Below are 56398 nucleotides of genomic sequence, written 5' to 3'. Positions count from 1 at the left end.
GAACCCGGTAGTTAAGCCTTCCAGCGCCGATGGTACTGCACTCGTGAGGGTGTGGGAGAGTAGGACGCCGCCGAACTTTCTTTCCCTCAGGGGCACCCGACTGGTCGGGTGCCCCTGAGGGCTTTTTGCGTTACGGTCCGGCCATGGCGGATGTCCACCGGCACCACGACCTGGACGAGTTCTGGGCCCTGACCAGGGATTTCTACACCGCGGACCCGGTGCTGCACACGGTCCCGATCACCGCGGTCGGGCTCCGGATCCGCAACCCGATCCCGGACGACGAACCGCCGCTGCTGGTGACGGTGATCGACAAGGGACGGGTGGTCGCGGCGGCTCTGCGCACTCCGCCGTTCCCGCTGGAGGTCACCGGGCTCGCGCCGGAGTGGGCGCCGACGGTCGCGGAAGCGTTGGCGGAGGACGAGGAACTCGAACTGCCCGGTGTGAGCGGGCGGCGGGAGGCGGTCGAGGCGTTCGTCCTGGCCTGGACCGAACGGACCCGCTGGAACGCCGAGGAACGGCAGGCGCTGCGGCTGTTCCAGCTCGGCGAGCTTGAGCCGCCGCGAAACGTCCCCGGCACGGCGCGGCTCGCCACGGAGGACGACGTCGACCTCCTCACCCGCTGGCACTACGAGTTCGTCGACGAGTCGGTCCCGCACGAGCCGGACCGGGACCGGTCGCGGCGGTACGTCGAGCGCGCCCTGGAGGTCGGCGCCGGCCAGGTGCTGTGGTTCGACGGCGACGAGCCGGTGTCCCTGGCCGCCGCCAGCGTCCCGCTGGAAGGCATGTCGAGGGTCGCGCCGGTCTACACGCCACCGGAACGGCGCGGGTGCGGCTACGGCTCGGCGGTGACGGCGGCGGTGTCCACCTGGGCGTTGGAGGCGGGCGCGGAGCACGTGGTGCTGTTCACCGACCTGGCGAACCCGATCTCGAACTCGATCTACCAGCGCATCGGCTACCGCCCGGTGACCGACGCGGCGGAGTTCGCCTTCACCGAGCCCGCTCCGGGACGTGGCTGAGCAGGTCGCCCGGCTGGCACTGCAGCACCTCGCACAGCGCGGTGAGCGTGCTGAACCGGATGGCCCGCGCCCGCCCGTTCTTGAGGATCGACAGGTTCACGACCGTGACGCCGACCCGTTCGGACAGCTCGATCAACGTCATGCCGCGCTCGGCCAGCAGCCGGTCGAGGTGCACCTGGACGCTCACACCGTTCCCTCAAGCTCCTCGCGCATCGCAGCGCCGGTCCGGATGATCTTCGCCACGCTCAACAGGCCCAGCCCGGTGAACAGCGCCCACCACGGTACGTCCCAGTCGCCGACGAACGACCAAGTGTCGTAGGGCGCGAGGAGCCACCGGGTCAGCGCCTCCACGAACGTCGACACCGGCAGGGCGATGAGCAGGAACACCCCGTACCCGCGGACATCGTCGGCGGTGTGGACGTTGTGCGCGCCCAGGCGTTGCGCCCGGACGAGCAGGACGAGCAACAGCAGCAACGCGCCCACGTAGACGAACGAGGTGGGCGCGTGGAGCAGGAGGCTGAGCGCGCGTTCCCCGCCGGTCGGCGCCTCGATGCACGTCTCGCGCCACGAGTCCCGCACGCACACAGGCTTGCGCAGGGCGTCGAGCACGGTCACGAAGAGCCCGCCGACCAGCAGGAAGAGGCTGAGCCCGGTGATGGCCGTGACGACCCCGAGCAGTGGCTGTAACTGGTTCCCCCGAGCAGACGACATGTTCCCCCCATATCGTTTTTCGATGTTATCGAGAAACGATACCCCCGAAGACCTCACGCGTCACCGGCCGCCCGCGCGCCGCCGACGAGAACACCAGGGACGTCGTCGTGTCGCCGTACCGCTGGGCCTGCTCGACCAGCTCCTCCAGCTCCACCATCGACCGGCACACCACCCGCAGCAGCCAGCAGTCGTCGCCGGTCACGTGGTCGGCGTCGAGCACCTGCGCCATGGTCACGATCCGCTCGCGGAACCGGGGCGTGTCCAGGCTGCGCACCCGCACCCGCACGATGGCCTCGATCGGCAGCCCCAGCCGCTGCGGCGACACCACCGCCCGGTACCCGGTGATCACCCCGGCCTGCTCCAGCCGCCGCACGCGCTCGGTCGTCGCGGGCGCGGACAGGGACACCCGCTTGGCCAGTTCGGTGAACGTCATCCGCCCGTCCCGCTGGAGCAGGTCCAGCAGCTTCCAGTCCAGGTCGTCCAGTTCCACCGTGGAATCGTAGGCACAAGGCCGCGAACACCTGGACTTCCGAATGTGATCGACAGCAGCGACGAACCAGGATTGCAGCCATGACGAACACGCTGCGCTTCAGCCCCGCCGACCCCGCCGCCGCCGCCGCGTTCTTCGCCGCCGAACTGTCCTTCGAAGCCGACCCGGACGACGTGGTCCGCGACATGAAGGAAGGCACGACCGCCGGCTTCCAGCTCGTGGAGGCGCGCAGCCGGGAGGCGTTCGCCAAGGCCCGCATCCCCGGCGCGATCAACCTGCCGCACTGGGAGATGGACGAGCACACCACGCGGGACTGGGACCGCGACCTGGTCTACGTCGTCTACTGCGAGAGCTTCGAGTGCAACGCCGCCACCAAGGGCGCGTTGAAGCTGTCCACGCTGGGCTTCCGGGTGAAGCGGCTGGCCGGTGGCATCCGGGCGTGGCTGGGCGCGGGCTACCCCGCCGAGGGCAGTGAGGTCGAGCGCCCCGGCAACCTCCACGGCATCACGTGCGACTGCTGATCTAGTCTCGTCCGGGTGACGCGCCTGCTCGTGCTGCAACCCGATGACAGTGACCCGATCGCCCGCCTCGGCGACTGGCTGACGGCCGCCGGGGCGGTGCTCGACGTCGTCAAGCCGTACGAGCAGCCGGTGCCGGAGACGCTCGACGGGTACGCGGGCGTGGTGTGCCTGGGCGGCGCGATGGGCGCGTTGGACGACGTCGAGCACCCGTGGCTCGCGGACGTGCGGAAACTGCTGTCGCACGCGGTCTCGAAGCGGGTGCCGACGCTGGCGATCTGCCTGGGTGCGCAGCTGCTCGCGGTGGCCACCGGTGGCCAGGTCCGGCGCAACCCGCAGGGGTACGAGGTCGGCGTGCTGCTGGTGGCCAAGCGGGACGTCGCCGGTGCCGACCCGCTGTTCGCGGACCTGCCGTGGACGCCGGACGTCCTCCAGTTCCACCAGGACGAGGTCGGGCTGCTGCCGCCGACCGCCGAGCTGCTGGCGTCCTCGCCGAAGTGCGCGAACCAGGCGTTCCGGGTCGGCGAGAACGCCTACGGCATCCAGTTCCACATCGAGACCACGCCGGAGATCGTGCAGCGGTGGGCGGCGGGCGCACCGGAGGCCGCCGCGTCCGCAAGGCTCGACGCCGACCGGCTCGCGCAGGGCCACGACGACATCGCCGAGGTGTGGCAGCCGTTCGCCGTGCGGTTCGTCCGCTTGGCCGCGGGTGAGCTGAGCAGGCAGAGGAACCTGCCGCTGGTGTGACGAACCTCCGCTGATGTGAGTGTTCATCGGCCGTCAAGGTAGCGTTCATCCACGACTGTGTCGGTTCAGCCGGAGGAATCAGCGTGGATGCCTCGCTCCTCGTCATCATCGTCGTCATAACAGCGTTGGCATTCGACTTCACCAACGGTTTCCACGACACCGCGAACTCGATGGCGACGTCCATCGCGACGGGCGCGCTCAAGCCCAGGACGGCCGTGGCGTTCTCCGCCGTGCTGAACCTGGTCGGCGCGCTGCTGTCGGTCGAGGTCGCCAAGACCATCTCCGGCGGCATCGTGGACGACGCCCTGATCACGCCGGCGGTAGTGTTCGGCGGCCTGGTCGGGGCGATCATGTGGAACCTGGTCACCTGGTACGTGGGGCTGCCGTCGAGTTCGTCGCACGCCCTGTTCGGCGGGCTGATCGGGGCGACCTGGATCGCCTCGGGCACGGACGCCGTGCACTTCGCGAAGGTCGTCGACAAGGTCGTGGTGCCGTCGATCGCCGCACCGCTGGTGGCCGGGATCGTGGCGCTGCTGGCCACCTACCTGACCTACCGGCTGACCAAGCGGGCCAAGGCGTCCGTGGCGGCCAAGGGGTTCCGGGCCGGGCAGGTGGCGTCGGCGGCGTTGATGTCGCTGGCCCACGGCACGAACGACGCCCAGAAGACGATGGGCATCATCACGCTGACCCTGATCACCGCGGGCACGCTCGCGCCGGGCGCCGAGCCGCCGCTGTGGGTGATCCTGAGCGCGGCCATCGCCATCGCCCTGGGCACCTACCTGGGCGGGTGGCGCATCACGCACACCATGGGCAAGGGCCTGACCACGATCGAGGCCCCGCAGGGCTTCGCGGCGCAGACCAGCGCGGCGACCGTGATCATGGCGTCCTCGCACCTGGGTTTCGCGCTGTCCACGACGCACGTGGCGTCCGGCGGCATCATGGGCTCCGGCCTGGGGCGCAGGCTGGACGGCGTGCGGTGGGGTGTGGCCGGGCGGATGGCGCTGGCGTGGATGCTCACCCTGCCCGCCGCGGGCATCGTCGGCGCCCTGGCCGGGAAGGTCGCGTCCACGGGCACCACCGGCGTCGTCGTCGTGGCCGTGGTGGGCGGGGTCGTGTCGCTGGGGATCTGGCTGCTGTCGCGGCGTGAGCCGGTGCGGCCGGAGCACATCGTGGACGAGATCGCGGCGCAGGCCGAGACGCACAAGGTGGCGGCATGAAGGTCGACTGGGCGGCCCTGGGCACGGTGTTCGGCGTGAGCCTCGGCGTGGTGCTGGGGCTGGTGGTGCTGTTCGCGATGGCGCTGCGGGCGCTGTCGGTGCGGGAGGACGTGCGGGAGCGCGGCGGGTCCGCGGCGGTGGCCACCGGGGTGGCCGGCGCGTGCCTCGTGGCGTGCGTGACCGTCGTGTTGTTCGGTATCTACTTGATCGTGGCACGCTGACGCTTCACCGCCGCGCATCCGGGACTACGGTGTTCGTCGATGACCGATCCAGCGCGCACCCCGACGTCCCCCGCTCGGTTCGGCCTGACCGAGGCTCGCGGCGGTGAGCACCTGCGGGCGGCCGGGTGGTGGGCCGACCGCAGACCCACCGAGGGGGCCGAGCCGGTCCTGTGGGCGTTGTCCCGCAGCCCCGACCCCGACCTGGCGCTGCTCGGCGTCGACCGGCTTCGCGTCGCGCTGGGCCCCGCGTGGCCCGAGCTGGACGACGCGTTGCGGACCAACGAGGTGCTGCGCGGCCGGTTGCTGGCGGTGCTCGGGTCGTCCACCGCGCTGTCGGACTTCCTGGTCGCCAACCCGGCGCGGTGGCGGTTGCTGGCCGACGCGGAACCGGTGGCCGCGGAGTCGTTCGCGCCGGTGCTGGTCGCCGCCGTCGACGGGCTGACCGGCGCGGACGCGGTGCGGGCGCTGCGGCTGGAGTACCGGGCGCTGCTGTGCCGGGTCGCGGCCGAGGACCTGGCGCACGTCGTCGAGCCCGACCTGCCGTACGTGAGCTACGACGACGTCGCCGGGCTGCTGTCCGACCTGGCCGTGGCGGCTCTGCGGGCGGCTCTGGACGTGGCGCACCGGCAGGTGCCGCGGTCGGACGAGTGCCGCCTGGCGGTGATCGCGATGGGCAAGTGCGGCGCGCGGGAGCTGAACTACGTCAGCGACGTGGACGTGGTGTTCGTCGGCGAGGGCGACGTGGCCGTGGCGACCCGGCTGGCCAGCACGATGATGCAGGTCGCGGGCCAGTCGTGCTTCGAGGTGGACGCGGCGCTGCGGCCCGAGGGCAAGGCGGGCGCGCTGGTGCGGACCCTGGACGGGCACGCGTCCTACTACCAGCGGTGGGCGCGGACGTGGGAGTTCCAGGCGCTGCTCAAGGCCCGGCCGGTGGCGGGTGACGGGGAGCTGGGGCAGCGGTACCTGGAGGTCGTGCGGCCCCTGGTGTGGACGGCGGCCGAGCGCGAGGACTTCGTGCCGGACGTGCAGGCCATGCGCCGCCGCGTGGAGGACCACGTGCCGCCGGGGTTGGCCGACCGGGAGCTGAAGCTGGGGCGCGGCGGCCTGCGGGACGTCGAGTTCGCCGTGCAGCTGTTGCAGCTCGTCCACGGGCGCGGTGACGAGGCCTTGCGGATCCCGACGACCACGGCGGCGTTGGCGGCGTTGGGGCGCGGCGGGTACGTGGGGCGCACGGACGCCTCCGACTTCGGCCGCGCCTACCGGTTCCTGCGCACGCTTGAACACCGGTTGCAGCTCCAGCGGCTGCGGCGCACCCACCTGTTCCCGGCCGACGACGACACCTCCGCGCTGCGCTGGCTGGCGCGCGCGTCCGGGTTGCAGGGCGAGGGCGGGCTGAGCGAGGGGCAGGTGCTGCTCGCCGAATTCCGCAAGCGCGCGAACCAGGTGCGGCGGCTGCACGAGAAGCTGTTCTACCGGCCGCTGCTGCAAGCCGTGGCGAACGTGCCGACCGAGGCGTTGCGGCTGACCACCGGCGAGGCCGCGGCCCGGCTGGCCGCCCTCGGGTACGCGGCGCCGGACGGGGCCTTGAAGCACATCGAGGCGTTGACGCGCGGGGTGTCGCGGCGGGCGCGCATCCAGACGGCGCTGCTGCCGGTGCTGCTGGACCTGCTCGCGACGACCCCCGACCCGGACGGCGGGCTGCTGTCCTACCGGCGGGTGTCCGAGGCGTTGGCCGAAACCCCCTGGTACCTGCGGCTGTTGCGGGACGAGGGCACCGTCGTGGACCGGCTCGCGGCGCTGCTGGGCACGTCGAAGCTGGTGCCGGACCTGCTGGTGCGGGCGCCGGAGGTGCTGCGGCTCTACGCCGACACCACCGCGCTGGTCGGCCGGGACCCGATGGCGATCGGCAACCCGTTGCGCAGCACCGTGTCACGGTACAGCGACCTGGAGCGCGCGGTCGCCGCCGCCCGGTCCCTGCGCCGGCACGAGCTGCTGCGCGTGGCGTCGGCGGACCTGCTGGGGCTGGTGCCGCTGCGGACGGTGTGCATCTCGCTGTCCGAGGTGTGGGTGGCGGTGTTGCAGGCCGCATTGGACGCCGTGCTGCGGTCGTCGGGGGAACCGTTGGCGTCCCTGGCGGTGATCGGCATGGGCCGGCTGGGTGGGCGTGAGCTGGGGTACGGGTCGGACGCGGACGTGATGTTCGTGTGCGAGGCGATGTCCGGTGTGTCCGACTCGAACGCGGTGCGGTGGGCGAGTTCGGTGGTGGAGAAGGTCCGGCGGCTGCTGTCCGCGCCGTCCCAGGACCCGCCGTTGCAGGTGGACGCCGACCTGCGGCCGGAGGGGCGGCAGGGGCCTTTGGTGCGGACGTTCGAGTCCTACCGGGCGTACTACGCGCAGTGGTCCGAGCTGTGGGAGGCGCAGGCGTTGCTGCGGGCCCGGTTCATCGCCGGCGACGCGGAGCTGGGCGCTCGGTTCGTGGAGATGGTCGAGCCCGTCCGGTACCGGCGGGAGGGCCTGGACGCGGGGGCCGTGCGGGAGATCCGGCGCATCAAGGCCCGGGTCGAGGCGGAACGGCTGCCGCGCGGCGCGGACCCGTCCCTGCACACCAAACTGGGGCGAGGCGGGCTCGCGGACGTCGAGTGGACCGTGCAGCTCTTGCAGTTGCAGCACTCGTTCTCGGTGCCCGCGCTGCGCACCCCGTCCACCGTGCGCGGGCTCCAGGCCGCCGAGGAGGCGGAGCTGGTGTCGGCGGACGACGCGACCGCGTTGCGCGAGGCGTGGGTGATGGCGACCCGGGCGCGCAACGCGATCGTCCTGGTCCGCGGCAAGGCCGGCGACCAGCTGCCGACCGCCGGGCGCGACCTGGCCGCGGTGGCCGGGGTGATGGGCCACCCGGGCGGCCCAGGCGAGTTTCTCGACGCCTACCGCCGCACCACGCGGCGGGCACGTGCCGTGGTCGAGCGTGTCTTCTACGGTTCGTGAAGACTGGGGTGCGTGAAGGCGATTGCACAGAACTCGTTCGGAGACGTCGACGTCCTCTCGCTCCGGGAACTGCCCGACCCGACGATCAACTTCGACGAAGTCCTCGTGGAGGTCCGCGCGGCGGGCGTGAACCCGGTCGACCGGCTCATCCGCCTCGGCTACGCCAAAGACGTCCTGCCGCACCACTTCCCGCTCGTCCCGGGCTGGGACCTGGCGGGCGTCGTGCGCGCCGTCGGACCCGCCGTGGAGGGGTTCAAGCCGGGTGACGAGGTGTTCGGGTACCAGCGCAAGGACCACGTGCAGCACGGGACGTACGCGGAGCTGATCGCCGCCACCGAACGCGGCCTGTGGCACAAGCCCGCCGCGCTGTCGTTCGAGGAGGCCGGCGGGCTGGCGCTGACCGGTCTCACCGCCGTGCAGGCGCTGCGCAAGGTCGGCGTGTCGCCGGGGGACACCGTGCTCGTGCACGCCGCCGCGGGCGGGGTGGGGCACTTGGCCGTGCAGGTCGCGCGCCTGCTGGGCGCGTCCCGCGTCATCGGCACCGCGTCCCCGCGCAACCACGACTACCTGCGCTCACTGGGCGTCGAACCGGTGTCCTACGGGGACGCGCTGGTCGACAACGTGGCCGAACTCGTCGGCGGCGACGGGAAGGTGGACGTCGCACTGGACTGCGTGGGCGGCGCCGCGTTGAACGACTCGCCCGCGTTGGTGCGGGACGCGGCGCGGATCGTGTCCATCGTGGACACCAACGTGCTGGAGATCGGCGGCACGTACGCCTACGCCAAGCCCGTGCAGGCGGACCTGGAGTGGCTGGCGAGGCACGCCGAGAGCGGCGACCTCCGCGTCACCGTGCAGCAGACGTTCCCGTTGGCCCAGGCGGCGGAGGCGCACAAGCTGCTCGAAGGCAGGCGCGTGCGCGGCAAGATCGTGCTGACCGTCTGAGGGTTGGTCGGCCGGTGTGTGGGTTGGTCGGGGCCTCCTTCCCGGTCCGGCGGGAGGCCCCGGGTCCCGTTCTCAGTCCTCGTCGACCGTGGGAACGGAGGTGAGCAGTTCGACCACCCACTCCTCCACGAACGAGTCGTCTCCGTCCTCGTCCGGCACCAGCCGGTTGGAGACCTTGACGCCCAGGCCGAGCACGTCGGCGGCGCCGATCGCCTCGATCGCCTCGGCGGCGGAGTCGAAGATGTTGGTGGACAGCACCTGTGCGGTTGCGACGTCATCAGACACGGCGCGACCCTAACCGCCCACCACGAACGTGCGACGACCTACCCCTGGTCTACGCGCTGTCCCCGAGCGGCCACGGAGCGTGGGACAGGGGTTGCTATCCGGTCCCGCGCATTGACGCGAGGGGCCGGTTCTGCGGAGACTGTCTTGGCTCTGGGGGAGATGAACGTTCGCACGCGTGCGCCCGGACGAAGGACGTCATGGACGACGAGATCCACCATCACCACCGCAAGAAGAACAACGCCGCGCTCAAGGTCGGCCTGGTCGTGCTGGGCGTGCTCGTCCTGCTGGGCGTGATCCAGGCGGCGACCGCGGGCACGGTGGGCATCGGCGCGGTCAGCGTGACCCTCCGCTCCAGCGCGCCCACCACCACGTCGTCGACGTCCTCCGCAACGGACCTCGACGGCGCCCTGGGCGGCACGACCACCACCACGGAGGAAACCCCGACCACGACGGTGGAGACGAAGGTCGCCACCGGCTCGTGGAAGATCGCCCGGGGACTGCTGACGGTGGAGGTGACGCGCGTGGAGAACGCAGGCGGGCGCCTGCGGCTGCACGTGACGGCCATAAACGCCAGCACGGCGAAGATGGACCTGCCCCTGGCGTCCGTTTCGGCCGTTGACGACACCAAGCGCAACTACAGCGCGTCGTTGTCCACCAGCAAGTGGCCCGCTTCGATCGCGAGGAACTCGAGCATCACCGGGTACGTCGAGCTGGACCAGCGGGCGCCGGCCCAGGCGGGGGCTTTGACGCTCACGTTCTCCGGCATCATCGGCCAACTCGCCCCCACGGGCGGCGAGGTGTCGGTGACCGGCGTCCCGGTGCCCCGGTAGCCCAGCTCTTCCGACAACGTCGAAAGCCTCCCGCGACTCCTCGAACAGGAGCGAGTCGCGGGAGGCTTTTCTTGTGTTTCCCCTGTCGCGGATGCGGAAAGGCCCGGTGTCCCACGAGGGGCACCGGGCCTTCCGACCGGTCAGAACCGGATCACACGTCGTAGTACAGCGCGAACTCGTACGGGTTCGGGCGCAGGCGCAGCGGGTCGATCTCCTGCTCGCGCTTGAACGCGATCCAGGTGTCGATCACGTCCGGCGTGAAGACGCCGCCCTCGAGCAGGAACTCGTGGTCGCTCTCCAGGTTGTCCAGCACGGCGTCCAGCGAGGCCGGGACCTGCTTGACGTCGCGGGCCTCCTCCGGGGGCAGCTCGTAGAGGTCCTTGTCGATCGGGGCCGGCGGCTCGATCTTGTTCTTCACGCCGTCCAGGCCCGCCATCACCATGGCCGAGAAGGCCAGGTACGGGTTGCCCGACGAGTCGGGGCAGCGGAACTCGATGCGCTTGGCCTTCGGGTTGTTGCCGGTGATCGGGATGCGGACGCACGCCGAGCGGTTGCGCTGGGAGTAGACCAGCGACACCGGGGCCTCGTAGCCCGGCACCAGGCGGTGGTAGGAGTTCACCGTCGGGTTGGTGAACGCCAGCAGCGACGGCGCGTGGTGCAGGATGCCGCCGATGTAGTGGCGCGCGGTGTCGGACAGGCCCGCGTAGCCGGACTCGTCGTGGAACAGCGGCGCGCCGTCCTTCCACAGCGACTGGTGGGTGTGCATGCCCGAGCCGTTGTCGCCGAACAGCGGCTTCGGCATAAAGGTGACGGTCTTGCCCGCCTGCCACGCCGTGTTCTTGATGATGTACTTGAACAGCATCAGGTCGTCGGCCGCGTGCAGCAGCGTGTTGAACCGGTAGTTGATCTCGGCCTGGCCGGCGGTGCCCACCTCGTGGTGCGCGCGCTCGACGGAGAAGCCGTTGCTCTCCAGGTTCAGGACCATCTTGTCGCGCAGGTCGGCGTAGTGGTCGGTCGGGGTGACCGGGAAGTAGCCGCCCTTGTACTTGACCTTGTAGCCGCGGTTGCCGCCCTCTTCCTCACGGCCGGTGTTCCACCAGCCGGAGATCGAGTCGATCTCGTGGAAGGACGCGTTGGCGGTGGTGTCGAAGCGGATCGAGTCGAAGATGTAGAACTCCGCCTCGGCGCCGAAGTACGCGGTGTCGGCGATGCCCGACTCGGTGATGTACTGCTCGGCCTTGCGCGCGATGTTGCGCGGGTCGCGGCTGTAGGGCTCGCGGGTGAACGGGTCGTGCACGAAGAAGTTGACGATCAGCGTCTTCTCGATCCGGAACGGGTCGATGCGCGCGGTGTACAGGTCGGGCAGCAGCAGCATGTCCGACTCGTGGATCGACTGGAAGCCGCGCACGGAGGAGCCGTCGAACGCCAGGCCCTCGGCGATGGCGTCGGCGTCGAAGGCGGACGCGGGGAGCGTGAAGTGCTGCATCACGCCGGGCAGGTCGCTGAAGCGGACGTCGACGAACTTCACGCCCTCGTCGGAGATGAACTTCAGGACCTCGTCGGGATTCTTGAACACCCTCGTCGACTCCTCTACTGCGGTGGGGGGCGTGGTTGTTCGCCGCGGTGTCTGGCGGCCTGCCATCGGGGCCGACGCTAAGACCGCGGTGTTGCCCAGCAATCACCCTGATGTTTCGCCAGTGTTAACGGGCCGCCCGGGACGGGCAACCCGACCTGCCCATCCTCACCCGCTGAGCACGGCCTTACTCTGGTGGGGTGAGCAAGTGGACCGGTTCGTGGCTGTCAGGACCCCGCTCGGCACTCGAGCCGGGGGCCGACTCCGACGACGGCACCGCCCAGCGGTGGCGCGGCGAACGCCTGGGCCTGCCCCAGTCGGGCCCAGGCTCGATCGCCGGCACCGGCCGCCGTGCCTTCGCGATCCTCCTCGACTTCGCCCTCGCGATGGGCGTGGCCAGCGTCTTCACCTATCCGGAGCTGCCCCGCAACTGGAGCCTGCTCGCCTGGTTCGCCATCACGGTCATCGCCGTCGGCTTCTTCGGCTTCACCCCCGGCCACGCCGTCTTCGGCCTCCGCGTGGCCCGCCTGGACGGCTCCCCGACGGTGGGCCTGCCCCGAGCCGCCCTCCGCACGCTGCTGATCTTCCCCATCATCCCGGCCGTGGTCTGGGACGCCGACGGCCGCTGCCTCCACGACAAAGCCTCGGGCACAGTGGTCATCCGCATGCGCTGAGGCCTCGGGCACGGTAGTCATCCGCATGCGCTGCGGACTTGGGCACGGTAGTCATCCGCCTCGCCGGTTCGGCTTTCGGGTTCGGCTCGTGGGTCCAGGCAGCCGCCCCGCGCACGCTTCGCTCGACTCCCTCGACCTCGCGCTGCGCCCTCTCGACCTGCCGCGCCCTCGACCTCGCGTTACGCACCCGACCGACCTCGCGTTACGCACCCGACTCGCGTCGTGCGTGCCGCGGCGTCGTGCGTGCCGCGGCGTCGTGCGTGCCGCGGTGGGGCTGGCGGACGTGCTCATCGCGGTGGGTGTGGCCGGCTGGTGTACCCGGTTGTTTTGCGGTGCGGGTGGGCGTGGTGTGCGTGGCTTTCGCCGTGCCGCGCTCCATGTTCATTACGGCAACGATCTTCAGGGCGGAATCGTGCCCGTATTGCGGAGAGTTCGCAGCATCGGGTGAATCTTGGCGTAGGTGACAACCGGAAGCGGGGCTGGGCTTCCGGGGAGGTGGGAGAGGCTGGGTGGGGTTAGCGGCGGCGCATGGCGCGTTGGATGTTGCGCATCTTGGCGCCCTGGGGGAGGGGGCCCTTGGGGAGGGCGGCGCCTCGGCTGGCTAGGGCCTGGAGGCGGTTCTCCAACGTGTCCACCTGGGCGGCGGTGATGTTGCGGGGGAGCTTCATCAGGTGGCTTTGGAGCTTGCGGAGGGGGACCTGGCCCTCTTCGCTGCCCACGATGACGTCGTAGATCGGGGTTTCGCCGATGACGCGAGCCACTCGCTTCTTTTCCTGCGCGAGGAGGCCCTTTACGCGGTGCGGGGCGCCTTCGGCTACCAGGACCACGCCGGGGCGGCCGATGACCCGGTGGACCATGTCGGCGCTGGTGGTGCCGGCCACGCCCTGCGTCACGCGCCAGCGGCCGCGGAGGTTGTCCAGGGCCCAGCCTGCGGCGCCGGGCTGGCCGTCGGCCTTGGCGTACACGGTGCGCTGCACCCGACGACCGAAGACGATCACCGCCAGGAGCGCGCCGACCGCGATGCCCAGGGGCAGCAGGACCCACTGCATGTCCCAGATCAGGCCGATGAGGAACGCCGCCGCCGTCGCGCCCAGCAGGCACAGCAGCATGAGCGGCACGAGCGCCTTGTCCTCGCGGCGCTGCATCTTGAACGCCTCGAAGATCTGGCCCCGTCGGGCCTTCGCCGCCGCGCGGCGCTCCTTGGCCGCTGCCTTCGCCGCCGCCTTGTCCTTACCAGCCATACCCACCAGGATACGGCGCGCCGTGTCGCCCCATCACCGCGCGGTGGGTGTCCAATGCGAGGATGCGGGGCATGGAGCGGCTGCTGGCGGGACTCGATCCGGAACAGCGGGCCGCGGTCGAGGCGCCGCGTGGCCCGGTGTGCGTGCTCGCGGGGGCGGGTACGGGCAAGACCCGGACGATCACCCACCGCATCGCCTACCTGGTGCAACGCGGTCACGTCGCCCCGGGCCAGGTGCTCGCCGTCACGTTCACGGCGCGTGCCGCGGGCGAGATGCGGACCCGGCTGCGGGCGCTCGGCGTGCACGGTGCGCAGGCCCGGACGTTCCACGCGGCGGCACTTCGGCAGTTGCGCTACTTCTGGCCGCGCGTGGTCGGCGGGCCGCAGTGGGAACTGATTGACCGCAACAAGCTGCGGCTGGTCGCGCAGGCGGCCAACCGGGCGGGGCTCTCGACCGAGTCGGACTCGTTGCGCGACCTCGCCGGTGAGATCGAGTGGGCCAAGGCCTCGCTGGTCACGCCCGACGACTACCCGGTCGCGGCGGGCAAGGCGCACCGCGACACCCCCGCGCCCGCCGAACAGGTCGTGCAGGTCTACCGCACCTACGAACAGCTCAAGAACGACGCCCAGCTGCTCGACTTCGACGACCTGCTCCTCCACACGGCCGCCGCGCTGGAGGAGCACGGCGACGTCGCCGAGGAGTTCCGCGACCGCTACCGCTGCTTCGTGGTCGACGAGTACCAGGACGTCACCCCGCTCCAGCAGCGCGTGCTGGACGCGTGGCTGGGCGCGCGCGACGACCTGACCGTGGTCGGCGACGCCAACCAGACCATCTACTCCTTCGCCGGCGCCTCGCCGATGCCGCTGCTGAACTTCAACCGCCGCTTCCCCGACGCGACCGTGGTCCGGCTGGAGCGCGACTACCGGTCGACGCCGCAGGTCGTGGCCCTGGCCAACGAGGTCATCAAGTGGGCGCGCGGACGTCCCGCGGGCGCTCGGCTGCGGCTGATCGGGCAGCGCCCGGACGGTCCCGCGCCGAAGTTCACCGAGTTCGACGACGAGCCCGCCGAGGCCGCGGCCGTCGCGCGGCGGGTGAAGGCGCTGCTGGACGAGGGGGTCGCGGCCAGCGAGATCGCGGTGCTGTACCGGGTCAACGCGCAGTCGGAGGTCTTCGAGCAGGCGCTGGCCGAGCTGGGCATCCCGTACCAGGTGCGCGGCGGGGAGCGGTTCTTCCAGCGGGCCGAGGTGCGGCAGGCGATGGTGGCGCTGCGGCAGGCGTCGGCGCAGGAGCCGTCGGGCGAGCTGCCCAAGGTGGTGCGCGAGGTGCTGGCCCCGATCGGCCTGACCGACGACCCGCCCGCCGGTGGCGCGGCGCGCGAGAAGTGGGAGTCGCTGCTCGCGCTGGTGGAGCTGGCCGAGGAACTGGTGGCCACCGTCGACGGGGCGGACCTGCCGAAGTTCGTCACCGAGCTGGAGATGCGCGCCGAGGCGCAGCACCCGCCGACCGTCGAGGGCGTGACGCTGGCGTCGCTGCACGCGGCGAAGGGCCTGGAGTGGGACGCGGTGTTCCTGGTCGGCCTGGTCGAGGGGACGCTGCCGATCCTGCACGCCGACGGCGACGAGGCCGCGGTCGAGGAGGAGCGCCGGCTGCTGTACGTGGGGGTGACCCGGGCGCGCGAGCACCTGTGGCTGTCGTGGGCGCTGGCCCGCGCGGCGGGTGGGCGGCGGTTCCGGCGGCGCAGCCGGTTCCTGTACGGGCTCATCCCCGAGGACCACCCCGCGTCGCGCACGGTCGCCAAGCGGGAGCCGTTGCAGAAGCGGCCCAAGCCGCAGTGCCGGGTGTGCGGCGCGCAGCTGGTGGACGCGCAGGCGGTGAAGTTGAGCCGGTGCGGCACGTGCCCCTCGGATCTGGACGAAGAGCTGCTGGGCCGTTTGCGGGCGTGGCGCGCGGGCCGGGCGAAGGAGTTGAAGGTGCCCGCGTACGTCGTCTTCACCGACTCGACGCTCGTGGCGATCGCCGAACAGCGCCCCGAGGACATCGCCGGGCTCGTCGCGATCGCGGGCATCGGCGCGGCCAAGCTCGATCGCTACGGCGCCGACGTCCTAGCCCTTGTGCAGGGAAAACGCTGAAACTTCACACGATCGACAGGTATTTGGAAAAACCGGTTGCACCGGTCCGGGGCGGGGTCATAACCTGCTGAAGCCGGGCGCGGAGTGCGCCCGCTGGGGATGAAGAGCGTTGCTTCGAGACTAGCCGCCCGAGGAGGTGACCGGTTGTGAACACTCCGATGACTGTCGGGCTGCCCGGTCTCCTCGTTACCGGTGTGTGCGCCGTGTCCGGCAACGCTCGCGTCGCGGGGGAGAAGTCTGCCCGCGATCGCCGCGCCTTCGAGCGGGGCGGCGAGCGAGTTCACATGATCCAGGTGCCGGCGCAGTACACGCCGACCGTTGTCCCGACTCAGAACGTTGCGCCGTCCGCGCACAGGCGAAGGACCTGAGCCCACCAGCATCAGGCCACCTGAAGCCCACGAAGGCCGCGGACCCGTAACCGGATCCGCGGCCTTCGTGTTTGTTCGACCCGTTTCAGCAGGACAAACCCCATCGCAAGACCTGTGACAGGAGTCCACCTGATGTTGACCGCGACCGTCCCGATAACCGGGACGCTGTCCGCCGAGGACCTGACCACGACCGGTGTCGCCAACTTGATCGACACCGCGCCGGACGCCGGCCTCGAGCTTCCGTGCCGCACCAACAACCCGGACCTGTGGTTCGCCGACGCTCCCGCGGAGCTGGAGCAGGCGAAGGCGTTCTGCGCCACGTGCCCGGTGATCGCCGAGTGCCTGGCGGGCGCGCTCGCCAGGCACGAGCCCTGGGGGGTCTGGGGCGGCGAGATCTTCGAGCGCGGCGCCGTCATCGCGCGGAAGCGGCCCCGTGGCCGTCCGCGCAAGGACGCCGCTCCCGTAGTGCCCGCGGCACCCGCCGCAACCACCACCGTCCGGGGGGCTACCGACCAGGAGGCCGCCGCGTGAACGGCTACCGCACCACCGCAGACGAAGCAGTGATCATCGAACTCAACCCGCGAGGTAACCCCATGTTGCTCGAAGAAAACCTGGCCAGATCCCGAATGCATGACGCCGAGGTGTTCGCCCAACGGCAACGCGTGGCCCACCGCCTCGTCGTCGCCCGCCGGTGGCGGCGACTGGCCGGATGGGCCCAGCGCAGGGCTCTGCAGAAGGCCCGCGCGATCTGATGCCGCGAGGTCCGGCGCCGGTTCTCCGAACAACCGGCGCCGGACCCGGTGATCGCGGACGCGTGGGACCGACGCCGGGGCGGACCCGATGTCCGGACCGGCCGCCAGTCCGGACATCGGGTCTGGCTGCCGGCCGGCCATTCGCGTGCGTGCCGGATGCGCTGCGCATGCCTGATGCCGTTCGACTTGGCCCGCCCTCCCCCGTTTCGAGGGGAGGGCGGGCCGTGTCGTGGGTACGGTCTGGGGTGTGGCCGCTCACACTCACGACGGAATCGACTGGGCATCCCGCCTGACCACGTTGCGGCGGGCGAACGAACTCGACGCCGAGGCCGAGCGCGTGGTCGCGCGCAGACTCGTCCGGTCGCTGCCCGACGACCCGACCGTGGTCGACGTCGGGAGCGGCGCGGGTGGCATGAGCGTCGCCCTCGTCGAGGCCCTGAACGCGCGCGGCGGCGGCACCGTGGTGCTCGTCGACGCCGTGCCGGAACTCCTCGACGCCGCGACGACCGCCGCCCGCGCGGCCGCGAACTACGGGCACGACAACACCAAGCCCACGGTCAAGGTCCGCCCGGTGCTGGCCGACGTCGCGACCGAACGCCCGGCCGACCTCACCGGACCGGCGCACCTCGTGTGGGCCTCGCGCGTCGTCCACCACCTGCCCGACGAGCGGCGGGGCGTGGCGAACCTGGTCGACGCGCTCGCGCCCGGCGGCCTGCTCGCCCTCGGCGAGGGTGGCCTGGAGGGCCGGTTCCTGCCGTGGGACATCGGTGTCGGCGAACCCGGCTTGCAGGAACGCCTGTCCGCCGCGCGCGCCGAGTGGTTCGTGCGCATGCGGGAGTCGATGACCGACAGGGTCCGGCTGACCGTCGGCTGGAACATCGTGCTGGCCGAGGCCGGCCTGCTCGACGTGACCGCGTTCAGCTACCTCGTCGACCACCCGGCACCCGCGAAGCAGGCGGTGCGGGAGTGGGCCGTCGAGCGGCTCCGGTGGTTGGTCGACGTCGGCGGCGACTGCCTGCACCCCGCGGACCGGCGCACGGTCGAACGGCTCCTCGACCCGCAGGACCCCGCGTACGTCGGGCTGCGCGATGACGTGTTCATGCTCATCGCCAACACCGTGCACCTGGGTCGCAAGCCGTGAGCACCGCGGCCGGGGAAGGGACGTGCGCGCGCTGCGGGCGGACCCGCGAGTCCGTCACGAACCCGGCCGAACTGCTGGCGTGGGTCCGCGAACGGGACCGCGGGCGCGACCAGTGGTTGTGCCACGTGTGCGCGCGGAACCACGTCCGCGACATCGAGGGCAAGCTGCCCGCCGACTACTGGCGATAGAGACCTCCTTCAGTCCGAGACGGGGGTGTGCCTTCCTGGCAGCCCGAGATGAAGGGGCGCCTTCGGCGCGAGATGAGGGTGTGCCTTCAGCGGGGGATGAGGGTGTGGAGGAGTGTGCGGGGTGTGGCGGTGCCGCGGGTGCTGCCCGCGTCCAGTTCGGCGAGCAACGTGTGCGGTGTGCACGCGCCCGAGCTGAGCACGGCCGTGAGCAGGGTGCGTGTTCGGGCGGGGTGTGGTTCGGCGCGTGCTGCGTCGAGGACGGCTCGGGCTGGTGGCGCCAGGGGCAAGCCGTCCTTGAGCACCGGGCTGGGTAGGCGGGTGGTGCGTTCCAGCAGCACGTGGTGGTCGCCGGATCTGCGGCGACCCGCCGGTTGGAGCACGTGCACGCGCGGCGGCAGCGGCAGGTCGGGGAAGCCCTGGGCGTGCAGGGCGTCCACGCCGGTCAGGACCGCCTCCGGGCCGGCGTAGGCGAGCGCCGCCCGGACCCGGTCTGCCCGGGTGGGCGGTGCCGCGCCGAGCAGCAGGACGCCGGGCAGGATGCGCTGCCACGGGCCGCCTGGTCGGCAGCGCAGGTCGATCTTGTAGCGGGGCACGCCCGCGGCTTTCAGGTCCGAAGTCTTGATCACGTCCACGGGTCGAGGATCGACCCGCGAAACGACGGCCGCCAGGACGAGATCGGGAACTGTGGACAACTTCGGGCCTGTGGACAACTGGCCGGCGGACGACGTCCGATCTGGTGGGGGAGGGGAGTCCGCCGGCGGTGGAGTGCGCGGTGCGGGTGGGTCAGTCGGCGAAGCCGGGTTGCCAGCGTTCGACGATCTCGCGAGCCGGCACGTGGGCGTCGAGCTGGCAGAGGATGCCGGTCGCGCCCAGGGTCACGCGGTGGATCAGCAGGTATTGCGGCGGCAGGTTCAGCGAGCGGCCGGTTTGGGAGTCCGGGCTGCGGAGGTCGCCCACGCGTTCGGCCTGCTTCTGGAGCCACTTCCGGGTGAAGTGGAAGGTCTCCGTGCGCAGCGGCTCGACGAAGGGGCCCAGGTAGTTGAGGACGTCGTCCTCCCGGAGCTCCGTCCCCGGACGGATGAAGCGCTCCGCCTTCAGCAGGTCCAGCAGGTCCGTCGAACGGCCGTCGAGGGCGAGCCTCGTCATCAGGCCCAGGGTCTTGGGCAGGCCGTCGGGCAGGCGGGCGACCGCGCCGAAGTCCAGGACCCGCAGCCGGCCGTCCTCACCCAGCATGAAGTTGCCGGGGTGCGGGTCGGCGTGCAGCAGGCCCGACCGGCTCGGTGCGGAGAAGTGAAACTCCGACAGCAGCTGGCCGGCCAGGTCCCGCTCCTCCGGCTCACCCGACCGGATGATCTTCGACAGCGGCACGCCATCGGTCCACTCGGTGACCATCACCTTGGGCGAGCTGGCGACGACCCTGGGCACCAGGACCCGGTCGTCGCCGTCGAACGCCTTCGCGAACACCCGCTGGCTCGCGGCCTCGGTCCGGTAGTCCAACTCCTCCAGGTACCGGTCCCGCAGCTCCTCCAGCAGCGGTTTCACCTCGGTGCCGGGCATGATCGCCTGCAACAGCCGGGAGAACCGGAGCAACTGCTTCAGGTCCGCCTGCAACGCCTCGTCCGCGCCCGGGTACTGCACCTTCACCGCCACGTCCCGGCCGTCGTGCCACACCGCGCGGTGCACCTGGCCGATCGACGCGGACGCCGCAGGCTCGTCGTCGAACGACGCGAACCGCTTCACCCAGCCCGACCCGAGCTGCTCGGCCAGCACCCGGTGCGTGGTGCGCGCGGGCATCGGCGGCGCGGCGGTCTGGAGCTTGGTCAGCGCCTCCCGGTACGGCTCGGCCAGCTCGTCGGGCACCGCGGCCTCGAACACGCTCAAGGCCTGCCCGAACTTCATGGCACCGCCCTTGAGCTGGCCCAACACCGCGAAGACCTGTTCCGCGGTCTTCGCCGACACCTCGGCGCTGACCTCCTCGGAACTGCGGCCGGCCAGCCGCTTGCCCCAGCCGCCCACGACCCGGCCGGCCACCCCGATGGGCAGGCTGGCCAGCTTCGCGGTGCGCTGCACGGCCTTGCGCGGGATCTCGCTCACCCGAAGATTCTCCCCCCGCCCCGACGAACGGCGACGATCGACTTGGTCCACACCTGAACCTACACAGCGCCGCCTGAGGATCGACTCATACAAGTGAGCGGCACTCACAGCGAGGGTGCACGGGCGCGATCCGGTGCTCCACGAGCCCGGCGAACGCGTCCACCTCCAGCGTCGCGTCCCACACCGGCGGACGGGTGCGCTTGGTCGTCTCGTGGTCCAGCGCGAGCAGCGCCTGGGCCGCCGCGAGACCCGCCGTGGCGGTGACCGTGGCCAGGTCGCCGTGCTGCGGCCGGTCGACCAGCTGGGCGGCGAGCACCGGCCAGTCCCGGTCGGCGTCGGTCCGGTGCAAATCGGCGCACCGCAGGCAGCTGCTCCGACCCGGCACGACGAGCGGTCCGACCACGCCCAGGCCCTCGCGGACCCGGACCGCCAGGTGCGGCGTGCCGTCCAGCAGCAGGCCGCGCAGCAGTTCCGGGCGGGGGACCAGGGCGTCCGCGAGGACCACCAGATCGGGTGCTTTCGCGCGCGGACCCGTGCGGACCGAGCCGCAGGCCCGTTGCAGGACGTCCAGGGCGGCGTCGGAGCGGAACCGGCCCACGTCGTCCTCGGTGTACCCGGCTCCGGTGTCCTCCGGACCCACCCGGCCCTGAGTGGTCATCCGGACGTGGCCGATTCCCGCGGCGGCGAGCAAACCGGCGATCGCGCTGGTCAGGCGGCCGTCGCCGTGCACGACCACGGACCGGGCGGCCCGCGCGGCGGCGAGTCCCGGGGCGGGTCGGCCGGTGCGCAGCGCCCACGCGGTGGCCTCGGCGGCCAGGCGCGGGTGCGGCACGGGGGTGGTGTCCTCGACCAGCCCCGTCCCGACCAGGGCGGCCAGCAGCCGCGTCCAGTCGTCGACCTGGTCGGCGGGCAGCTGGTCGCGCAGCTCGGAGTCGGTGTGGCGGCCGGAGAGGCCGAGCAGGGCCGTCGCCATCTGCGCCGTCAGGTCTTCGACCAGGACGGCGTGGCGGTCGTCGACGCCCAGCTGCACCGCGTCGTCGCGGCGGCGCAGCACGGGCAGACCGGGCAGGACCCGGGGGCGGTGGGGTGCGGTCACGGCGAGCAGCCTGCCGCGACCCCGTGACCTGCGGCGAATCGGTTGTCCACAGGCCTGGCGACTGTCCACAGGCCGGGTGGGCGGCCTTGACGGGTGGCCGGGCGCGTGGCCCGGCCACCACGCCGGTCAGACCTTCGCCTTGCCCAGGATCCGGGTCACCGTGGTGCCGCAGACGGGGCACTTGCCCTTGGCCATCCTGCGGTTGTTGCTCTCGTGCACCTCGCCCGTGAAGTCACGCTTCTCACGGCACTTGACGCAGTAGCCGTTGTAGGTCTCGGCCACGGCTTCCTCCTCGCTTCGTGAGTGCGGAGCGATCTGCGCCACACTCGGGGGCTGCGCAGCACGCTACCTGTGCTGACGCGCCACCGCTGCACGCCGCCTCCCGCGTGTCCAGCCGTCGTTCGGGCGAATCTGTTCCGCCGACCATCCACAGACCGCCGCTTGGCCGCCGCGGATTGTCGGTGCCGGGCCTTACCGTGATGCCCATGCCCGAACCGCAGGTGGAGGTACGGCGCAGCGCTCGGCGCCGTCGGATGGTGAGCGCGTACCGCGAGGGGGACACCGTGGTCGTCCTGCTGCCGGCGCGCATGAGCAAGAGCGAGGAGAAGCACTGGGTGGCGGAGATGCTCAGCCGCCTCCAGCGCAGCGAGACCCGCAGGCGTTCGCCCACGCGCACGTCCGACGCGGCCCTGTTCGCGCGCTGCGAGGAGCTGGCCGACCGCTACCTGGACGGGGTGGAGCCGAGCAGCGTGCGGTGGGTGCCGCCGATGCGCACCAGGTGGGCGTCCTGCACACCGAGCGAGGGCACGATCCGGATCAGCGAGCGGCTGCGCGACGTGCCCGCGTGGGTGCTCGACTACGTCCTGGTCCACGAGCTGGCGCACCTGCGGGTGCCGGGGCACGGGAAGGACTTCTGGGACCTGGTCCACCGCTACCCGAAGTCCGAGCGGGCCATCGGCTACCTGGAGGGGCTGTCGGCCGCCGCGGGCCTGGGCATCATCGAGGAGGACTGAGACGGCGAACGCCGACCCCGCCCGGGGTCGGCGTTCTTCACACGATCGGGGGAGGTCAGTCCTCGCTCTTGCCGGACTCCGGACCGTCGGCTTCCGGACCGTCGGCTTCCCGGGCGTCGGAGGAGGGGGCGTCGGAGGAGGGGGCGTCCTTGTCGCGCAGGGTGCGCTCCAGCTCCGCGATCGGGTCCTCCAGCGCCTTGCGGGTCTGGCCGAACCGCTCCACGAACTCCATCGGGTCGTCCAGGTCCTCGGCGGTGGGCACCAGGTCCGGGTGCTCCCACACGCTGTCCCGCTGCTCGACCCCCTGCTGGTCGCCCAGCAGCTTCCACAGCGCCGCCGCCGACCGGTGCCGCCGGGGCCGCAGCTCCAGCCCGACCAGGGTGGCGAACGTCTGCTCCGCCGGACCGCCCGAGGCGCGCCGCCGCCGCAGCGTCTCCCGCAGCGCCTCCGCGCCCGGCAGCCGCTCGGTGACCGCTTCCGCCACCACCACGTCCACCCAGCCCTCCACCAGCGCCAGCAGCGTCTCCAGGCGGGTCAGCGCGGCCTTCTGCTCGGGGGTGGTCTGCGGTTCGAGGACGCCGGACTTCATGGCCTCCTCGATCGAGGCCGGGTTCGCCGGGTCCACCTGGCCCGCGAGCTGCTCCAGCGCCGACGTGTCGACCGTGATGCCCTGCGCGAACTCCTCCACCGTGTCCAGCAGCCGCTGCCGCAGCCACGGCACGTGGCTGAACAGCCGCTGGTGGGCGGCCTCGCGCGCGGCCAGGAACACCAGCACCTCGCTGGCCGGCCGCTCCAGGCCCTCGGTGAACCTCTCGATGTTCGCGGGCAGCAGCGCCGCGGTCCCCTCCGGACCCAGCGGCAGGCCCACCTCGGTGGAGGTCAGCACCTCCGACCCCAGCTGCGCCAGCGCGCCGCCCAACTGCGACCCGAACGCCATGCCGCCCATCTGCCCCAGCATCGACAGCAGCGGACCGGCGGCTTCCTTGGCCTCCGCGGGCATGGCCTCGACCCACGCGCCGGACATCCGCCGCGCCACCGGGTCGCACAGCCGCTGCCACGTCGGCAGGGTGCGCTCCACCCAGTCGCGGGCGCTCCAGCCCTCGGCTCTGGTGGTGCCCGCGGGCAGCGCCGTGACCGGGTCGAGCCACATCTCCGCGAGGTGGACCGCGTCGGCCACCGCGCCGCTCTGGTCCGGGGCGAACCCCATGCCGCCCTTGCCCGCCAACTGCTGCAAGGCGATCTGCTTCGCCAGGTCGTAGTTGACCGGACCGGACGACGTGCCCGCATTGCTGAACATCGCGCCGAGCTGGCTCAGCATCGCGCCGAGCTGGGAGAAGTCGAACGGGTCGCCGCCCGGCTCCTCGGGCTTCCGGCCGCGGTCGTCGGGGTCCTGCGGGCTGAACCCGAAGGGCACGTCACTCATGCCACCACGGTACGCGGGATCGCAGGGGGTGCGCGGGACCGGTTCGCCCGCGGCGTGAGGGGGTGGTGCGTACCCTGTCGGGCGTGAGCGAAGGCACCGACACCGTCGTGGAACAGCCGACCCCTCCGCCCGCCCCGCCCCGGCGCGGCCTGACCAGGCGGACGTGGACGCTGGTGATCAGCCTGGCGGTGGTGCTCGGCCTGGGCCTGCTCGGCGGGTTCGCGCGGGTGCCGTACGTGGCGCTCGGGCCCGGCCCGACCTACGACACGCTCAGCCAGGTCAACGGCGCGGACGTGGTGCACATCGAGCGCCAGCAGACCTTCCCGACCAACGGCACGCTCACCATGACCACGGTGTCGCTCACCGACGACGTGTCGCTGTTCGGCGCGCTGGGCCTGTGGGTCAGCGGCCGGTACGCGCTCGCGCCGCGCGAGGAGTTCTTCCGGCCCGGCGAGTCCGAGCAGGAGGTCCGCGACCAGAACGTGAAGGCGTTCCAGGACTCGCAGACCAGCGCCGAGGTCGCCGCGCTGCGCTACCTCCAGTACCCGATGAAGGTCGTCGCCGCCGAGGTCACCAAGGGCAGCGCCGCGGACAACGTGATCCAGCCGAACGACCGCCTGCTCGTGGTCAACGGCAAGGAGGTCACCCAGTACGAGGACGTGCGGACCGCCCTGGAGAGCACCAAGCCCGGCGACCAGGTCGACATCACGTTCCAGCGCGAGTCCGCCCGCCAGACCGCCCGGGTCACGCTCGGCAAGCAGGAGGACCGGCAGAACGGGTTCCTCGGCGTGCTCCCGGTGGACCGCGCGGACGTGGACTTCGACATCAAGATCAGCCTGTCCGACGTGGGCGGCCCGTCCGCGGGCCTGCTGTTCGCGCTGTCCATCGTCGACAAGCTCACCCCGGGCGAGCTGAACGGCGGCCAGTCCGTCGCGGGCACCGGCGAGATCGACGACAAGGGCAACGTCGGCCGGATCGGCGGCATCGGCTTCAAGATGGTCGCCGCGCACGAGGCCGGCGCGAAGACCTTCCTGGTGCCGGCCGGCAACTGCGACGAGGCCAAGCAGCACGCGCCCGAGGGCATGAAGCTGGTCAAGGTGGAGAAGCTCGCCGACGCCGTCTCCTCGCTGGAGGCGATCAACGCCGGCCGCGACTTCCCCACCTGCTAGCTCACGGCTTCAGCGTCTCCAGCAGGGCGTGGGTGAGGTTGGGCGCCAGCTCCGGGTGCTCCACGACCTCCTCGGGGACCTCCACGCTGCCGCGCAGCCGCAGCACGCACGCCGCCGACCCGTCCCGCAGCACGGCCGCCACCAGGCGCGCCTCCCGCCGCTGGGGGTGCTCGGCCGCGAACCGGCGGGCCGCCGCGTCGTCCAGGTCCTCCTCCGACAGCGCCGCCTCGGCCTCCGGCGGCAGCACGACGATCTCCTGGGCCAGCGCGCAGCCGCGCACGACGTCCGGCCACACGATGCCCGCCAGCGCCCGGTCCAGCTCGTCGGAGGGCAGCGCGTCCTGCGCGATCGGGGTCAGCGGCGAGGTCAGCGGGTCGAGCTGACCGGCCAGCTCCGGCTGCTGCGCGAGCAGCTCGGCGGTCGGGACCAGGGCGAACAGCTGCGGCGCCTGGTTCCACCCGGCGGCGGACACGAACTCCTCGACCTCGCGGGCCACGGCGGGCAGCGCGACGGTCGGCTTCTCACTGGCTGGCACGCCCGCCATGGTCGCATCCACCCGAATCGACCGACCGAACGGGGAACCCTGGGCGGCCTCCGTACAGTTGGACAGAACGTACGAAAGCCATTACCGCGATCCAGGAGCGTGCCCAGTGGCCACTCGGCCCCCGGTCGGACTGCCCAGGCTGTCCCGTCGAAGCCGGATTCTGCTCATCGTCGGTGCGGTGGTCCTGGTCGGTCTGATCACCGGCTCCAGGTTGCTCGGCACCTACGTCAACTGGCTGTGGTTCGGCGAGGTCGGCTTCCGCAGCGTCTACGGAACCGTGCTGGCGACCCGCTTCGGGTTGTTCTTCGCGGTCGGGGCGCTGGTCGGCGGGCTCGTCGCGCTCAACCTGATCCTCGCCTACCGGACCCGCCCGGTGTTCGTGCCGGTGTCCGGGCCCGACGACCCGGTGGCCCGCTACCGCGCGGTCGTGACGCGGCGGATGCGGCTGTTCGCCATCGGCCTGCCGGTGCTGGTGGGCCTGATCGCGGGCGCCTCGGCGCAGGGCGACTGGCAGCACTTCCAGCTGTTCCTCAACTCGGTGCCGTTCGGCGCGGAGGACCCCGAGTTCCAGCACGACATCAGCTTCTACGCCTTCCAGCTGCCGTTCTACACGTGGCTGCTGTCGTGGCTGTTCATCGCCACGGCGGTGTCGTTCGTGGGCGCGGTGGTGGCGCACTACCTGTTCGGCGGCATCCGGCTCGCGGGCCGCGGCGGCCAGCTCTCCGGCCCGGCGCGCACCCACCTGTCCATCGTGGCCGGCGTGTTCGTGCTGCTCAAGGCGGTGGCGTACTTCTTCGACCGGTACCAGCTGCTGTTCAGCGACCGCAACGACAAGTTCATCGGCGCCACCTACACCGACCTGAACGCGGTGCTGCCGGCCAAGCTGATCCTGCTGTGCATCGCCGTGTTCTGCGCCCTGGCGTTCTTCGCCGGCGCGGTCCTGCGCAACCTCCAGCTCCCGGCGATCGCGACGGTGCTGCTGGTGCTGTCGAGCATCCTGGTCGGCGCGGCGTGGCCCGCGGTGCTGGAGCAGTTCTCGGTGCGGCCCAACGCCATCGAGAAGGAAGCCGAATCGATCAGCCGGAACATCACGGCGACCAAGGAGGCGTTCGGGCTCACCGACGACAAGGTGGAGACCAAGCCCTACGAGGGTAAGCAGAACGTCTCGCTGGACGAGCTGAAGAACGACCAGGCGACGCTGGGCAACATCCGCCTGCTCGACCCGGCCGTGATCTCCAAGACCTTCACCCAGTTCCAGCAGCTGCGCCCGTTCTACGCGTTCCCGGAGAAGCTCGACGTCGACCGGTACAAAGTGGACGGCCAGCTCCAGGACTACATCGTGGCCGTGCGCGAACTCCAGACCTCCGGCATCCCCGAGGGCCAGCGCGACTGGATCAACCAGCACCTGATCTACACGCACGGCAACGGCATGGTGTTCGCCGAGGCCAGCAAGATCAACTCGCCGGCCGACCAGGGCGGCAACGGCGGCTACCCGGTGTTCGAGGTGGCCGAGGTGGACCCGGACGGCAAGGTCAAGCCGGGCCCGTTCGGCGTGCAGCAGCCGCGCACGTACTTCGGTGAGCTGGGCAGCGCGGCCGACTACGCCATCGTCGGCGGCCGCGGCGAGGGCTCGCCGGGCGAGTACGACACCGACCGCGCCTCGTACACCTACGACGGCAAGGGCGGCGTCCGGATCGGCGGCATCTTCAACAAGCTGGTCTTCGCCGCCGCCTACGGCGAGCGCAACATCCTGTTCAACTCGGCCATCGGCGACGACTCGCGGATCATCTTCAACCGCCACCCGCGCGACCGCGTCGAGGCCGTGGCGCCGTGGCTGACCGTGGACGCCGACCCGTACCCGGCGGTGGTGGACGGCCGCATCACGTGGATCGTCGACGGCTACACCACGCTGGAGAACTACCCGTACGCGCGCCGCACGTCCCTGGCGGCGGCCACGAACGACTCGCTGCCCGGCAGCATCCAGCAGCCGAACAAGCAGGTCAGCTACATCCGCAACTCGGTCAAGGCCACCGTCGACGCCTACGACGGCACGGTGACCCTGTACCAGATGGACGACAAGGACCCGGTGCTCAAGGCGTGGATGGGCGTCTTCCCGGGCACGGTGAAGCCGGGCAGCGAGATGTCCCAGTCGCTGCGCGAGCACCTGCGCTACCCCGAGGACCTGTTCAAGGTGCAGCGCGACACGCTGGCCCGCTACCACGTCGACGCGCCGCGCGACTTCTACTCGGGCGTGTCGTTCTGGGGCGTGCCGTCCGACCCGACCGTGGACAACGCGACGACGGTCGAGCAGCAGCAGCAGGGCAGCCAGCAGCAGCGCGACCAGCAGCCGCCGTTCTACGTGTTGGCCGGGGACCCGACCGGTGACCCGAACAAGGTGAGCTTCCAGCTCACCAGCGCCCTGGTCAGGCAGAACCGCGAGTTCATGGCCTCGTACGTCAGCGTCCGGTCCGACCCGGAGAACTACGGGAAGATGAGCGTGCTGACGCTCAACAACGAGGCCAAGGGTCCCCAGCAGATCCAGACCCAGTTCCTCACCTCGGGCGAGGTGTCCGGTGAGCTGAACCTGCTGACCCAGCGCCAGACGAAGGTGGTCTACGGCAACCTGCTGACCCTGCCGGTCGGCGGCGGCCTGCTCTACGTGGAGCCCATCTACATCGAGCGGGCCAGCCAGAACACCCAGTACCCGCAGTTGTTCAAGGTGCTGGTGAGCTTCGGCGACAAGGTGGGCTACGCGCCGACGCTGAAGGAGGCGCTGGAGAAGGTCCTGACGGGCTCGGCGGCGCAGCTGCCCGACCAGCCGGGCACCCAGCCGCCGGGCACGACCCCGCCGACGACCACCACCACGCCGCCCACCAACGGCAACGGGCAGTCGTCGGAGCTCCAGCAGGCGGTGCGCGACATCCAGAGCGCCCTGGCGGCCATCAAGGCCGCGCAGAGCAGCGGCGACTTCGCCGCCCTGGGCAACGCGTACAAGGCCCTGGACGACGCGACCAAGCGGTTCGAGGCGGCCAGCGCGGCGGCCGGCCAGCCGCCGGCGTCGTCCGTCCAGCCCTCGCCGACGCCGACCGGCTGAGCGGATCGGGTGGCCTCGGACACTTCCGGGGCCACCCGATTTGCATCCCGGGTAAACCCCGCGTAGAGTTCGTATTACCGACGCGGGGTGGAGCAGCTCGGTAGCTCGCTGGGCTCATAACCCAGAGGTCGCAGGTTCAAATCCTGTCCCCGCTACCAAAGCGCAGGCCCCCTCTTCCGGCGAAAGCCGAAGGAGGGGGCCTTTCGCATCGGTGCGAGGTTCGCCACCAGCGTGGACGGCGAAAAGCGACCCCCGGAAAAACGGGTTCGCGCGGTGGTGTAGAGTGGGTTTTACCCAACGCGGGGTGGAGCAGCTCGGTAGCTCGCTGGGCTCATAACCCAGAGGTCGCAGGTTCAAATCCTGTCCCCGCTACTAAAACGCAGGCCCCCTCTTCCGGCGAAAGCCGGGGGAGGGGGCCTGCGCCTTGCGTGCGGTCAGCTCATGTTCTCCGCCCAGTACTGCGCGCAGACCAGCGAGCAGACGCGGCCCTCGCCGCTCACCGTCCGGTGCCGCCGGATCTGCTTGCCGCAGACCATGCACTCGTCCTTGCCCGCCTGCTCCGGGATCGATCCGCTGGCCCAGGCGCGGGCGCTCTTGACGACCTTCGCTTCCATCCACTTGATGCCCACCGATACCTCCCAGGGACGATGCCTACGTGGAGTGATGATCCCAGCACTGGACGTATCCGCCAGGGCAGAGGCGCGACATCACCGGGTCGTGCTAAGCCCCCGGGGTCGAACCAAGACCAACTTCAGCGCCCAGTCACGTTCGCGTTGCCGTTCGGGTGAACGCAATAGTGCGGTTTCCCTTGCCGCACAACCACTTTCCACGCCGGCTGGACACGGTCGGTCAAGCGGCCGAAAGCGTGGCGCTTGATCAGGGCGCCGTCACGCACCGGAGCTTCTCGTTGCTCCGCATGGCCCAACCCCACTAGCCCGTGATCAGCCACTGTGGACAGAACGGCTGACCATTGTGGACAGCCGCACTCGAAAGTGGCACCGTTGACGATGTGTCGGACCTGAACGCGACTGCCGCCGCCCTGCTGGGGCTGCTGCACGACGGACCCAAGACCGGTGGCCAGCTCGTGGCTGAGGCCGGAGAGCGCTTCGGCGCGTTCTTCAGCGTCACCCGGAGCCAGGTCTACCGCGAGCTGCCCGCACTTGCCGACGCCGGTCTGCTGCGCCTCGGCAAGCAGGGCCCGCGCTCCAGTCAGCAGTACGTGCTGACCGCAGCGGGCAAGAAGGCCTTCAAGAACTGGCTGCTGTCCGAGCCCGGCCCGGACCACCTGCGCAGCCCGCTCATCCTGCGGCTGGTGCACGCGGGCTCGCTGACCGCCAAGCAGCGCCAGGCGCTGGTCGACGCGGCCCGCGCGAGCTACGGCGCCGCCCAGGAGGCCGCCAAGACCGCGGTGAAGACCGCCGAGGACGCCTACGCGAAGGCGGTCGCCGAATTCGGCCTCGCCCACGCCAAGGCCGTCCTCAAGCTGCTCGACGCCATCCCGACGGGCTGAACCCCGTCAGTCCCGGCGGGCCGACCGGTCGCACTCCGCGACCGGTCCTGGCGTAATCTTCTGCCGTGAACCCGGACGTCGAAGCAGACATCAAGGACCTCTCCGCCACGCTCGCGAGCATCGAGGCGGTGATGGACCTCGACTCGCTGCGCGCCCAGGTCGCGGAGCTGGAGCAGCAGGCGGCCCGCCCGGACCTGTGGGACGACCAGGAGAAGGCGCAGCGCGTCACCAGCCAGCTGTCCCACAAGCAGGGCGAGCTGCGCCGGGTCACCGGCCTGCGGGACCGCCTCGACGACCTCGGCGTGCTCTACGAGCTGGCCGAGGACGAGGGCGACGCGGGCAGCCTGGCCGAGGCCGACACCGAGCGCGCCAAGCTGCGCGAGGAGATCTCCTCCCTGGAGGTCCGGACCCTGCTGTCCGGCGAGTACGACGAGCGCAACGCCCTGGTCACGATCCGTGCCGAGGCGGGCGGCGTGGACGCGGCGGACTTCGCCGAGATGCTGCTGCGCATGTACTCCCGGTGGGCGGAGCGCCACGGCTACGCGGTCGACGTGTTCGACACCTCCTACGCCGAGGAGGCGGGCATCAAGTCCGCCACCTTCCGCGTCACCGCGCCCTACGCCTACGGCACGCTCAGTGTCGAGCAGGGCACGCACCGTCTCGTGCGCATCTCGCCGTTCGACAACCAGGGCCGCCGGCAGACGTCGTTCGCGGGCGTCGAGGTGGTGCCCGTGGTCGAGCAGTCCGACCACGTCGACATCGACGAGAAGGATTTGCGGGTCGACGTCTACCGCTCGTCCGGCCCCGGCGGCCAGGGCGTCAACACCACCGACTCGGCGGTGCGCATCACGCACATCCCGACCGGCATCGTCGTGTCCTGCCAGAACGAGCGCAGCCAGCTGCAGAACAAGGCCACCGCGATGGCCGTCCTGCAGGCCAAGCTGCTCGAGCGCCAGCGGCAGGAGGAGCAGGCCAAGATGGACGCCCTCAAGGACACCGGGTCGAGCTGGGGCAACCAGATGCGCTCCTACGTGCTGCACCCGTACCAGATGGTCAAGGACCTGCGCACCGAGCACGAGGTGGGCAACCCGTCGGCCGTGCTCGACGGCGAGATCGACGACTTCCTGGAGGCGGGTATCCGCTGGCGCAAGCAGCAGCAGACGGCCTGAGGGGAACTCGTTCGTGATCGGTTCGTGATCGGTCAAGTCCTCCGCCTCGCCCTGCTACGAAGGGCGAGACGGAGGCTTTACCCAGGCCACGGGTAGACTCCCCCGTCGTGATTCGCCTCGAACACGTGTCCAAGGTCTACAAGACCTCCACGCGCCCCGCGCTCGACAACGTCTCCGTCGAGGTCGACAAGGGTGAGTTCGTGTTCCTGATCGGACCTTCGGGGTCCGGCAAATCCACGTTCCTGCGCCTGCTGCTCCGCGAGGAAGTGCCGAGCAAGGGCCGCGTGTACGTGTCGAACTTCGACGTGGCCAAGATGTCCCGGCGCAGGGTCCCCCGCCTGCGCCAGTCGATCGGCTGCGTGTTCCAGGACTTCCGGCTGTTGACCAACAAGACCGTGGCGGAGAACGTCGCGTTCGCGCTGGAGGTCATCGGCAAGCCGCGCAACACCATCGTCAAGGTGGTGCCCGAGGTGCTCCAGCTGGTCGGCCTGGACGGCAAGGCCGACCGGATGCCGCACGAGCTGTCCGGCGGTGAGCAGCAGCGGGTCGCGATCGCGCGGGCGTTCGTCAACCGGCCGCTGGTGCTGCTGGCCGACGAGCCCACCGGGAACCTGGACCCGGACACGAGCCAGGACATCATGCTGCTGCTGGAGCGGATCAACCGCACCGGCACGACGGTGCTGATGGCCACCCACGACCACTCCATCGTCGACTCCATGCGCCGCCGCGTGGTCGAGCTGGACCACGGCCGCATCATCCGCGACGACGCGCGGGGTGTTTACGGCGTGGGCCGCTAACCCCTACCCCCCGACCCCGAGGATCGTAACCCCCCGATGCGTACCAGCTTCGTTTTCAGCGAGGTCGTCACCGGTCTGCGCCGGAACGTCACGATGACCATCGCGATGATCCTGACGACCGCGATCTCGCTGTCCATGCTCGGCCTCGGGCTGCTCATCGTCCGCATGGTCGACAAGATCCAGGACAACTACCAGAGCAAACTCGAAGTCTCGGTGCTGCTCACCAACGACATCAGCGCGAACGACAAGGACTGCGCGCAACAGCCGTGCGCGGGCCTGCGCAGCGCGTTGGAGACCACGTCCGGGGTGGAGACGGTCGTCTACGAGAACCGCGAGAAGGGCTACGAGCGGTTCAAGCAGATCTTCGAGGCGCAGCCGGAGCTGGTGAAGCTCGCCCGGCCGGAGGCGATCCCGGCCACGTTCCGGGTCAAGCTGGAGGACCCGGAACGGGCGGACGTCATCGTGCAGGCGTTCACCGGGAAGGCGGGCGTGAAGTCGGTCAACGACCAGGGCGAGTTCCTGGGCCGGCTGGTCGACCTGTTCAACGGCATCCGCAACTTCGTGCTCAGCTTCGCGCTGGTCCAAGCCCTGGCGGCGCTGTTGCTGATCTCCAACACGATCCAGGTGTCGGCGTTCACCAGACGCACGGAGGTCGGCATCATGCGCCTGGTCGGCGCGACCCGGTGGTACACGCAGCTGCCGTTCCTCATCGAGGCGGTCGTGGCGGGCATCATCGGCGCGATCGTCGGCCTGGGCCTGCTCGCCGGCCTGGTGGTGGGGGTGACGAGGATGTCCGGCGACCTGTTCACCTCGCAGATCTTCCCGCCGCTGGGGTTGCTCGACGTGGTGATCGTGTCACCGGTCCTGCTCGGCGTCGCGATCCTCATCTCGGCGCTGACCGGCTACGTCACCCTGCGGTTGTACGTGCGCATTTAATGCCTGGCGCGGTCACGTAGAGTTTCCGGCATGGTCAAGGAACGCGGTCAGAAGGTGATCGCGTCGAACCGCAAGGCTCGGCACGACTACACCATCCTCGACACCTACGAAGCCGGTGTCGTGCTCGTCGGCACCGAGGTGAAGAGCCTGCGCATGGGCCGGGCGTCCCTTGTGGACGCCTTCGCCCAGGTCGACGACGGCGAGATCTGGCTGCACGCGCTGCACATCCCGGAGTACGTCGCCGGCACCTGGACCAACCACGAGGTCCGCCGCAAGCGCAAGCTCCTGCTGCACCGCAAGGAGATCGAGCGGCTGATCGGCAAGACCAAGGAGAGCGGCCTGTCGCTCATCCCGCTGCAGATGTACTTCAAGGACGGCTACGTCAAGGTCGAACTGGCGCTCGCGCGCGGCAAGAAGGCCTACGACAAGCGCCAGGACGTGGCCAAGCGCGACGCGCAGCGCGAGATCCAGAAGGCGCACGGCCGGGCCCTGAAGGGCCGCTATTGAGCCTCGCCGACGTGGATCTGGTCGACGTGCACGTGCATTTCATGCCCGCGCGCGTGCTCGACAAGGTCTGGGCGTACTTCGACGCGGCGGCCGAGCACTACGGCGTGGCGTGGCCGATCCACTACCGGCGGCCCGAGCCGGAGCGCCTGGCCGCTCTGCGTTCGTTCGGCGTGGTCGGTTTCGCGCCGTTGGTGTACGCGCACAAGCCGGGCATGGCGGAGTGGCTGACGGAGTGGGCGCTGGACTTCGGCGCTTCGGTGCCGGAGGCGGTGCCCACCGCGACGCTGTTCCCCGAGCCCGGGGTGGAGCGGTACCTGGGGCAGGCCGTCTCGCGCGGGGCGCGGATCGTGAAGGCGCACGTGCAGGTCGGCGCGTACGACCCGCGTGACGAGTTGTTGGACAAGGCTTGGGGGCTGCTGGCCGAGGCCGGGGTTCCGGTGGTGGTGCACTGTGGACACGGGCCGATCCCCGGCTCGCACACCGGGCTGGACGTGTTCGAAGAGGTCCTGAAGCGACACCCGGCGCTGGTGGCCGTGCTGGCGCACGCCGGGATGCCGGACTACCTGGGTGCGCTGGACCTCGTGCAGCGGTACGAGGGCGTGCACCTGGACACCACGATGGTGGGCGTGCCGTTCACGGAGGCGCAGGCGGCGCTGCCCCGGGACTGGGCGTCGCGGCTGGTGGACGTGTCGGACCGGGTGGTGCTGGGGTCGGACTTCCCGAACATCCCCTACGAGTACGGGGTGCAGCTCGCGGCCATCGAGTCGTGGGCGGCGGCGGACGACCGGCTCGGTGAGCCCTTCCTGCGGGCCGTGCTGCACGACAACCCGGCCCGCCTGCTGGGGCTCTAACCGGTGATGTCCAGGTAGGCCAGGACCGCTCGCACGCGCCGGTGCTCCGAGGTGCCGGGCTCCAGGCCGAGCTTGGCGAAGATGTTGCCCACGTGCTTCTCCACCGCGCCGTCCGACACGACCAGCGACTTCGCGATGGCCGTGTTCGACAGGCCCTGGGCCATCAAGCCCAGTACTTCGCGTTCGCGCTGGGTGAGGGAATCCACCGGCTTGCGGCGGCTGCGGACCATGAGCTGGGTGATGACCTCGTGGTCGATGCTGGTGCCGCCCTCGGCGACCCGGCGCACCGCCGCCACGAACTCCGAGACGTCGGACACCCGCTCCTTGAGCAGGTACCCGACGCCGCTCGCGCCCCCGGCCAGCAGTTCGACCGCGTAGCGCTCCTCCACGTACTGCGACAGCACGAGCACCGGCAGGTTCGGCACCCGCCTGCGGGCCTCGATCGCGGCGCGCAGGCCCTCGTCGGTGAACGTCGGCGGCATCCGCACGTCGACCAGCGCCAGGTCCGGCCGGTGCTGCTCGACGGCGGCCAGCAGGGCCTCGCCGTCCTCCACCGCCGCCACGGTCTCGATGCCCTCGTCCGCCAGCAGGCGCTCCACGCCCGACCTGAGCAGCACCGAGTCCTCGGCGATCACCACGCGCACGGCAGCTCCGTCCGTATCACGGTCGGCCCCCCGACGGGGCTGACCACCACGATCACGCCGTCAATGGTCGCAGCACGGTCCGCCAGGCCCGCGAGCCCACCGCCGGGGCGGACCTCCGCGCCGCCGTGGCCGTTGTCGGTGATCTCCACCACCACGGAGTTGTCGGTGCGGGTGACCCGCACGCGGGCCTGCGTGGCGCCGGAGTGCTTGGCGATGTTGGTCAGGGCTTCGGCGACGGTGAAGTACGCCGTGCTCTCCACCGCCGTCGGCGGGCGCGGGTCGACGTCCACGGAGACCTCGACCGGGATCGGGCACTTGGCGGCCAGCGACGACAGGGCCGCGTCCAGGCCCCGGTCGCCCAGGACCGACGGGTAGATGCCGCGGGCCAGGTCGCGCAGTTCGGAGATGGCGAGCTTGGCGTCCGCGTGCGCCTCGGCGATCAGCTCGGCCGCGGCCCGCGGGTCGGTCTCGATCTTGTTGCGCGCCCGGCCCAGGCCCATGGCCACCGCCACCAGCCGCTGCTGCGCGCCGTCGTGCAGGTCGCGTTCGATGCGCCGGCGCTCGGCCTCGGCCGCCTCGACACCGCGGGCCCGGCTGGCCGACAGGTGGTCCGCCTTGGCCTCCAGCACGCGGGTGCGCGACGGTCCGAGCAGGCCCTGCGCCATCGCCGCGTGCGCCCGGCCCAGGCCCTTGACCAGCGGCATCACGATGATGGCCAGGCCGATGCCGATCGCGGTGACCACGACCGCCTCCGGCACGGAGTCGAGCAGCCACACCGAGTCACCGATGGTGACCTCGAAGGTCGCGGGCAGGAAGTTGAAGTAGACCGGGAAGAACACCAGGCTCAGCACGGCCGGCCACAGCGCCACGACCAGCGCGAACTCGATGATCCCCAGCGGCAGCATGACCAGCCAGTAGGCGAAGTCGCGCCAGGTCGCCGGGTCGGTGATGATGCCCTTCGCCCGCTGGTAGGCGTTGCCCTCCGGCAGCGGGCGGTACGGCTGGGGGATGTCGACGCCCAGCACGACCCGCAGCCAGGCCCGTTCGGCGGTCGCCGCGGCCCGCGCCAGCACCAGCGTCAGCGCCAGCAGCGGGAACCCGACCCACACCACCAGCGTGCCGACGCTCACCGCGAGCAGCGGCACCAGCAGGCAGAACCAGAAGAGCCCCGTGACCAGGTTCAGCAGGAAGTACCCGCTGATCCGTGCGATGTCGGGGTTGGCCCGCTCCGTCATGTCCCTCGTCCCCACCTTCACGCCCCTGATGTGCCCGACCAGCATCACCCGTGCGTGTGGCGCGGACCATCGGGTCGGCCGGCGTTCGGGGGGTGGGGACAGCCCTACCCGGGGTATTGGAATGAACCGGTGGGTCGCGGGCGTTATGATGAGCGACGACCTTACGACCAGGGGGTGAACGGTTTCGACTTTGTGCGTTGATCCAAGGGAAGCGTGCCGGTGCAGGCGAGAGACCACCGCAAGCGTCATCGCAAACCAATAAGCGCCGAGTCTAACGACCAGCGCGCGTTCGCCCTCGCCGCCTGAGGCCAGGAGCGACGCTGTCGGCCCGGAGGTGCCTCCGCTCCGGTCGCCGGCATCAGCTAGGAGGCTTCACCTCCACTCCCGGTCACGGGGAGCGGTAGGGACACCAAACAGTGACTGGGCCCGTCACGACGACTTGTCCGCGTGATCGTCGGGGTCGAGCAGAGGCGTAGCGGACTGCGCACGGAGAAGCCTTGTTGAGACGGCAGAGGACCCGGGTTCGATTCCCGGCACCTCCACTGGAACCGACGGCGGACGTCCCACCCGGGGCGTCCGCCGTTTTTCGTGTGACCGCACCAAGTCTCCACCGGACCTCCACCAGGTCCGATGTGGTCGTGCCTACCGTCGCCGCGGTGAAGAACGTTCGGGGCCGGCTGCGCCCGGTTCACGTCGCACTGGCCGGGACCGCGGTCGCCGTGGCGTTGCTGCTGTTCCCGATCTCGTTCCTCGGGCCGGGCAGCCATGAGATGACCCACTGCGGCAACCCCCTCTGGTTCGACGCGCGGGGCCACGACTCGATGCTGGGCGAGCGCCACTACTGGCAGGTCTTCCGCGACCGCTGCACGACCGGTCGGGTCGACCGCCTTGGCCAGGTGGCGGGCGTGCTGGTGCTGACGGGGGTGTTCGTCACCATCGCGGCGACGGCCGCAAAACCGGTCGCGACAACTTCGTGCAGCCCGCGCAGTTCCTCGACCACCGGGTCCCATCGGACGGCGACCCTCCGGCCCCGTGCAACGCCAGCACCTTCATGCGTTCAACCTCGCTCTCACCGATTCCGTGGTGACGCCGCCGTCGGCGTCCCGCGTCAACTTCCCGCGCCGGACGAGGTCGTGGACGCGCTGCTTGGTGACGCCCGACATCGCGCCCGCGACGGAGTAGGAGACCGCCGCGCGGCCGGGTGGCCGATCCGCTTGGCGACGGCCCGGCCCAGCGGGGTGCGCCACCACTCGGCGGGCGGGTCGAACGGGCCGTCGTTCGGGTGGAGCGCGCCGACCAGGCGGGCGGGCGCGTGCACCGCCGCCTGGTGGTCGTCGCCTTCGATGATCTCGGCCATCCGCCGGGCCAGGGCGTCGACCCGGTCGGGCAGGTCGGCGGCGTCGCCGAAGAGGATTTCGACGGGGTCGAGCAGACGGGTGCGGATGACCGTGGCGATCTGGTCCGCGAGCACGGCACACCTCCTTGACGGACGTCGTCAATTACTTGACGGATCGCGTCAAGTGGACAGGCGGGCGTCGACCGGTCAGCGGTGGGCGTCAAGTGGTCAGCGGCGGGCTGGGATGGCGGTGAAGGGGTCCTCCGGCCAGCGGTGCTTGGGGTAGCGGCCGCGCAGTTCCGCGCGGACCTGCGGGTATCCGGTGCGCCAGAACGACGCCAGGTCGCCGGTCACCGCCGTGGGGCGGCCCGCCGGGGACAGCAGGTGCAGCACGACCGGCGCCCGGCCGTCCGCGAGGCGCGGGGTGTCGGTCCAGCCGAACACCTCCTGCACCTTCACCGGCAGCACCGGCTCCGGGCCCGAGTAGTCCACGCGGATCTTGGACCCGGACGGGACCTCCAGCCGGTCCGGCGCCAACTCGTCGAACCTCGCCGCCGCAGGCCACGGCAGCAGCGCCCGCACCGCGTGCTCGGCGTCGACCTTCGCCAGGTCCGCGCGGCGGCGGGCGGTGCCCGGGTCCAGCACGGCGAGCACGGCCTCGTCGGTCGGGTCGGGCCACGGGTCACCCAGGACGCGGTGCAGGAAGGCGATCCGCTCACGGGTCCGGGTCGCGTCGGCGGACCAGCGCAGCAGGCCCAGTCCCTCGGTCCGCAAGCCTTCGAGGAGTGCCGCCCGGGTCGCTTCCGGGTCGTTCAAAGGCTTGCCGGACAACGTGATCGCGCCCAACTTGAGCACGCGGTTGGCGACGACGTCACCGTCCCAGCGGACGTCGTCCTCTTCGGTCAGCAGGGTCGGCGCGGCTCGGCGGGCCAGTTCCTCGGTGGCCCGTGCGGCGAGCCGGATGCGGCCGTGGCTGCGCCCCGGTTCCCGGTCCGCGACCGCGACCGCTAGCCACTCGGCACCGCTGAGTGGGCCTTCGGGCAGCTCCGCCGCGGTTCCGCCCGCCATCAGGTAGACCGGCGAACCGGGAGAACGCCTGCGTGCCAACCGCTCCGGGTACGCGAGCGCGACCACGAGGGCGATCGCCTCCTGCCGATCGTGTGCCGGTCGGTGGTCGGGCTGCGCACCGTCGACCTGGGCGGCCAGGCGGCGGGCTTCGCGCGGGTCGGCGTCGCGGGTGGACAGTTCGACGCCCGCGGCGGTGCGGTCGTTGTCGAGGACGGCCACCACCTCGGCTGCGGTGCGGGAGCCGACCAGGGCCGCACCGTCGAGCAGGGCGCGGGCCAGGCGGGGGTGCAGGCCCAGGTCCGCCATCCGCCGACCCCGCTCGGTGATCCGGTCGTGGTCGAGGGCTCCCAGCGCGCGCAGGACCGCGCGGCCGGCGTCCAAGGCGCCCGGCGGCGGTGCGTCCCACCAGGCCAGGCCCTCGCCGGTGGGCACGCCCCAGCACGCCAGTTCCAGCGCCAACCGGGTCAGGTCGGCGGTGCGGATCTCCGGCTCCGGGTAGCGGGGCAGCGTGCTGTGCTCGTGCTCCGGCCAGCACCGGTACACCCGGCCCGGCGCTTCCCGACCCGCCCGACCCGCGCGCTGGTCGGCCACGGCGGCGCTCACCCGCACGGTCGCCAGACCCGACAAGCCCCGCCGGTGGTCCACCCGAGGAACCCGGGAGAGTCCCGAGTCGACCACCGCCCGCACGCCGGGCACGGTCAGGCTCGACTCCGCGATCGCCGTCGCCAGCACCACCCGCCGCCGGTCACCGCGCCGCAGCGCCGCGTCCTGCACGGCCGACCCGAGCCGGCCGTGCAGCGGCACCACGTCCACACCGTCCAACAACGCCGTGCAGCGCCGGATCTCCGCCACCCCGGGCAGGAACGCCAGCACATCACCATCTACTTCGGACAGTGCTCGGCGGACCGCCCGCGCCACGCACGCCTCGACCCGCTCACCCCGCAGCGGCGGCACGTGCGCCGTCTCCACCGGGTGCGTCGCGGCCGTCACGCGGATCACGGGCGCGTCCCCGAGCAGCCCGGCCAACCGGTCCGCCGCCACCGTCGCCGACGTCGCGAGCAGCTTCAGGTCCGGCCGCAGCCCGGCCCGCGCGTCCAGCAGCAGCGCCAGCAGCAGGTCCGCGTCCAGGTGCCGCTCGTGGCACTCGTCCAGCAGCACGGTGTCCACGCCCGCCAGCTCCGGGTCGTGCTGCAACCGCCGCACCAGCAACCCGGAGGTCACCACCTCGATCCGGGTGTCCCGGGACGTCTTCCGATCGCCGCGCACCGAGTACCCCACGGTCCGGCCGACGGGTTCGCCCAGCAGGCTCGCCATCCGCGCGGCGGCGGCGCGGGCGGCGATGCGGCGGGGTTCGGCGACGACCACCCGTCCTCCGAGAGCCAATGGCACCAGGGTGGTCTTGCCGGTGCCCGGTGGCGCGACCAGCACCGTGGTGCCGTGCGCGTCCAGGGTGCGCACCAGCTCGTCCAAAACCCCGGCGATCGGCAGCTCCACGGTGAGCCAGTGTGCCAATGTGGACCCATGGGGAAATGGGGTGTCCTCGGCGCGGCGGTGACCCTGGCCCGCGCGGCGTGGACGATCAGGACGTGGCGGCTGGTGCGCGAGTTGCCCCGCGAGGCCGTCGACGGCGGTTCGGTCACCGTGGTCGTGCCCGCGCGCGACGAGGCGGCGACCATCGACCGGTGCGTCACCGGCCTGCGCAAGCAGGACTACGGCGACCTGCGGATCGTGGTCGTGGACGACGCCTCGACCGACGGCACCGCGGACATCGTGGCCCGTCACGCGGAGGACGACCCCCGCGTCGAGCTGGTGCGCAGCGACGGTCCGCCGTCGGGGTGGGCGGGCAAGGTGCACGCGCTGCACGTGGGCACCGCCGACGTCCGCTCCGACTGGCTGCTGTTCGTCGACGCCGACACCGAGGCCACGCCGGACCTCGTCGGCCGGCTGATCGCGGCGGCGCGGGAGCACGACGTGGACCTGGTGTCCACCGCCGGCCGGTCCACGACCTCGAACGCGGGCTGGTGGCTGCTGCTCCCACCGGTCAACACGGTGCTGTTCGAAGGCACGTCGGTGGACGGCAGCCGCGGCAAGGCGCTGGCCATCGGGCACTGCATCCTGGTCCGGCGCGAGGCGTGCGAGCGGGCCGGCGGGTGGCGGGCGATCGCCGGGTCGCGCAGCGACGACATCGACTTCGCCACGCTCGTGCGAGACACGGGCGGGCGGACCCGGTACGTGGACGGCGCGGGCGCGCTGCACACGTCCGGCCTGGCCACGTTCGGCACCACCTACCGGTCGATGCGCAAGAGCCTCGCCGCGGGCATGTCCGAGCAGGGGCCGGCGACCGCGTTCCTGGCGTTGGGCGCGATCGGTCTGGCGCACATCGCGTACGGGGCGGTGCCGATCGTGACGACCTTGCGCGGGTCGAAGCCGGGCGCCGTGGCGTGGCTGGCGCAGGCGCTGGCGCACTGGACGTACTTCCGGCGGGTCGACCAGCCCCGGGCGGCGGCGGCGATCGCGCCGGTGGCGTCGATCGCGTTCGGGGTGTTGGCGCTGGACACGGCCTGGCGGTCGCTGCGCGGCGGCGCGACGTGGAAGGGCCGTGACATACGGGACTGAGCCGCGCGTGCCAGGCTGGAGACCGTGGTCGACCCGCTGAGAGATCCCGACGACCCCGAACTGCTCGACCCGTACCGCGCCCGCGAGCTGGCCGGTCTGGTGGAGGCGGCGCGGCTGGCGTCCGGCGCGGTCCGGTACGGCCGGATCGGTCGGGTGGGCTGCGCGCAGGTCGTGGTCAACCCGGACAACCCGCTGCCGCTGGGCAACCACGCGTGCGCGCTGGACGGGTCGTCCGCCGAGGTCGCCGGGACGTTGATGCGCTTGGAGCAAACGTTTGCGGACGTGGGTCGGGCGGAGGCGGTGGTGTACGCGTCGCCGACCACGGTCGCCGAGATCGAGGGCATCGCGGACGACGCCGGCTGGTACGCGGTCGAGGAGGCGCTGGCGGTCGTGCACCGCGGGCCGGCGGAGTTCGCGCCTCCCGTGCGGCGGGCGGTCGACGCCGACCTCGACGGCATGGCCGCGTTGCTCGCCGATGACCTGGGCGCGGAACCCGTGCGGCTGGCCCGGCACCTTGCCCAGCGGCAGGACGACCCGCGGTGCGTGTTCCTCGCGGTGGACGACGGCGACCGGCTGGCCGGGTTCGCGAGCGGGTTCGCCGACCGCGGGGTGGGGCTGGTGGAGCACGTCGTGGTGCGGCCCGCGCGGCGGCGGCGCGGGGTCGGGTCGGCGCTGGTCAGCGCTTGTGTGGCGGTTTTGCGCGATCTAGGGGCGTTGCTGGTCGCCGCGCACGTGGCGGAGGGCGGTGCGGGGGAGCGGTTCGCGGAGGCGTGCGGGTTCGGAAGTGGTTATCCCGTAACCGCTTATGCACGCAGGGTCGACGAGTTGTTGGATTGAGTATTTGTTTGACCCTTCGCATATCCTTAGCACAGCTAACGGAGATCGGGAGGGTGCCCAGTGCCGGGGATCGAGATCAAGTCCAAGCCCCGGCTGCCGAGCGAGGTGTGGGTGCTCGTCGCGGCGAGCTTCATCATCGCGATCGGCTTCGGCATCGTCGCGCCCGTCCTGCCCGCCTACGCCAAGGGCTTCGACGTCGGCACCACCGCGGTCTCCGCGATCGTCAGCGCGTTCGCCCTGGTCAGGCTGCTCTTCGCGCCGTTGAGCGGGCGGCTGGTGACCCGGTTCGGCGAGACCCGGATCTACGTGTGGGGCATCCTCATCGTGGCCGTCGGCACGGCTGCCTGCGGGTTCGCCACCGCGTACTGGCAGCTGCTGGTGTTCCGGTCGTTCGCGGGCGTCGGCTCGACCATGTTCACGGTGGCCGCCGTGGGCCTGCTCATCCGCATCACGCCGGCCCCGCTGCGCGGTCGCGCGTCCGGGCTGTGGGCGACCGGGTTCCTGCTGGGCAACATCGCCGGACCGATCGTCGGCGCGGGCCTGGCGGAGATCTCCATCCGGGTGCCGTTCGTGGTCTACGCGGTCGCGCTGATCGTCGCCGCGCTGGTGGTGTGGTGGTTCCTGCGCCGGTCCACGCTGGCCGCGCTGGACTCCGCCCCGCAGGCCGCCATGACCGTCCGCCAGGCCCTCGGCTCGTCCGCCTACCGCGCGACGCTCGCGTCCGGGTTCGCCAACGCGTGGGCGGTGTTCGGCGTGCGGATCTCGCTGGTGCCGCTGTTCGTGGTGGAGGCGCTGTACGGGAGCCCGGCCGTGGCGGGCATCTCGCTGTCGGTGTTCGCCGCCGGCAACGCGGCCGTGCTGATGATCTCCGGCAAGCTCTCCGACGGCATCGGCCGCAAGCCGGTGGCCATCGCCGGGCTCCTGGTGTCCGCCGGCGGCACGATCTGGCTCGGGTTCACCACGGACGTGACGATGTTCATGGCCGCGTCCCTCGTCTCCGGCATCGGCGCGGGCCTGCTCAACCCGCCGCAGAACGCGGTGGTCGCGGACGTCATCGGCGCGAAGGCCAAGGGCGGACCGGTGCTGGCCGCGTTCCAGATGGTCGGCGACTGCGGCGCCATCGTCGGCCCGCTGCTGGCCGGGCTCCTGGTCGACCACGTGTCCTACAGCGCGGCGTTCACCCTGACGGGGGCCACCATGCTGGTGGCGCTGGTGTTCTGGCTGTTCTCGCCGGAGACCCTCCCGCGCGAGCCGTCCGAGCACGTCGCGGAGGTCGTGGCGAGCGAGTGCGGGTGCATCGACGAGGGTCCCGAGGTGCCCACCGGGGAGCGCCTCGCGGGTCGTCCGCGTCAGCCGGACGCGTGAGCACTCAGGTTCCGCTCAGCATGTCTCGGTAGCCTGCGTGGCGCGTTCGACCGGGAGGAACTGACGTGGGTGGCGCTGAGCGCAACGCTCGGAAGAAGAAGCAGGAGCAGCGGGCGGCCAAGGCGGTGGCCGCGGCACGCGGGTCGAGCGGCGACCGGAACAAGGTCGTCATCGGCATCGTGGTGGTCGCGGTGCTGGCGCTGGTGGTCGTCGGCGGCGTGATCTGGACCTCCAGGTCCTCGTCGGACTCCTTGAAGCTGCCCACCGACGTGGCCGGGATCAACGCGCCGATCGTGCGCGAGGGCGGCGTCGTCGTGGTGGGCAAGGACACCGCGAAGGCCACCATCGACCTGTACGAGGACTTCCTGTGCCCGGCGTGCGGGCAGTTCAAGAAGATCTACGGGGCCGAGATCAAGCAGGAGATCGAGAAGGGCACCCTGCGCGTGCGCTACCACGCGCTGCCGTTCCTGGTGCGCCTGTCCGAGCCGGAGGGCTACTCGCGGGACTCGGCCAACGCGGCGCTGTGCGCGGCCGACCAGGGCAAGTTCTGGGAGCTGCACGAGGCGCTGTTCGCGGCGCAGCCCGAGGAGGGCGGTCCCGGGTACACCAAGGAGGAACTGGTCAAGGCCGGGACCGCCCTGGGGTTGTCCGAGGACAAGTTCAAGCCGTGCGTCGACGGGGGTGTCTTCGAGAAGGACGCCCAGGCCGAGCTGGACGCGGCGCGCGCGCAGCCGTTCTTCAAGGGCACGCCGAGCGTGGCGCACAACGGCCAGGGCGTCGACGTGGGCGACGAGAACTGGATCAAGAAGCTGGTGGGGTGAGGCCGGGGACCGGCGGCTCGCCGTCAGTCCAGCGGACCAGCCGCCGCGCCTTGCCGGTTTCCGTCCGCGGCACCGTGCCTTCGCGCACCACAACCACTTGGCACGTAAGCCCAAGATGTTCCTTGAGTGCCTTGGCCAGACTCTCTCGCACCCCCTCTTCTGCTTCTACAACAACCCAAAGTTCGGGTCGGGCAGGGCGGTCTTCAACGATCAGGTAGTGCGGGCTGACCCGTTCGTCCGCCAGCAACACCGCCTCGATCTCGGTGGGGAACACGTTGACGCCCCCGGATGACGAGCATGTCGTCCCGACGCCCCAACACTTTGCTCATCCGACGCAGGGTGCGCGGGCTGTCCGGGACGGGTGGGGCGAGCGTGGCGATGTCCCCGGTTCGGTAGCGCAGCAACGGCATCCCGGTCTTGGTCAGCGTGGTGAACACCAGTTCCCCCGGCGTCCCGTCCGGCACCGGCCGCCCGTCCTCGTCGATCGCCTCCACCAGGAAGTGATCCTCGGCAACGTTCAACATCCCTTGCCAGTCAAGCGATTCACAGGCCACTCCCGGCCCGATGATCTCGCTCAACCCGTAGATGTCCAGCGCCCTGATCCCAGCAACTCCTCGATCTGGCGCCGCATCCCCTCCGTCCAGGGCTCCGCCCCGAACACCCCCACCTTGAACGACGACTGCACACCACTTTTGCGGAGGGCCTCCCAAGGTGGATCGCGTAAGAAGGTGTGCAACACAACACATCCGGCCGCAAATCCGCCACCATCCGCACCTGCCGCTCCGTCATCCCTCCCGACAGCGGCAACACAGTGGCTCCAAGCCGCATCGCGCCGTGATGCACCCCAAGACCACCCGTGAACAGCCCGTAGCCATAGGCGTTGTGAATCAAACTCTCCCGAGTCGCCCCCGCGCCCCCGAGCGCCCGAGCCATCACCGAGGCCCTCACATCCACGTCATGCGCCGTATACGGCCACCAAGGTCGGCCGCCCACCCGTCCCAGACGACCCGTGGATGCACACGATGGGCTCACCGGTCCGCAACCCCTCCGGATAGTGGTCCCAAAGATCCTGCTTGGTCACAAACGGCAACCGCCAAAGCTCCTCCAACGAGACATCCCCCACACCCCCCACCCCAACATCGCGCAACCGCTCCCCCTGAACCCCACCAGCTCCCAGCAGCCGCCCCACCAACCCCCGCAACCGCCGCTCCTGCACCCCACGTCGAACCTCCGGCCGCACACCCCCAGCGTCCGGCTCCACCAACGCCACGGCACCCATGCACCCCGGTTTAGCAGCCAAAACGCTCCGGTGGTACCCCCGATTTCCATCCACGCGGTGGCATGTTGTACGGTATTGCCACACGAGAACGGCGGCCCAAACCGCCGGGGAACGTGAGTGGTACGGGGCTGTGGCGCAGCTGGTAGCGCATCACACTGGCAGTGTGAGGGTCAGGGGTTCGAGTCCCCTCAGCTCCACAATCGAATACAGCATACGAATCGCCCGCTGAGCTGCTTGGATGCAGTCGGCGGGCGATCTTGCTTTTGTGTCCACTATGGACTGCGGCGGCCGGTCTGGAGCAGATCTGAGCAGGCGGTCGCCCCGGACGAAATGTTGTCAGCAGTGTGCTCCAGGTCTCACTAACCTGGCTGGGTGGATCCGCCCGCGACTTTTCCATCGCTGTAGCCGCCGTCAATGTTCGACACCGTAGTCTCCTGCGCTGACATGACACGACCACTCCTGAACGACCGCGGCCTCGCGGTGGCATGCGCACTGGTCTTCGCGACCTGCCTCGGGATCGCGGCACTCGGCTTCGCCCAGATCGCATCGACCTACCAGTGGTGCGAGAGCGATGCGGCGGGACAACTGGCGTCGACGAGGGCGGTGGCCGAGCTGCGTCTTGACGCAACACCGGCCGTCGTTTGTCGAAGCGGTGAGGTGACCGTGGAGCTGCCGGTCACGCCGGCTGTGGCCGGCGTGGTGTTCGCTGTGATCGGCATGGTGATCAGTCTCGTCACGGTCGTCATCACCGCGCGGCGTGTCCGTGCTGCCCAACGGCCTTGACAGCGGAAACGGCTGCTTCGGCGATCCACCGAGGAGTCCAACTGGTTGGAGGTGCGCTGATCGACGCCCGTGACAGGGCTCCTTGCCACGGCACGATCGCCATTCGGCAGACCAGGTAGATGTCTTCCGGATTTGCGGGCGGCAGAGGAACCGGTGGTTCGGGAATGCTGAGCCATAGTCGTCTGCCACTGCGGCGATGCGATCGACGGTTTCCCACGGTATGCCGTGACGGCATGGCCGAGCGCACTGCGGACGGCTCGCTAACCCGATTCGTGTAAGGGGCCTTGAGCCTTGACGCCAGGTCGTCCTGCCGCTCACCGAGGAACCGTCGTGCTGCTCGACGTACTCGACGGCAGTCCGCGTCACCTTCGGCAGTGCGGTGCTGCGGCACTGCCGACCACGCACCGCTGGAGCGGTTGCTAGGTTCACCGCGTGCGCGTGACCCACCTCCAAGTGGATTTGGCCGATGTCGAGCACGCCGTCGGCCGGACCACCTACGACCGGGGAACCGACTACGCGCTGCGGGGCGCCGTCCTGGGCGTGGCGTGGAACGACATCGACACCGCGCTGCACGGCACGGTGCGCGGCCGGGGCGACGTCTACGAGGCGTCCGCGTACTTCGACGAAGTCGACGACGGCGTAGTCGACTTCGCCCATGGCGAGTGCACCTGCCCCGTGGGGTTCAACTGCAAGCACGTGGTGGCGCTGGTCATCGCCGCCACCCAGCGGCCACCCGGCCGCAAGAAGCCGAAGACGACCTGGGACGAGGCGTTCCAGGACCTGCTCGGGACGGGCCAGCACGCCGGCGGGGACGCGCCGCTGGCCGTCGAGCTGACGCTCGCGTCGCACAAGCCGCACACCCGGGCAGAGCCCGTCCTGAACGCGCGGATCGTGCGGCGGGGCAAGACCGGGTGGGTCGCGAGCGGACTGGGCTGGAACCAGCTCGACGCCTACCAGGTCAAGGACTACCGCGCCGCCCACGTGCGGCTGCTGCGGGAGCTGTACGGGCTGTACCTGGCCGGCACCCGCCCCGGCTACCACTCCTACTACGACGCCCGGACCATCCAGCTGACCTCGTTCGACTCCGCCAAGCTCTGGCCGCTGCTCGACGAGGCGCGGGAAGCCGGCCTGCGGCTGGTCCACGGACGCAAGTCGTGGGGCGACGTGGACGCCCCCGCGGTGGCGCGGATCGCCCTCGATGTCACCAAGGCCGGCAAAGCCGACCGGGTCCGCCCGGTGATCGAGGTGGACGGCGCCACGTCCGGGATCGAACCGATCGGCTTCATCGGCTCCGACGGCCACGGCCTGGTCTACGCGGACCCGACGTGCGCACCGGCCGGGGCCGACAGCCGCTACCGGCACTTCCGGCTCGCCCGGTTCGCCACACCGGTCCCACCAGGGCTGCAAGAACTGGTGATCGACGACAAGCACCTCACCGTCCCCCAGACCGGCCGCGACCGGTTCCGCGCCGAGATCTACCCGCGCCTGCGGCACCTGGCCCCCGTGACCTCCTCCGACGGCACCTTCACACCTCCGCACATCTCCGGCCCCACCCTCGTCGTGCACACCGAGTTCGGCGCGGGGCACGCCGTGGGCGTCGACTGGGAATGGGCCTACGAGATCGGGGACTCCCGGCTGCGCGTGCCGCTGGACGCGGCCGGGTCGGACGACGGCTACCGCGACCTCGACGCGGAACGCGCCGTGCTGGCCTCGGTCGAGCACGTCGTCCCGCACCCCGACCGGGTCGCCCTGAGCGGCCTGGACACCGTGCGGTTCGTCACCGGGACGCTGCCGCTGCTCGCTGGGCACCCCGGCGTCGAGGTCGAGACCACCGGTGAGCCGGCCGACTACCGCGAGGTGAGCGACGCGGTGTCGATCGGCGTGTCGACCACGGCACTGGCCGGGGAGACCGACTGGTTCGACCTCGGCGTCACGATCAGCGTCGAGGGCGCGCCGGTGCCGTTCGTCGAGGTCTTCTCGGCGCTGAGCCGGGGCGAGTCGCACGTGCTGCTTCCCGACGGCGCCTACTTCTCCCTCGACAAGCCCGAACTCCGCGCGCTCACCGGGCTGATCGACGAGGCCCGGACCCTCCAGGACGCCCCCGGTGGCGAACTGCGGATCAGCCGCTTCCAGGCCGGCCTGTGGGAGGAACTGGCCGGCCTCGGCGTCGTCGAACGCCAAGCGGAGGCGTGGCGGCGCCAGGTCGACGGCCTGCTGTCCGGCGAGGCCGTCCGCGCCTACCGGGTGCCCGCCACCCTCGACGCCCGACTGCGCCCTTACCAGGTCGACGGCTTCCGGTGGCTCGCCTTCCTCTGGGAAGCCGGGCTCGGCGGCATCCTGGCCGACGACATGGGGCTCGGCAAGACGGTGCAGTCGCTGGCGCTGATCTGCCACGCGAAAGCGACCCGGCCCGGCGGACCGCCGTTCCTCATCGTCGCGCCCACGAGCGTCGTGTCCAACTGGGCCGCCGAAGCGGCGCGCTTCGCACCCGGTCTGGACGTCGTCGCCGTGCCCGACACCGCCCGGCGGCGCGGCGTGCCGCTGGACGAGCTCATCGCCGGAGCGGACGTGGTCGTCACCTCGTACGCGGTGTTCCGGATCGACTTCGACACCTACTCGGCCGTGCCGTGGTCCGGACTCGTGCTGGACGAGGCCCAGTTCGCCAAGAACCACCAGTCGAAGCTCCACCAGTGCGCGCGGGCGCTCCCGGCGCCCTTCAAGCTGGCGATCACCGGCACGCCGATGGAGAACAACCTCATGGAGCTGTGGTCGCTGCTGTCGATCACCGCGCCCGGGCTGTTCCCGAACCCGGCCCGGTTCCGGGAGTACTACGGCCTGCCCATCGAGAAGCGCGGGGACGCCGACCGGCTGGCACGGCTGCGACGGCGCATCAAGCCGCTGGTCAAGCGCCGCACCAAGGAACAGGTCGTCGCCGACCTGCCCGCCAAGCAGGAGCAGGTGCTCGAAGTGGACCTGCACCCGCAGCACCGCAAGATCTACCAGACCCACCTCCAGCGGGAGCGGCAGAAGGTGCTCGGCCTGGTCGACGACGTGGACCGGAACAGGTTCACGATCCTGCAGTCGATCACCCTGCTGCGCAGGCTCAGCCTGCACGCCGGGCTGGTCGACGACCGGCACGGCGAGCTGCCGTGCGGCAAGATCGACGCGCTGGTCGGGCAGCTCCACGACGTGGTCGACGGCGGGCACCGGGCCCTCGTCTTCAGCCAGTTCACCGGCTTCCTGGACAAGGTCCGCGCCCGGCTCGACGCCGCCGGGATCGAGTACTGCTACCTCGACGGCAAGACCCGCGCCCGCGCGGCCGTGCTCAAGCGGTTCAAGGAAGGGGCCGCGCCGGTCTTCCTGATCAGCCTCAAGGCGGGCGGGTTCGGGCTCAACCTCACCGAGGCGGACTACTGCTTCCTGCTCGACCCGTGGTGGAACCCGGCGACCGAGGCGCAGGCCGTGGACCGGACCCACCGCATCGGCCAGACCCGCAACGTCATCGTGTACCGCCTCGTCGCGACCGACACCATCGAGGAGAAGGTGATGGCGCTGAAGGCGAGGAAGGCCGAGCTGTTCACCAGCGTCATGGACGACGGGGACGTCTTCGGCACCGCCCTCGACGCCGACGACATCCGCGAGCTGTTCGCACCGTCGTGAATGGCTCCCCGTCCGCCGCTGGCCACGACGCGGTCGTCGAGCCCTACGATCGTCGGACCCCGTCCCCCGCAAGGATTCGGCTACTGGCTTGCGGTAGCAAATGAGCGCAGGCCACCTGCATGAGTTCGAGATGAATATCAGCTCGGCGTTGGGAGGCTGCGTGACTTGGGCGAGTTCGTCCTCGACCGCGCGGAGACTCGCGTCCGCTGCCGGGCGAAGCAGCGCGATGTGGGTCTCGGCGGTCGACGCGCGTTCGGCGGCTTCTCCGAGTCGGTTATGACGGAGCCTTTTTCATCCTGTGGTGACCTCGTAGTTCTGTAGGACGTGGATGGCTTTGGCCGGTCGGCCGGCGCGGCGGGGGCAGCAGCGGAGCTTGCGCAGGATGCGCCAGGTTTTGAGCTGGGCGTTGGCGCGTTCGCCGGGTCCGCGCAGGCGGGCGTGGGCGCGGTTGGCGTCCTTCTGCGACTCGGGTTTGTTGCGGCCCTTGTACGGGGTGATCACGTGTCGGCTGGTCTGGTCGTAGCCGTGGTAGCCCTTGTCGCCCAGGGCGATCGGCCCGGCCCTGGCGCAGCGCGGCGAGGATGTTCCAGATCCGGGCGGCGGCGGTGTCGTGGGTGCTGCCGGGCAGATCGCCGGACACCCAGGATCGTGCCGTCCGGGGAGGCGATCACCTGCAGGTTCACCCCGTGCATCCTGTGTTTGCCGGAGTGGAACGGGCGGTCGGCGGCGATCCGGTCGATCGGGATGAGCGTGCCGTCGATCACCACGTAGGCGGTGCCCTGGCGTTTCGCCTTGCGCAGCGCGTTTCGCAGCTTCGGGGACCGCTGGGCCAGCAGCTCGACGGTTTCGTTGACGTAGCGCCAGCACGTCGTGGTCGAGACCGCGAATCCGGCGCCCACGTCGGCGAATGGCTCGCCTTTGCGCAGGTACACAAGTACCAGTAGTGCCTGCTGTCCTGGGTCGAGCTTGCGCCACACCGACCCCGGCTGCTTGCGGTGAGCGCGGACCAGCCCGGACACGAAGGTCAGGGTCTGATGTGACAACGGCAGCGCGGCACGGTAGAACAACACGTGAAGCCCCTGGCAACTGCAGAACGATCTTGGTCGAAAGCTCTGCTACCAGGGGCTTCGCCACATCCAGGCGTGGACACGCCGGTGCTCATCAACCTGTTACTCCGCAAGAAGCCTTGCCTGCCAACGCATCCAGCCCAGGATGAAAAAGGCTCAGTGGATGATGCGGTTCATCCAGCACTCGCCCGAGCGCCAGTCGGAGAACCTGGAGCTGTGGAGCAAGTTCCACGAGGTCGTGGTCAAGGCGTTCGAGCAATACCAGCTGCCAGTGATCGAGCTGGGCAAGAGCACGCCCCGCCAGGCGGTGTGCCAGGTCTTCGAGAAGGTCAACACCGGTGGCGTCACCCTGACCGTCTTCGAGTTGCTGACCGCCACCTTCGCCGCGGACGTCTTCGACCTCCGCCAGGACTGGGCTGACCGTCGAGCGCAGTGGGCCGGCAAGTACGGCATCCTCTCCGAGGTCGCCAACACTGACTTCCTGCAAGCGGTCACATTGCTGGCCACGTACGAACGCCACCGAGCCGCCACGAGACCGGCAGGGACGAAGCCACCGTCCCGCGCATCGGCTGCCGACGGGCGGACATGCTCAACCTCATCCTCCCTGAGTACCGCAAGTGGGCACCCGCCGTGACGGACGGCCTCAGGTCAGCCGCCCAGTTCCTGCACTCCCAGCACATCTTCGACACCCGGTTCCTGCCCTACGGCAGCCAGCTCATCCCCATGTCCGCCATCTTCAGCCTGCTCGGCACGAAAGCTGAGACCGTCGGTGCGCGACGGAAGATCTCGCGCTGGTACTGGTCTGGTGTGTTCGGCGAGCTCTACGGCGGCACGACCGAGACACGTTTTGCGCGCGACGTGCCCGAGGTTGTGGCATGGGTGACCGGTCACGGCGAGGAACCCCGCACCGTCCAGGAAGCCCAGTTCTTCTCCAGCCGACTGTGGTCCCTGCGGACCCGCGGCTCCGCCGCCTACAAGGGTCTCTACGCGCTGCTGCTCAAGGCGGGGCCCGTCGACTGGGGCACTGGGTCCGACATGTCCGACGAGAACTACTTCGACAACGCCGTCGACATCCACCACGTGTTCCCTAACCCGCCGCTTTCGTGCGAATTCGGCGTGGCGGGTGTCGATCACGGAGAAAGGTGCTCTGAACTGCGACGATACGACTTGCTGAGGGTCATGTCCGTACCAGTTCAGGAGCTGGCCCTGATCCCCGCCGCCGCGTGGACACCGGCCTACGACGACGAGGGCGTCCCGCGTGACGGGGCGTGGGTCGCCGAGCCCACCGGAGTGCTCGACCTGTCGTCCTGGCCGAAAGGGATGCGGGTGTTGGTCCGTAAGGAACGGCCACATCCCGGCGCCCAGCTGCGGTTCACCGACGCCGACGGGCTCCGCCTGACCGCGTTCGCCACCAACACCGCCAAGGGGCAACTGGCCGACCTGGAACTGCGCCACCGCCGCCGTGGCCGGTTCTGCCATTCGACCATGCCCTCGACCACCTTGTCGGTGATCGTGGAGATGGTCTGGCGGGAGACCTCGGCGCCGTAGACCTCGGCCGGATGCGCGAAGATCTCCCCGGTGGTCAGGCCCTTCGCCGACAGCGAGACGACCATCTCGTCCACGCCGGTGAGCCGCTTCTGCCGCTTGGCCACGATCCGCGGCTCGAACTCGGCGTTGCGGTCGCGCGGCACGTCGATCTCCACCGGCCCGATGTCGGTGAGCACGGTCTTCGAGCGGGTGCCGTTGCGCGAGTTACCGGTTCCCCGACCGGCCGGGTCGTGCTTGTCATAGCCCAGATGGTCGGTGATCTCTCCTTCCAGGGCCGACTGCGCATGGTCTGGCGCAAGCTCAAAGAACTGGCCGACAAGCTGCGCCGTAGAGATTCTGATCCGCAACTCAAGGATCCGCGTGAGGCGGAGCGGCGGCGCAGCGATCAGGAGAAGCAGGACCTCGTCGCCGAAGCCAGGGACAACGGCGTCAAAATTTCGCCGGAGAAGGTCGTCGAGATCGGTAGGGACCCCAACGGGAAGATCGTCTTCCTTGAAGAGGGCGGCACCAACCCCCGTACCAACAAGGAGTCCGGCCTCGCGCACGTGATGAAGCACCGAGACGAGTTCGTGGCGGCCGGCATACCGGAGGGCGAGATCGCCGAGGTGGTGCACCGCGCCGCCACCGAGGGCAAGTACACCGGCTACTACCAGGGCAAGCCACCTGGACGGCCGATCTTCGAGGTTCAGTACGGTGGGCAGACGCACTACGTCACGGTCCAGATCGGTGACAACGGCTTCATCGTCGGTGCCAACATGCGCAGCGCGGACACGCCCTTCAAGGGCGCCCAACGTGATCCGCGTGCGGATGCGGACCCGGACTACCGAGGTTGGGGAGAATGAGCAGGCTGGTTTCGATCCGTGTGGCGCCCGAGTGGGGTGCATTCCCGTTCTGGGTCCGCGTCCCCGGTGAAGTGATCCCCGACAACTGCTCGGCTGAGCGACTGGTGTCCGAGTACGGGGCGCCTGAGGACTTGGCGGCTGCTATCGATGCCTGGGACGACGAGTTCCAGGCCGTCTACAACCGCAGCGACCCGGAGAGCTCGGGCTTCCCCGACGAGGCGACCACGGCGGCGTGGCACGAACGGGGTGAGCGGTTGGCCGAGCGGTTGGCTGCGGCACTGCGTGTGCGAACCGAGTTCCACACCGCGCGTGGGGACCGCGTGTTCGGCGGTTGACGTCGGCGCTGACGGCCGCCATTCACACCGCAGTGTGTGGAGCAAAGCTGGAGCAGACGGAAGAGTTGAACGACGTGCGACGGCTTCGAACGGCGGTGAACGGCACCGGCTGACGTGGCCGTTCTCTGCTTGTGCTGGTCAGGGCACTTGGTGGGCCGCGCTGGCAGTGTGAGGGTCAGGGGTTCGAGTCCCCTCAGCTCCACAAGTTGAAATAGTACGCAAATCGCCCGCTGACCTGCGGTAATGCAGGTGGCGGGCGATCTTGCTTTTGAGGGTCTGTTGTGGACTGGACTTGCCGATGTGGAGCAAATCTCGAGCAGGCGCTCGCTCCGCACAAAATGGTGTCAGCGGTGCTCCAGGTCTCAGCAACCGGCACTGGATGATCCGCTGGAAACTTTCGGTCGCCGTAGTCGCCGTCAATGTTCAGCGCTGGTGCTATGACCGCAGGATGAGCAGTGGGCCTGCGACTACGGCACTGTGCGGACCGCGGCCACCAGTTGGGCCAGATCGACCTGCAATCGATCAGCGAGCTTTCGCACCTGAGGCGGAGCGGCGTCCAGCGGGTGCTGACTCACCGCGGGTGGGAGCCCTTCCGGGTTGCCGAGCAGCAACAGCGGGGTGCCCAGTGGCGAGAGTCGGTAGACACGCCACCTGGGTGCGGTGGACTCGGCGAAGAAGATCGTGGCGCCATCGCGGAGTACCAGGGCAGCCCTGTCGGCGTTGCGGGCAAGGACGGCGGACTGTTTGCCTGCCACGGTCGCCGCTTGGGCGGCGGTGCGTCGCGGGTTGCGGAATTCGCCGTCCACGACCCAGACACCGTCCATCAGCTGTGCGCGCAGCCCGGCCTGTGCGAAGGCTGCCCGGAGTTCGGCTCGTGGGTCGTCGACGACCGCCTCGGCGAGGTGGATGATCTCGTCCACCTCCGATTCGGACACCACCCTGGCGTGTGCCTGGGCGGCGCTGTGGAGGTATTCCACCGCCAGTCGGCGGTCGGCGAACGCCACGAACTCGCGTGCGGCCTCCCAGGCGGCTTTGGCAATGATGTCGCGTTCACGTCCGCCGTGCGGCGAAGCGTCCTGGAAGAGCAGGGCGAGGCACACCGCCGTCAACGAGCATTGGTAGGAGATGGTGCGTCCGGGAAGCGCATCGGTCTCGTCGTCGTCGGGTAACAGTGCGTGGACGAGGTCCCGGACTTCTGCCCGCCAGCTTTCCTCGGTTCCCCACACGCCCGCGGCGAGGAGATCCAGGTAGAGGAGGACGACGGTCATCCGCAGTTCCAGCGGTGGACGGGCGGGACGGGACACCGCTTTGACCCACCGCGTCGCCCAGGTCCGCAGCTTGCGGTGTTCGGACGGCGGGATGGTCCGGTGCGCTGAGTCGGGTGCGATCTCGGCGTCTACGACGTCCTCGTCCTCGCCGTCGGCGAGTTCGGTGTCGTCCGGGTCCGCTCCGACCGTCCACCTGGTGACCGAGCCTTCGGGCAGCCGCAGAGGGGAGGGGAAGACCAGTCCCGTCAGCGAAGGGCCGATCATTCCCTCCACCTGGTGCAGCCAGGCACCCCAGCGGTCCTCGGAGGAGGTGACTTCGACTGGTGACGATTGCGTCCGCAGCGGAGAGGCGCCGGTCGCCGGCCGCTGCGACACCTGGCTGAGCAGGCGCAGGAGATCGGCGTTGAAGCGGGCGGCCAGCACCGGGTCGGTGATGGTTCTGTCCAGTTCGTAGTCGCGGACGAGACGAGGGCGTTCGGACTCGTCCGCGCGCGGCAGGCACCGCACGGGATCCGTCAGGTACACCGCGGAGGACACCACGCGCTCACCCGAGACCTCCACCCAGGCGCGCACGGCGCCGCCGAGCTGTTCCGGCGCCGGGAACCGCACGGTCGCCGAAGTCTCCCCGTCGGGCCGCCAGACGTGGAACGCCCTCCAGGTCCCAGGGGTGCCGTCGGGGGAGGATTCGATGGTGACCGGCTCACGTGCGGTGGTGGTCAGCTCCACGACCAGGTCGTGCTCTTGGCGTCGCGCCCCCAGCAGCACCAGCGTGACCGCGCGACGAGGTTGTGTTGCCACCACCTGGGCCTCGCTGGGCGGGATGGTGGTCGCCGCGGTGCCTTCCGGCAGCAGACTGCTTGAGACGGGTGCGAGAGCGACCAGTTCGCAGTTGCCACCCGTCGCGGTGGTGCTCAGCAGCGCGGCCGCTGTGCAGTTCGCGCTGCCCACCAAAGCCGTGATGGCCCCATCGGCGACCCACTCCACGAGCTTGCCGTGACAAGTGCGGCTTTCGTCGAGCAATCGGAAGCCCGCCGTCGGTACGGTCGTCGCGACCTGTGCAAGGGCAGCCGCGTCGTACTGCGACAAACTCGGTTGCAGGGCAACGTCCAGTACGGCTGGGGAGAACCGGTTGACCAGCGCTCGCAGGGCCGCGGCCGGTGGGTCGAAGAACGGCGAGCTGACACGCAGAGCGTCCACCGGGCCGGTCGGCAGCTCGCTGAGGATCGGCTGCCACAGGTTGCCGAAGATCCTCAAGTCCGGGAGCGAGTCGTCGACCTCGTCGGGCGCCACGTGGCCGCCCACGCGGACGACCGCGTCCGCGATCCACGTGGGCATCGCGACCACCTCGGGTAGATCGACCAACCAGGCGGCGAGGGCGCGTTGCGCGGCCGGTCCCTGTCGCGTCGAGGTGCGCAGCACCAGCCAGATCTCCTGGTTGTGCCCCCACCCGGACCACGTGGGGTTGC

At 70.6% G+C, this 56398-nt stretch carries 52 protein-coding genes, 3 tRNA genes, 1 other RNA gene and 3 pseudogenes; 37 read left to right on the top strand and 22 right to left on the bottom strand.

Features of this window, described 5'->3' with window-relative positions; genetic code table 11:
* The first annotated feature begins 143 nt into the window (after positions 1-143).
* Positions 144-1016: a GNAT family N-acetyltransferase gene (locus RIN75_RS35920; RefSeq protein WP_309116546.1), complete on the top strand. Its 873-nt coding sequence runs from the start codon at positions 144-146 to the stop codon at positions 1014-1016.
* Here the strand turns inward: RIN75_RS35920 and RIN75_RS35915 are convergent.
* The 3 genes from RIN75_RS35915 to RIN75_RS35905 are packed head-to-tail and all read right to left on the bottom strand — an operon-like array spanning position 988 to position 2217.
* The gene (locus RIN75_RS35915; protein WP_309116545.1) at positions 988-1203 is read right to left on the bottom strand and encodes a helix-turn-helix transcriptional regulator; all 216 of its coding nucleotides are present in this window, start codon (positions 1201-1203) and stop codon (positions 988-990) included. The genes RIN75_RS35920 and RIN75_RS35915 overlap by 29 nt on opposite strands.
* Entirely contained in the window at positions 1200-1727 is a 528-nt protein-coding gene (locus tag RIN75_RS35910; RefSeq protein ID WP_309116544.1) for a hypothetical protein, read from the bottom strand. Before RIN75_RS35910 ends, RIN75_RS35915 begins: the two co-directional genes overlap by 4 nt.
* A gap of 25 nt (positions 1728-1752) precedes the next feature.
* Positions 1753-2217, bottom strand: coding sequence for an Lrp/AsnC family transcriptional regulator (locus tag RIN75_RS35905; protein ID WP_309116543.1), 465 nt, complete (start codon positions 2215-2217; stop codon positions 1753-1755).
* An 80-nt stretch (positions 2218-2297) separates the two neighbouring features.
* On the opposite strand from RIN75_RS35905, the gene RIN75_RS35900 reads away from it, so the two are divergent.
* From RIN75_RS35900 to RIN75_RS35875, 6 genes are all read left to right on the top strand, one after another.
* On the top strand, positions 2298-2738 hold the full coding sequence (locus tag RIN75_RS35900; protein ID WP_309116542.1) for a rhodanese-like domain-containing protein: 441 nt from the start codon (positions 2298-2300) through the stop codon (positions 2736-2738).
* 15 nt (positions 2739-2753) lie between these two features.
* Entirely contained in the window at positions 2754-3482 is a 729-nt protein-coding gene (locus RIN75_RS35895) for a type 1 glutamine amidotransferase (RefSeq protein ID WP_309116541.1), read from the top strand.
* A gap of 83 nt (positions 3483-3565) precedes the next feature.
* The gene (locus RIN75_RS35890; RefSeq protein WP_309116540.1) at positions 3566-4699 is read left to right on the top strand and encodes an inorganic phosphate transporter; all 1134 of its coding nucleotides are present in this window, start codon (positions 3566-3568) and stop codon (positions 4697-4699) included.
* A complete protein-coding gene (locus RIN75_RS35885; RefSeq protein WP_309116539.1) occupies positions 4696-4920 on the top strand; it encodes a hypothetical protein in 225 nt (74 codons plus the stop codon). The genes RIN75_RS35890 and RIN75_RS35885 overlap by 4 nt, the downstream gene beginning before the upstream one ends.
* A 39-nt stretch (positions 4921-4959) precedes the next feature.
* Positions 4960-7902 carry a bifunctional [glutamine synthetase] adenylyltransferase/[glutamine synthetase]-adenylyl-L-tyrosine phosphorylase gene (locus tag RIN75_RS35880; RefSeq protein ID WP_309116538.1) on the top strand — a complete coding sequence of 981 codons (2943 nt, stop codon included), beginning with the start codon at positions 4960-4962 and terminating at the stop codon, positions 7900-7902.
* Between the two features lie 12 nt (positions 7903-7914).
* Positions 7915-8844: an NADP-dependent oxidoreductase gene (locus RIN75_RS35875; RefSeq protein ID WP_309116537.1), complete on the top strand. Its 930-nt coding sequence runs from the start codon at positions 7915-7917 to the stop codon at positions 8842-8844.
* 72 nt (positions 8845-8916) lie between these two features.
* Here the strand turns inward: RIN75_RS35875 and RIN75_RS35870 are convergent, their stop codons facing one another.
* Positions 8917-9129 carry a hypothetical protein gene (locus tag RIN75_RS35870; RefSeq protein WP_121222700.1) on the bottom strand — a complete coding sequence of 71 codons (213 nt, stop codon included), beginning with the start codon at positions 9127-9129 and terminating at the stop codon, positions 8917-8919.
* 197 nt (positions 9130-9326) lie between these two features.
* Between RIN75_RS35870 and RIN75_RS35865 the strand changes: the two genes are divergently transcribed.
* Positions 9327-9959, top strand: a complete 633-nt coding sequence (locus RIN75_RS35865) for a hypothetical protein (protein WP_309116536.1) — start codon at positions 9327-9329, stop codon at positions 9957-9959.
* 151 nt (positions 9960-10110) lie between these two features.
* Here the strand turns inward: RIN75_RS35865 and glnA are convergent, their stop codons facing one another.
* Positions 10111-11535 carry a type I glutamate--ammonia ligase gene (gene glnA / locus RIN75_RS35860; RefSeq protein ID WP_309116535.1) on the bottom strand — a complete coding sequence of 475 codons (1425 nt, stop codon included), beginning with the start codon at positions 11533-11535 and terminating at the stop codon, positions 10111-10113.
* A gap of 197 nt (positions 11536-11732) precedes the next feature.
* Between glnA and RIN75_RS35855 the strand changes: the two genes are divergently transcribed.
* Complete coding sequence (locus RIN75_RS35855; protein ID WP_309116534.1) at positions 11733-12206, top strand: RDD family protein; 474 nt, start codon at positions 11733-11735, stop codon at positions 12204-12206.
* A 515-nt stretch (positions 12207-12721) separates the two neighbouring features.
* Here the strand turns inward: RIN75_RS35855 and RIN75_RS35850 are convergent.
* Positions 12722-13447 (bottom strand): DUF4191 domain-containing protein, encoded by a 726-nt coding sequence (locus tag RIN75_RS35850; protein WP_309116533.1) that lies wholly within the window; start codon positions 13445-13447, stop codon positions 12722-12724.
* 62 nt (positions 13448-13509) lie between these two features.
* On the opposite strand from RIN75_RS35850, the gene RIN75_RS35845 reads away from it, so the two are divergent.
* The 5 genes from RIN75_RS35845 (at position 13510) to RIN75_RS35825 (ending at position 18025) form a co-directional block, all read left to right on the top strand.
* Entirely contained in the window at positions 13510-15576 is a 2067-nt protein-coding gene (locus RIN75_RS35845; RefSeq protein ID WP_375296066.1) for an ATP-dependent DNA helicase UvrD2, read from the top strand.
* Positions 15577-16076: 500 nt separating this feature from the next.
* Positions 16077-16475, top strand: coding sequence for a WhiB family transcriptional regulator (locus tag RIN75_RS35840; protein WP_309116531.1), 399 nt, complete (start codon positions 16077-16079; stop codon positions 16473-16475).
* A complete protein-coding gene (locus RIN75_RS35835; RefSeq protein ID WP_309116530.1) occupies positions 16472-16696 on the top strand; it encodes a hypothetical protein in 225 nt (74 codons plus the stop codon). The genes RIN75_RS35840 and RIN75_RS35835 overlap by 4 nt, the downstream gene beginning before the upstream one ends.
* A gap of 247 nt (positions 16697-16943) precedes the next feature.
* Positions 16944-17837 (top strand): class I SAM-dependent methyltransferase, encoded by an 894-nt coding sequence (locus RIN75_RS35830; RefSeq protein WP_309116529.1) that lies wholly within the window; start codon positions 16944-16946, stop codon positions 17835-17837.
* The gene (locus RIN75_RS35825) at positions 17834-18025 is read left to right on the top strand and encodes a hypothetical protein (RefSeq protein WP_309116528.1); all 192 of its coding nucleotides are present in this window, start codon (positions 17834-17836) and stop codon (positions 18023-18025) included. Before RIN75_RS35830 ends, RIN75_RS35825 begins: the two co-directional genes overlap by 4 nt.
* Before the next feature lie 86 nt (positions 18026-18111).
* Here RIN75_RS35825 and RIN75_RS35820 read toward each other — a convergent pair whose 3' ends face one another.
* From RIN75_RS35820 to RIN75_RS35805, 4 genes are all read right to left on the bottom strand, one after another.
* Positions 18112-18657 (bottom strand): hypothetical protein, encoded by a 546-nt coding sequence (locus RIN75_RS35820; RefSeq protein ID WP_309116527.1) that lies wholly within the window; start codon positions 18655-18657, stop codon positions 18112-18114.
* A gap of 151 nt (positions 18658-18808) precedes the next feature.
* A complete protein-coding gene (locus tag RIN75_RS35815) occupies positions 18809-20119 on the bottom strand; it encodes an AarF/UbiB family protein (RefSeq protein ID WP_309116526.1) in 1311 nt (436 codons plus the stop codon).
* Between the two features lie 85 nt (positions 20120-20204).
* A complete protein-coding gene (locus RIN75_RS35810) occupies positions 20205-21215 on the bottom strand; it encodes a TOMM precursor leader peptide-binding protein (protein WP_309116525.1) in 1011 nt (336 codons plus the stop codon).
* 126 nt (positions 21216-21341) lie between these two features.
* On the bottom strand, positions 21342-21497 hold the full coding sequence (locus tag RIN75_RS35805; RefSeq protein WP_015098458.1) for a DUF5679 domain-containing protein: 156 nt from the start codon (positions 21495-21497) through the stop codon (positions 21342-21344).
* Between the two features lie 203 nt (positions 21498-21700).
* Between RIN75_RS35805 and RIN75_RS35800 the strand changes: the two genes are divergently transcribed.
* Entirely contained in the window at positions 21701-22228 is a 528-nt protein-coding gene (locus tag RIN75_RS35800; RefSeq protein WP_309116524.1) for a M48 family metallopeptidase, read from the top strand.
* Between the two features lie 55 nt (positions 22229-22283).
* Here RIN75_RS35800 and RIN75_RS35795 read toward each other — a convergent pair whose 3' ends face one another.
* Positions 22284-23651, bottom strand: a complete 1368-nt coding sequence (locus RIN75_RS35795) for a zinc-dependent metalloprotease (RefSeq protein WP_309116523.1) — start codon at positions 23649-23651, stop codon at positions 22284-22286.
* Between the two features lie 83 nt (positions 23652-23734).
* Between RIN75_RS35795 and RIN75_RS35790 the strand changes: the two genes are divergently transcribed.
* Positions 23735-24820 carry a PDZ domain-containing protein gene (locus RIN75_RS35790; RefSeq protein ID WP_309116522.1) on the top strand — a complete coding sequence of 362 codons (1086 nt, stop codon included), beginning with the start codon at positions 23735-23737 and terminating at the stop codon, positions 24818-24820.
* A gap of 1 nt (position 24821) precedes the next feature.
* Here the strand turns inward: RIN75_RS35790 and RIN75_RS35785 are convergent, their stop codons facing one another.
* On the bottom strand, positions 24822-25364 hold the full coding sequence (locus RIN75_RS35785; RefSeq protein ID WP_309116521.1) for a PPA1309 family protein: 543 nt from the start codon (positions 25362-25364) through the stop codon (positions 24822-24824).
* Positions 25365-25470: 106 nt separating this feature from the next.
* On the opposite strand from RIN75_RS35785, the gene RIN75_RS35780 reads away from it, so the two are divergent.
* From RIN75_RS35780 to RIN75_RS35770, 3 genes are all read left to right on the top strand, one after another.
* Positions 25471-28458 carry a UPF0182 family protein gene (locus RIN75_RS35780; RefSeq protein WP_309116520.1) on the top strand — a complete coding sequence of 996 codons (2988 nt, stop codon included), beginning with the start codon at positions 25471-25473 and terminating at the stop codon, positions 28456-28458.
* An 81-nt stretch (positions 28459-28539) separates the two neighbouring features.
* Positions 28540-28616: transfer RNA gene (locus RIN75_RS35775), tRNA-Met, on the top strand.
* Between the two features lie 140 nt (positions 28617-28756).
* Positions 28757-28830, top strand: a tRNA-Met gene (locus RIN75_RS35770).
* 62 nt (positions 28831-28892) lie between these two features.
* On the opposite strand, the gene RIN75_RS35765 is transcribed toward RIN75_RS35770, so the two are convergent.
* A complete protein-coding gene (locus RIN75_RS35765) occupies positions 28893-29087 on the bottom strand; it encodes a hypothetical protein (protein WP_309116519.1) in 195 nt (64 codons plus the stop codon).
* 380 nt (positions 29088-29467) lie between these two features.
* Here RIN75_RS35765 and RIN75_RS35760 point away from each other — a divergent pair, with 380 nt between their 5' ends.
* The 6 genes from RIN75_RS35760 to RIN75_RS35735 all read left to right on the top strand — a co-directional run bounded on the left by RIN75_RS35760 (position 29468) and on the right by RIN75_RS35735 (position 34228).
* The gene (locus RIN75_RS35760) at positions 29468-29968 is read left to right on the top strand and encodes a helix-turn-helix transcriptional regulator (protein WP_309116518.1); all 501 of its coding nucleotides are present in this window, start codon (positions 29468-29470) and stop codon (positions 29966-29968) included.
* 65 nt (positions 29969-30033) lie between these two features.
* Positions 30034-31137 (top strand): peptide chain release factor 2, encoded by a 1104-nt coding sequence (prfB, locus tag RIN75_RS35755; protein WP_309116517.1) that lies wholly within the window; start codon positions 30034-30036, stop codon positions 31135-31137.
* Between the two features lie 107 nt (positions 31138-31244).
* Entirely contained in the window at positions 31245-31934 is a 690-nt protein-coding gene (gene ftsE, locus RIN75_RS35750; RefSeq protein WP_121222658.1) for a cell division ATP-binding protein FtsE, read from the top strand.
* A 36-nt stretch (positions 31935-31970) separates the two neighbouring features.
* The gene (gene ftsX / locus RIN75_RS35745; protein WP_309116516.1) at positions 31971-32870 is read left to right on the top strand and encodes a permease-like cell division protein FtsX; all 900 of its coding nucleotides are present in this window, start codon (positions 31971-31973) and stop codon (positions 32868-32870) included.
* Positions 32871-32900: 30 nt separating this feature from the next.
* The gene (gene smpB, locus RIN75_RS35740) at positions 32901-33377 is read left to right on the top strand and encodes an SsrA-binding protein SmpB (protein WP_309116515.1); all 477 of its coding nucleotides are present in this window, start codon (positions 32901-32903) and stop codon (positions 33375-33377) included.
* An 11-nt stretch (positions 33378-33388) separates the two neighbouring features.
* A complete protein-coding gene (locus RIN75_RS35735; RefSeq protein ID WP_309116514.1) occupies positions 33389-34228 on the top strand; it encodes an amidohydrolase family protein in 840 nt (279 codons plus the stop codon).
* Here RIN75_RS35735 and RIN75_RS35730 read toward each other — a convergent pair.
* Entirely contained in the window at positions 34225-34872 is a 648-nt protein-coding gene (locus tag RIN75_RS35730) for a response regulator transcription factor (RefSeq protein WP_309116513.1), read from the bottom strand. The two genes, RIN75_RS35735 and RIN75_RS35730, sit on opposite strands and share 4 nt — an antisense overlap.
* The gene (locus RIN75_RS35725) at positions 34860-36107 is read right to left on the bottom strand and encodes a sensor histidine kinase (protein WP_309116512.1); all 1248 of its coding nucleotides are present in this window, start codon (positions 36105-36107) and stop codon (positions 34860-34862) included. Before RIN75_RS35725 ends, RIN75_RS35730 begins: the two co-directional genes overlap by 13 nt.
* A gap of 170 nt (positions 36108-36277) precedes the next feature.
* Between RIN75_RS35725 and ssrA the strand changes: the two genes are divergently transcribed.
* Positions 36278-36652, top strand: a transfer-messenger RNA (tmRNA) gene (gene ssrA / locus RIN75_RS35720).
* A gap of 563 nt (positions 36653-37215) precedes the next feature.
* Here ssrA and RIN75_RS35715 read toward each other — a convergent pair.
* Together RIN75_RS35715 and hrpB are read right to left on the bottom strand one after the other, a co-directional pair.
* The gene (locus RIN75_RS35715; RefSeq protein WP_309116511.1) at positions 37216-37578 is read right to left on the bottom strand and encodes a hypothetical protein; all 363 of its coding nucleotides are present in this window, start codon (positions 37576-37578) and stop codon (positions 37216-37218) included.
* 93 nt (positions 37579-37671) lie between these two features.
* The gene (hrpB, locus tag RIN75_RS35710; RefSeq protein ID WP_309116510.1) at positions 37672-40005 is read right to left on the bottom strand and encodes an ATP-dependent helicase HrpB; all 2334 of its coding nucleotides are present in this window, start codon (positions 40003-40005) and stop codon (positions 37672-37674) included.
* Positions 40006-40032: 27 nt separating this feature from the next.
* Between hrpB and RIN75_RS35705 the strand changes: the two genes are divergently transcribed.
* The 4 genes from RIN75_RS35705 to RIN75_RS35690 all read left to right on the top strand — a co-directional run bounded on the left by RIN75_RS35705 (position 40033) and on the right by RIN75_RS35690 (position 44150).
* Positions 40033-41127, top strand: coding sequence for a glycosyltransferase (locus tag RIN75_RS35705; protein ID WP_309116509.1), 1095 nt, complete (start codon positions 40033-40035; stop codon positions 41125-41127).
* A gap of 24 nt (positions 41128-41151) precedes the next feature.
* Positions 41152-41964 (top strand): GNAT family N-acetyltransferase, encoded by an 813-nt coding sequence (locus RIN75_RS35700; protein WP_309116508.1) that lies wholly within the window; start codon positions 41152-41154, stop codon positions 41962-41964.
* 60 nt (positions 41965-42024) lie between these two features.
* Positions 42025-43329 carry an MFS transporter gene (locus RIN75_RS35695; protein ID WP_309116507.1) on the top strand — a complete coding sequence of 435 codons (1305 nt, stop codon included), beginning with the start codon at positions 42025-42027 and terminating at the stop codon, positions 43327-43329.
* 65 nt (positions 43330-43394) lie between these two features.
* Complete coding sequence (locus RIN75_RS35690) at positions 43395-44150, top strand: thioredoxin domain-containing protein (protein WP_309116506.1); 756 nt, start codon at positions 43395-43397, stop codon at positions 44148-44150.
* On the opposite strand, the gene RIN75_RS35685 is transcribed toward RIN75_RS35690, so the two are convergent.
* Together RIN75_RS35685 and RIN75_RS35680 are read right to left on the bottom strand one after the other, a co-directional pair.
* Positions 44131-44400, bottom strand: a complete 270-nt coding sequence (locus RIN75_RS35685) for a hypothetical protein (protein WP_309116505.1) — start codon at positions 44398-44400, stop codon at positions 44131-44133. The genes RIN75_RS35690 and RIN75_RS35685 overlap by 20 nt on opposite strands.
* Positions 44354-44728: a hypothetical protein gene (locus tag RIN75_RS35680; protein WP_309116504.1), complete on the bottom strand. Its 375-nt coding sequence runs from the start codon at positions 44726-44728 to the stop codon at positions 44354-44356. The genes RIN75_RS35685 and RIN75_RS35680 overlap by 47 nt, the downstream gene beginning before the upstream one ends.
* An 825-nt stretch (positions 44729-45553) precedes the next feature.
* On the opposite strand from RIN75_RS35680, the gene RIN75_RS35675 reads away from it, so the two are divergent.
* From RIN75_RS35675 to RIN75_RS35665, 3 genes are all read left to right on the top strand, one after another.
* A tRNA-Ala gene (locus RIN75_RS35675) sits at positions 45554-45626 on the top strand.
* Between the two features lie 217 nt (positions 45627-45843).
* Positions 45844-46212 carry a hypothetical protein gene (locus tag RIN75_RS35670; RefSeq protein ID WP_309116503.1) on the top strand — a complete coding sequence of 123 codons (369 nt, stop codon included), beginning with the start codon at positions 45844-45846 and terminating at the stop codon, positions 46210-46212.
* Between the two features lie 432 nt (positions 46213-46644).
* Positions 46645-49872: an SNF2-related protein gene (locus RIN75_RS35665; protein ID WP_309116502.1), complete on the top strand. Its 3228-nt coding sequence runs from the start codon at positions 46645-46647 to the stop codon at positions 49870-49872.
* Positions 49873-50163: 291 nt separating this feature from the next.
* Here RIN75_RS35665 and RIN75_RS35660 read toward each other — a convergent pair.
* Positions 50164-50942: pseudogene (locus RIN75_RS35660) on the bottom strand (transposase family protein).
* Between the two features lie 160 nt (positions 50943-51102).
* Between RIN75_RS35660 and RIN75_RS35655 the strand changes: the two are divergent.
* Together RIN75_RS35655 and RIN75_RS35650 are read left to right on the top strand one after the other, a co-directional pair.
* A complete protein-coding gene (locus RIN75_RS35655; protein ID WP_309116501.1) occupies positions 51103-51573 on the top strand; it encodes a hypothetical protein in 471 nt (156 codons plus the stop codon).
* Positions 51574-52148: 575 nt separating this feature from the next.
* Positions 52149-52409: pseudogene (locus RIN75_RS35650) on the top strand (IS1380 family transposase); the annotation flags it as partial.
* On the opposite strand, the pseudogene RIN75_RS35645 reads toward RIN75_RS35650, so the two are convergent.
* A pseudogene (locus RIN75_RS35645) lies at positions 52403-52762 on the bottom strand (transposase); the annotation flags it as partial. The pseudogenes RIN75_RS35650 and RIN75_RS35645 sit on opposite strands and share 7 nt — an antisense overlap.
* A gap of 270 nt (positions 52763-53032) precedes the next feature.
* Between RIN75_RS35645 and RIN75_RS35640 the strand changes: the two are divergent.
* Both RIN75_RS35640 and RIN75_RS35635 read left to right on the top strand, forming a co-directional pair.
* A complete protein-coding gene (locus RIN75_RS35640) occupies positions 53033-53329 on the top strand; it encodes a hypothetical protein (protein ID WP_309116500.1) in 297 nt (98 codons plus the stop codon).
* A complete protein-coding gene (locus tag RIN75_RS35635) occupies positions 53326-53664 on the top strand; it encodes a hypothetical protein (protein WP_309116499.1) in 339 nt (112 codons plus the stop codon). Before RIN75_RS35640 ends, RIN75_RS35635 begins: the two co-directional genes overlap by 4 nt.
* 467 nt (positions 53665-54131) lie before the next feature.
* Here RIN75_RS35635 and RIN75_RS35630 read toward each other — a convergent pair.
* The coding region (locus RIN75_RS35630) for a hypothetical protein (RefSeq protein ID WP_309116498.1) at positions 54132-56398 on the bottom strand (2267 nt) is incomplete at its 5' end.

The organism is Saccharothrix sp., from assembly GCF_031180885.1.
Taxonomy (GTDB): Bacteria; Actinomycetota; Actinomycetes; order Mycobacteriales; family Pseudonocardiaceae; genus Actinosynnema.
This window is presented reverse-complemented; position numbering and strand designations above follow the sequence as displayed.

Coding starts and splice junctions, on each gene's coding strand:
- RIN75_RS35880 (WP_309116538.1), top strand. CDS start 4,960: ATGACCGATCCAGCGCGCACCCCGACGTCCCCCGCTCGGTTCGGCCTG.
- RIN75_RS35865 (WP_309116536.1), top strand. CDS start 9,327: ATGGACGACGAGATCCACCATCACCACCGCAAGAAGAACAACGCCGCG.
- RIN75_RS35635 (WP_309116499.1), top strand. CDS start 53,326: ATGAGCAGGCTGGTTTCGATCCGTGTGGCGCCCGAGTGGGGTGCATTC.
- RIN75_RS35900 (WP_309116542.1), top strand. CDS start 2,298: ATGACGAACACGCTGCGCTTCAGCCCCGCCGACCCCGCCGCCGCCGCC.
- ftsX (WP_309116516.1), top strand. CDS start 31,971: ATGCGTACCAGCTTCGTTTTCAGCGAGGTCGTCACCGGTCTGCGCCGG.
- RIN75_RS35910 (WP_309116544.1), bottom strand. CDS start 1,727: ATGTCGTCTGCTCGGGGGAACCAGTTACAGCCACTGCTCGGGGTCGTC.
- RIN75_RS35920 (WP_309116546.1), top strand. CDS start 144: ATGGCGGATGTCCACCGGCACCACGACCTGGACGAGTTCTGGGCCCTG.
- RIN75_RS35670 (WP_309116503.1), top strand. CDS start 45,844: ATGTTCGACACCGTAGTCTCCTGCGCTGACATGACACGACCACTCCTG.
- RIN75_RS35850 (WP_309116533.1), bottom strand. CDS start 13,447: ATGGCTGGTAAGGACAAGGCGGCGGCGAAGGCAGCGGCCAAGGAGCGC.
- RIN75_RS35785 (WP_309116521.1), bottom strand. CDS start 25,364: ATGGCGGGCGTGCCAGCCAGTGAGAAGCCGACCGTCGCGCTGCCCGCC.
- RIN75_RS35800 (WP_309116524.1), top strand. CDS start 21,701: ATGCCCGAACCGCAGGTGGAGGTACGGCGCAGCGCTCGGCGCCGTCGG.
- RIN75_RS35885 (WP_309116539.1), top strand. CDS start 4,696: ATGAAGGTCGACTGGGCGGCCCTGGGCACGGTGTTCGGCGTGAGCCTC.
- smpB (WP_309116515.1), top strand. CDS start 32,901: ATGGTCAAGGAACGCGGTCAGAAGGTGATCGCGTCGAACCGCAAGGCT.
- RIN75_RS35840 (WP_309116531.1), top strand. CDS start 16,077: ATGTTGACCGCGACCGTCCCGATAACCGGGACGCTGTCCGCCGAGGAC.
- RIN75_RS35795 (WP_309116523.1), bottom strand. CDS start 23,651: ATGAGTGACGTGCCCTTCGGGTTCAGCCCGCAGGACCCCGACGACCGC.
- RIN75_RS35655 (WP_309116501.1), top strand. CDS start 51,103: ATGATGCGGTTCATCCAGCACTCGCCCGAGCGCCAGTCGGAGAACCTG.
- RIN75_RS35705 (WP_309116509.1), top strand. CDS start 40,033: ATGGGGAAATGGGGTGTCCTCGGCGCGGCGGTGACCCTGGCCCGCGCG.
- RIN75_RS35845 (WP_375296066.1), top strand. CDS start 13,510: ATGCGGGGCATGGAGCGGCTGCTGGCGGGACTCGATCCGGAACAGCGG.
- RIN75_RS35725 (WP_309116512.1), bottom strand. CDS start 36,107: ATGACGGAGCGGGCCAACCCCGACATCGCACGGATCAGCGGGTACTTC.